Source organism: Ornithinimicrobium jinqii (genome assembly GCF_045032595.1).
GTDB lineage: Bacteria > Actinomycetota > Actinomycetes > Actinomycetales > Dermatophilaceae > Ornithinicoccus.
Genome location: NZ_JBJFZS010000020.1, coordinates 1 through 54866, shown reverse-complemented (window position 1 = coordinate 54866; position 54866 = coordinate 1). Strand labels below are relative to the sequence as shown.

At 72.7% G+C, this 54866-nt stretch carries 54 protein-coding genes (1 of these 54 running past the window's edge); 37 read left to right on the top strand and 17 right to left on the bottom strand.

Features of this window, described 5'->3' with window-relative positions; genetic code table 11:
• Positions 1-904 carry the 3' portion of an ABC transporter ATP-binding protein gene (locus ACI3ET_RS09550; RefSeq protein WP_405032797.1) on the top strand. It extends 14 nt beyond the left edge of the window, so the window shows 904 of its 918 coding nt (coding positions 15-918); its start codon lies beyond the left edge, outside the window; the stop codon is at positions 902-904.
• Entirely contained in the window at positions 904-2499 is a 1596-nt protein-coding gene (locus tag ACI3ET_RS09545; protein WP_405032796.1) for an ABC transporter permease, read from the top strand. Before ACI3ET_RS09550 ends, ACI3ET_RS09545 begins: the two co-directional genes overlap by 1 nt.
• Before the next feature lie 37 nt (positions 2500-2536).
• On the opposite strand, the gene ACI3ET_RS09540 is transcribed toward ACI3ET_RS09545, so the two are convergent.
• Positions 2537-2953, bottom strand: a complete 417-nt coding sequence (locus tag ACI3ET_RS09540) for a hypothetical protein (RefSeq protein ID WP_405032795.1) — start codon at positions 2951-2953, stop codon at positions 2537-2539.
• Positions 2954-3136: 183 nt separating this feature from the next.
• Between ACI3ET_RS09540 and arr the strand changes: the two genes are divergently transcribed.
• A complete protein-coding gene (gene arr, locus ACI3ET_RS09535; RefSeq protein ID WP_405032794.1) occupies positions 3137-3565 on the top strand; it encodes an NAD(+)--rifampin ADP-ribosyltransferase in 429 nt (142 codons plus the stop codon).
• An 86-nt stretch (positions 3566-3651) separates the two neighbouring features.
• Positions 3652-4791, top strand: a complete 1140-nt coding sequence (locus tag ACI3ET_RS09530) for a lycopene cyclase family protein (RefSeq protein ID WP_405032793.1) — start codon at positions 3652-3654, stop codon at positions 4789-4791.
• 24 nt (positions 4792-4815) lie between these two features.
• Here ACI3ET_RS09530 and ACI3ET_RS09525 read toward each other — a convergent pair whose 3' ends face one another.
• Positions 4816-5217 carry a DoxX family protein gene (locus tag ACI3ET_RS09525; protein ID WP_405032792.1) on the bottom strand — a complete coding sequence of 134 codons (402 nt, stop codon included), beginning with the start codon at positions 5215-5217 and terminating at the stop codon, positions 4816-4818.
• 176 nt (positions 5218-5393) lie between these two features.
• Positions 5394-6050, bottom strand: coding sequence for a hypothetical protein (locus ACI3ET_RS09520; RefSeq protein ID WP_405032791.1), 657 nt, complete (start codon positions 6048-6050; stop codon positions 5394-5396).
• A gap of 130 nt (positions 6051-6180) precedes the next feature.
• Between ACI3ET_RS09520 and ACI3ET_RS09515 the strand changes: the two genes are divergently transcribed.
• Positions 6181-7080, top strand: a complete 900-nt coding sequence (locus ACI3ET_RS09515) for an SDR family oxidoreductase (RefSeq protein WP_405032790.1) — start codon at positions 6181-6183, stop codon at positions 7078-7080.
• Positions 7081-7183: 103 nt separating this feature from the next.
• Here the strand turns inward: ACI3ET_RS09515 and ctlX are convergent, their stop codons facing one another.
• On the bottom strand, positions 7184-8209 hold the full coding sequence (gene ctlX, locus ACI3ET_RS09510) for a citrulline utilization hydrolase CtlX (protein WP_405032789.1): 1026 nt from the start codon (positions 8207-8209) through the stop codon (positions 7184-7186).
• Positions 8210-8395: 186 nt separating this feature from the next.
• Between ctlX and ACI3ET_RS09505 the strand changes: the two genes are divergently transcribed.
• From ACI3ET_RS09505 to ACI3ET_RS09485, 5 genes are read left to right on the top strand one after another with little or no spacing between them, the layout of a single operon-like run.
• Positions 8396-8779: a GntR family transcriptional regulator gene (locus tag ACI3ET_RS09505; RefSeq protein ID WP_405032788.1), complete on the top strand. Its 384-nt coding sequence runs from the start codon at positions 8396-8398 to the stop codon at positions 8777-8779.
• The gene (locus tag ACI3ET_RS09500; protein ID WP_405032787.1) at positions 8776-9516 is read left to right on the top strand and encodes an ABC transporter ATP-binding protein; all 741 of its coding nucleotides are present in this window, start codon (positions 8776-8778) and stop codon (positions 9514-9516) included. The genes ACI3ET_RS09505 and ACI3ET_RS09500 overlap by 4 nt, the downstream gene beginning before the upstream one ends.
• Positions 9513-10286: a hypothetical protein gene (locus ACI3ET_RS09495; protein WP_405032786.1), complete on the top strand. Its 774-nt coding sequence runs from the start codon at positions 9513-9515 to the stop codon at positions 10284-10286. Before ACI3ET_RS09500 ends, ACI3ET_RS09495 begins: the two co-directional genes overlap by 4 nt.
• Before the next feature lie 28 nt (positions 10287-10314).
• Positions 10315-11214, top strand: a complete 900-nt coding sequence (locus ACI3ET_RS09490; RefSeq protein ID WP_405032785.1) for an ABC transporter ATP-binding protein — start codon at positions 10315-10317, stop codon at positions 11212-11214.
• On the top strand, positions 11211-12020 hold the full coding sequence (locus ACI3ET_RS09485; protein ID WP_405032784.1) for an ABC transporter permease: 810 nt from the start codon (positions 11211-11213) through the stop codon (positions 12018-12020). The genes ACI3ET_RS09490 and ACI3ET_RS09485 overlap by 4 nt, the downstream gene beginning before the upstream one ends.
• Before the next feature lie 57 nt (positions 12021-12077).
• On the opposite strand, the gene ACI3ET_RS09480 is transcribed toward ACI3ET_RS09485, so the two are convergent.
• Together ACI3ET_RS09480 and ACI3ET_RS09475 are read right to left on the bottom strand one after the other, a co-directional pair.
• Positions 12078-12542, bottom strand: a complete 465-nt coding sequence (locus ACI3ET_RS09480) for a PPOX class F420-dependent oxidoreductase (protein ID WP_405032783.1) — start codon at positions 12540-12542, stop codon at positions 12078-12080.
• Between the two features lie 137 nt (positions 12543-12679).
• Positions 12680-13993 (bottom strand): mechanosensitive ion channel, encoded by a 1314-nt coding sequence (locus tag ACI3ET_RS09475; RefSeq protein ID WP_405032781.1) that lies wholly within the window; start codon positions 13991-13993, stop codon positions 12680-12682.
• A gap of 176 nt (positions 13994-14169) precedes the next feature.
• Here ACI3ET_RS09475 and ACI3ET_RS09470 point away from each other — a divergent pair, with 176 nt between their 5' ends.
• Complete coding sequence (locus tag ACI3ET_RS09470; RefSeq protein WP_405032780.1) at positions 14170-14406, top strand: hypothetical protein; 237 nt, start codon at positions 14170-14172, stop codon at positions 14404-14406.
• 177 nt (positions 14407-14583) lie between these two features.
• Here the strand turns inward: ACI3ET_RS09470 and ACI3ET_RS09465 are convergent, their stop codons facing one another.
• Positions 14584-14772, bottom strand: coding sequence for a hypothetical protein (locus tag ACI3ET_RS09465; protein ID WP_405032779.1), 189 nt, complete (start codon positions 14770-14772; stop codon positions 14584-14586).
• 33 nt (positions 14773-14805) lie between these two features.
• Here ACI3ET_RS09465 and ACI3ET_RS09460 point away from each other — a divergent pair, with 33 nt between their 5' ends.
• The gene (locus ACI3ET_RS09460; protein ID WP_405032778.1) at positions 14806-16800 is read left to right on the top strand and encodes a copper-translocating P-type ATPase; all 1995 of its coding nucleotides are present in this window, start codon (positions 14806-14808) and stop codon (positions 16798-16800) included.
• A 24-nt stretch (positions 16801-16824) separates the two neighbouring features.
• Here the strand turns inward: ACI3ET_RS09460 and ACI3ET_RS09455 are convergent, their stop codons facing one another.
• Positions 16825-17229 carry a secondary thiamine-phosphate synthase enzyme YjbQ gene (locus tag ACI3ET_RS09455; RefSeq protein ID WP_405032776.1) on the bottom strand — a complete coding sequence of 135 codons (405 nt, stop codon included), beginning with the start codon at positions 17227-17229 and terminating at the stop codon, positions 16825-16827.
• 164 nt (positions 17230-17393) lie between these two features.
• On the opposite strand from ACI3ET_RS09455, the gene ACI3ET_RS09450 reads away from it, so the two are divergent.
• The gene (locus ACI3ET_RS09450; RefSeq protein WP_405032775.1) at positions 17394-17723 is read left to right on the top strand and encodes a 2-polyprenylphenol hydroxylase; all 330 of its coding nucleotides are present in this window, start codon (positions 17394-17396) and stop codon (positions 17721-17723) included.
• Positions 17724-17794: 71 nt separating this feature from the next.
• Here ACI3ET_RS09450 and ACI3ET_RS09445 read toward each other — a convergent pair whose 3' ends face one another.
• A complete protein-coding gene (locus ACI3ET_RS09445) occupies positions 17795-18775 on the bottom strand; it encodes a hypothetical protein (protein WP_405032774.1) in 981 nt (326 codons plus the stop codon).
• A 35-nt stretch (positions 18776-18810) separates the two neighbouring features.
• Positions 18811-19857 (bottom strand): NAD(P)-dependent alcohol dehydrogenase, encoded by a 1047-nt coding sequence (locus ACI3ET_RS09440; RefSeq protein WP_405032848.1) that lies wholly within the window; start codon positions 19855-19857, stop codon positions 18811-18813.
• A 130-nt stretch (positions 19858-19987) separates the two neighbouring features.
• Here ACI3ET_RS09440 and ACI3ET_RS09435 point away from each other — a divergent pair, with 130 nt between their 5' ends.
• Positions 19988-21250 carry a saccharopine dehydrogenase family protein gene (locus ACI3ET_RS09435; RefSeq protein ID WP_405032773.1) on the top strand — a complete coding sequence of 421 codons (1263 nt, stop codon included), beginning with the start codon at positions 19988-19990 and terminating at the stop codon, positions 21248-21250.
• Here ACI3ET_RS09435 and ACI3ET_RS09430 read toward each other — a convergent pair.
• Together ACI3ET_RS09430 and ACI3ET_RS09425 are read right to left on the bottom strand one after the other, a co-directional pair.
• On the bottom strand, positions 21228-22562 hold the full coding sequence (locus ACI3ET_RS09430; protein WP_405032772.1) for a T3SS (YopN, CesT) and YbjN peptide-binding chaperone 1: 1335 nt from the start codon (positions 22560-22562) through the stop codon (positions 21228-21230). The two genes, ACI3ET_RS09435 and ACI3ET_RS09430, sit on opposite strands and share 23 nt — an antisense overlap.
• Positions 22563-22603: 41 nt before the next feature.
• Positions 22604-23557 carry an Lsr2 family DNA-binding protein gene (locus ACI3ET_RS09425; protein ID WP_405032771.1) on the bottom strand — a complete coding sequence of 318 codons (954 nt, stop codon included), beginning with the start codon at positions 23555-23557 and terminating at the stop codon, positions 22604-22606.
• Positions 23558-23621: 64 nt separating this feature from the next.
• On the opposite strand from ACI3ET_RS09425, the gene ACI3ET_RS09420 reads away from it, so the two are divergent.
• The 14 genes from ACI3ET_RS09420 to mdlC all read left to right on the top strand — a co-directional run bounded on the left by ACI3ET_RS09420 (position 23622) and on the right by mdlC (position 37915).
• Positions 23622-24848 (top strand): MFS transporter, encoded by a 1227-nt coding sequence (locus tag ACI3ET_RS09420; protein ID WP_405032770.1) that lies wholly within the window; start codon positions 23622-23624, stop codon positions 24846-24848.
• Positions 24849-24915: 67 nt separating this feature from the next.
• On the top strand, positions 24916-25743 hold the full coding sequence (gene pcaH / locus ACI3ET_RS09415; protein ID WP_405032769.1) for a protocatechuate 3,4-dioxygenase subunit beta: 828 nt from the start codon (positions 24916-24918) through the stop codon (positions 25741-25743).
• The gene (gene pcaG, locus ACI3ET_RS09410; protein WP_405032768.1) at positions 25740-26342 is read left to right on the top strand and encodes a protocatechuate 3,4-dioxygenase subunit alpha; all 603 of its coding nucleotides are present in this window, start codon (positions 25740-25742) and stop codon (positions 26340-26342) included. Before pcaH ends, pcaG begins: the two co-directional genes overlap by 4 nt.
• A gap of 25 nt (positions 26343-26367) precedes the next feature.
• On the top strand, positions 26368-27654 hold the full coding sequence (locus ACI3ET_RS09405; protein ID WP_405032767.1) for a lyase family protein: 1287 nt from the start codon (positions 26368-26370) through the stop codon (positions 27652-27654).
• Entirely contained in the window at positions 27651-28556 is a 906-nt protein-coding gene (locus ACI3ET_RS09400) for an alpha/beta fold hydrolase (RefSeq protein ID WP_405032766.1), read from the top strand. The genes ACI3ET_RS09405 and ACI3ET_RS09400 overlap by 4 nt, the downstream gene beginning before the upstream one ends.
• The gene (gene pcaC / locus ACI3ET_RS09395) at positions 28553-29035 is read left to right on the top strand and encodes a 4-carboxymuconolactone decarboxylase (RefSeq protein WP_405032765.1); all 483 of its coding nucleotides are present in this window, start codon (positions 28553-28555) and stop codon (positions 29033-29035) included. Before ACI3ET_RS09400 ends, pcaC begins: the two co-directional genes overlap by 4 nt.
• Positions 29032-29826 carry an IclR family transcriptional regulator domain-containing protein gene (locus ACI3ET_RS09390; RefSeq protein ID WP_405032764.1) on the top strand — a complete coding sequence of 265 codons (795 nt, stop codon included), beginning with the start codon at positions 29032-29034 and terminating at the stop codon, positions 29824-29826. The genes pcaC and ACI3ET_RS09390 overlap by 4 nt, the downstream gene beginning before the upstream one ends.
• A gap of 77 nt (positions 29827-29903) precedes the next feature.
• Positions 29904-31115, top strand: a complete 1212-nt coding sequence (locus tag ACI3ET_RS09385; protein ID WP_405032763.1) for a 4-hydroxybenzoate 3-monooxygenase — start codon at positions 29904-29906, stop codon at positions 31113-31115.
• A gap of 168 nt (positions 31116-31283) precedes the next feature.
• On the top strand, positions 31284-32288 hold the full coding sequence (locus ACI3ET_RS09380; RefSeq protein WP_405032762.1) for an ABC transporter substrate-binding protein: 1005 nt from the start codon (positions 31284-31286) through the stop codon (positions 32286-32288).
• Positions 32285-33124 (top strand): ABC transporter permease, encoded by an 840-nt coding sequence (locus tag ACI3ET_RS09375; RefSeq protein WP_405032761.1) that lies wholly within the window; start codon positions 32285-32287, stop codon positions 33122-33124. The genes ACI3ET_RS09380 and ACI3ET_RS09375 overlap by 4 nt, the downstream gene beginning before the upstream one ends.
• A complete protein-coding gene (locus ACI3ET_RS09370; RefSeq protein ID WP_405032760.1) occupies positions 33124-33897 on the top strand; it encodes an ABC transporter permease in 774 nt (257 codons plus the stop codon). The genes ACI3ET_RS09375 and ACI3ET_RS09370 overlap by 1 nt, the downstream gene beginning before the upstream one ends.
• A gap of 64 nt (positions 33898-33961) precedes the next feature.
• Positions 33962-34825: an ABC transporter ATP-binding protein gene (locus ACI3ET_RS09365; protein WP_405032847.1), complete on the top strand. Its 864-nt coding sequence runs from the start codon at positions 33962-33964 to the stop codon at positions 34823-34825.
• Positions 34822-36282 (top strand): benzaldehyde dehydrogenase, encoded by a 1461-nt coding sequence (locus tag ACI3ET_RS09360; RefSeq protein WP_405032759.1) that lies wholly within the window; start codon positions 34822-34824, stop codon positions 36280-36282. Before ACI3ET_RS09365 ends, ACI3ET_RS09360 begins: the two co-directional genes overlap by 4 nt.
• Positions 36283-36301: 19 nt before the next feature.
• Entirely contained in the window at positions 36302-37915 is a 1614-nt protein-coding gene (gene mdlC / locus ACI3ET_RS09355; RefSeq protein WP_405032758.1) for a benzoylformate decarboxylase, read from the top strand.
• Positions 37916-37957: 42 nt separating this feature from the next.
• On the opposite strand, the gene ACI3ET_RS09350 is transcribed toward mdlC, so the two are convergent.
• Positions 37958-38422, bottom strand: a complete 465-nt coding sequence (locus ACI3ET_RS09350; protein WP_405032756.1) for a MarR family winged helix-turn-helix transcriptional regulator — start codon at positions 38420-38422, stop codon at positions 37958-37960.
• A gap of 90 nt (positions 38423-38512) precedes the next feature.
• On the opposite strand from ACI3ET_RS09350, the gene ACI3ET_RS09345 reads away from it, so the two are divergent.
• The 7 genes from ACI3ET_RS09345 to ACI3ET_RS09315 all read left to right on the top strand — a co-directional run bounded on the left by ACI3ET_RS09345 (position 38513) and on the right by ACI3ET_RS09315 (position 47034).
• A complete protein-coding gene (locus ACI3ET_RS09345; RefSeq protein ID WP_405032755.1) occupies positions 38513-40168 on the top strand; it encodes an acyl-CoA synthetase in 1656 nt (551 codons plus the stop codon).
• 65 nt (positions 40169-40233) lie between these two features.
• Positions 40234-41241 (top strand): ABC transporter substrate-binding protein, encoded by a 1008-nt coding sequence (locus ACI3ET_RS09340; protein WP_405032754.1) that lies wholly within the window; start codon positions 40234-40236, stop codon positions 41239-41241.
• 10 nt (positions 41242-41251) lie between these two features.
• Complete coding sequence (locus ACI3ET_RS09335; RefSeq protein WP_405032753.1) at positions 41252-42037, top strand: crotonase/enoyl-CoA hydratase family protein; 786 nt, start codon at positions 41252-41254, stop codon at positions 42035-42037.
• Positions 42034-43008, top strand: a complete 975-nt coding sequence (locus ACI3ET_RS09330) for a 3-hydroxyacyl-CoA dehydrogenase family protein (protein ID WP_405032752.1) — start codon at positions 42034-42036, stop codon at positions 43006-43008. Before ACI3ET_RS09335 ends, ACI3ET_RS09330 begins: the two co-directional genes overlap by 4 nt.
• Positions 43005-44981 (top strand): acetoacetate--CoA ligase, encoded by a 1977-nt coding sequence (locus tag ACI3ET_RS09325; RefSeq protein ID WP_405032751.1) that lies wholly within the window; start codon positions 43005-43007, stop codon positions 44979-44981. The genes ACI3ET_RS09330 and ACI3ET_RS09325 overlap by 4 nt, the downstream gene beginning before the upstream one ends.
• A 7-nt stretch (positions 44982-44988) precedes the next feature.
• The gene (locus tag ACI3ET_RS09320; RefSeq protein WP_463671515.1) at positions 44989-45891 is read left to right on the top strand and encodes an amidohydrolase family protein; all 903 of its coding nucleotides are present in this window, start codon (positions 44989-44991) and stop codon (positions 45889-45891) included.
• Between the two features lie 3 nt (positions 45892-45894).
• Positions 45895-47034, top strand: coding sequence for an acyl-CoA dehydrogenase family protein (locus tag ACI3ET_RS09315; RefSeq protein ID WP_405032750.1), 1140 nt, complete (start codon positions 45895-45897; stop codon positions 47032-47034).
• Positions 47035-47086: 52 nt separating this feature from the next.
• Here ACI3ET_RS09315 and ACI3ET_RS09310 read toward each other — a convergent pair whose 3' ends face one another.
• From ACI3ET_RS09310 to ACI3ET_RS09295, 4 genes are all read right to left on the bottom strand, one after another.
• Entirely contained in the window at positions 47087-48409 is a 1323-nt protein-coding gene (locus tag ACI3ET_RS09310; RefSeq protein ID WP_405032749.1) for an HNH endonuclease signature motif containing protein, read from the bottom strand.
• A 521-nt stretch (positions 48410-48930) separates the two neighbouring features.
• Complete coding sequence (locus ACI3ET_RS09305; protein WP_405032748.1) at positions 48931-50676, bottom strand: DUF5671 domain-containing protein; 1746 nt, start codon at positions 50674-50676, stop codon at positions 48931-48933.
• On the bottom strand, positions 50673-51116 hold the full coding sequence (locus ACI3ET_RS09300) for a hypothetical protein (protein WP_405032747.1): 444 nt from the start codon (positions 51114-51116) through the stop codon (positions 50673-50675). The genes ACI3ET_RS09305 and ACI3ET_RS09300 overlap by 4 nt, the downstream gene beginning before the upstream one ends.
• Positions 51117-51172: 56 nt before the next feature.
• Positions 51173-53668: a DNA gyrase/topoisomerase IV subunit A gene (locus ACI3ET_RS09295; protein WP_405032746.1), complete on the bottom strand. Its 2496-nt coding sequence runs from the start codon at positions 53666-53668 to the stop codon at positions 51173-51175.
• A gap of 130 nt (positions 53669-53798) precedes the next feature.
• Here ACI3ET_RS09295 and ACI3ET_RS09290 point away from each other — a divergent pair, with 130 nt between their 5' ends.
• On the top strand, positions 53799-54140 hold the full coding sequence (locus ACI3ET_RS09290; protein WP_405032745.1) for a PadR family transcriptional regulator: 342 nt from the start codon (positions 53799-53801) through the stop codon (positions 54138-54140).
• Complete coding sequence (locus ACI3ET_RS09285; RefSeq protein ID WP_405032744.1) at positions 54137-54826, top strand: DUF1700 domain-containing protein; 690 nt, start codon at positions 54137-54139, stop codon at positions 54824-54826. The genes ACI3ET_RS09290 and ACI3ET_RS09285 overlap by 4 nt, the downstream gene beginning before the upstream one ends.
• Positions 54827-54866: the final 40 nt, after the last annotated feature.

Below are 54866 nucleotides of genomic sequence, written 5' to 3'. Positions count from 1 at the left end.
GGTCGAGATCGAGGGACTGCGCAAGCGGTTCGGGAAGGTCCAGGCCCTGGACGGGCTGGACCTCGCGGTGGGGCGGGGTGAGGTGCACGGCTTCCTCGGGCCCAACGGCTCGGGCAAGTCCACGACGATCAGGATCCTGCTCGGCCTGATGCGGGCGGACGGGGGGACCGTCAAGCTCTTCGGCGGCGACCCGTGGTCGGACGCGGTGGACCTGCACCGGAACCTGGCCTACGTGCCCGGTGACGTGACGCTCTGGCCGGGCCTGACGGGCGGCCAGTGCATCGACATCCTGGCGCGGGCGCACGGCCGTGTCGACGAGCGGCGCCGGGCCGAGCTGGTCGACCGCTTCGACCTGGACCCGACCAGGCGCTCCCGCGACTACTCCAAGGGCAACCGGCAGAAGGTCTCCCTCGTGGCGGCGCTCGCCACGGACGTGGAGCTGCTCGTCCTCGACGAGCCGACGGCCGGACTGGACCCCCTCATGGAAGAGGTCTTCCAGCAGGTCGTGCACGAGCGGCGGGCCGAGGGCACGACGCTCCTGCTCTCCAGCCACCTGCTGGGCGAGGTGGAGGCACTGGCCGACCGGGTGTCGATCATCCGGGCGGGCCGCACGGTGACGACCGGCACCCTCACCGACCTGCGACGGCACACCCACAGCACCGTGCGGGCCGTGACGCTCCGGGCGCCCGTGCTCGACCGGCTGCAGGGTCTCGAGGACGTGCAGACCACGACCGACGGGGACGGTCGGACCGATCTGCACGCCAGCGCCCAGCCGGACGCCGTCGGCGCGCTCGTCGGGGCGCTGCACGAGGCGGGCATCCACACCCTGACCGTGACCCCGCCGAGCCTGGACGCGCTGTTCCTTCGGGCCTACGCCGGTCCGGACGGGCCGCAGGAGGCGTGATGGGCACCCAGGGTGTCGGCACGATGACGCTGATCGCGCTGCGCACCGGCTGGAAGGCCCTGGTCGTGTGGGTGCTCGCCATGGTGGGGGTGATGGCGCTCACCGGCTCCTCGCTCGGCGCCCTCTACGACACGCCCGAGAAGATCCGCGGGTATGCCGAGTCGCTCGGCGGCGACGCGATGGCCGTGCTCAACGGCCGGGTGGCGGGTCTGGACACGTTCGGGGGACTGCTCGCGAACGAGTTCGGCTTCGTCCTCTCGTTCGGGATGCCGCTCATGGCGATCGCCCTGACGTCCCGGTCTACGCGCCGGGACGAGGAGGCCGGCCGGCTGGAGCTGCTCCTGGCCGCGCGGATCGGCCGGCGCGCTCCGCTGCTGGCGGCGGTCCTCGTCGCCTCGGGCGCGGTGCTGCTGACCGGGCTCGCCTGCGGGGCGACGATGGCGGCCTTCGGCGCCGAGGCCCGCGGGTCCTTCCTCTACGGTCTCGGCATCGCTGCGCTGGGGTTCGTGTTCGTCGGGATCACCGCCGTTGCCGCGCAGGTGGTCGAGCACAACCGCGCGGTCTGGGGGATCGGGCTGGCGCTGACGGTGGGTCTCTACCTGCTGCGCGGGCTGGGCGCCCTGGAGCGGAACGCGCTGCTGTGGCTGTCCCCGCACGGGTGGGTCGACGAGGTGCGTGCCTTCGGCGAGCCGCAGGTCTGGCCGCTGGGGCTGGCTCTCGTGGTCGGTCTGACGCTGGTCGGTGTGGCGTTCTGGCTGCTCGACCGGCGTGACGTCGGCAGCGCGCTCGTCCAGCCGCGTCGGTCCGTGCCTCGAGCCTCGGCCGCGCTGCGCACCCCGCTCGGCCTGGCCTGGCGCCAGCACCGCGGGGCCGTCGTCGGCTGGGCCGTCATCGGGACGGCGTTGATGGCGGTCTACGGGGCGCTGGCGCAGGAGATCATCGACGTGATCACCGAGAACCCCGCGCTCGGCGGGTTCCTGGGCGCCGGCGCCGAGGGGATGGCCGAGGGCCTGCTGCGCACGGTGATGTCGACCTTCGTCATGATGCTCTCGATCCTGGTGGCGGCCTTCGTCGTGGCCGGGATCGGGTCCCTGCGCAGGGAGGAGGAGACCGGCCGGCTCGAGGTCGGGCTCTCGGCGCAGCGGTCGCGGCACTCCTGGCTCGCCGTGCACCTGATCGTGGTGATGGGCGGTGCCCTGGTCGTCGGCCTGGCCGGGGCGCTGGCGCTCGGCGGCAGCACGGCGGCGGCGCTGGGGGAGGAGGTGTGGGTGGGCGACGTGCTGGCCGGGGCGGTGGTCCAGGTGCCGGCGGTCCTGTTCTTCGCCGGTCTGGCCGTCGCCCTCTTCGGGTGGCGCCCGAGGGGCCACGGGCTGGCCTGGGCAGTCCTCGCGGTCGGGGCCCTGCTGGGCTACCTGGGACCGGGGTTCGACCTGCCGGACCGCCTGCTCGACGCCTCGCCCTTCATCGCGGTCGGCCAGGACGTGCTCACGCAGGGCGCGTCGACGACCGGCGTCGTGGTGCTGGCCGCCCTCTCCGCCACGCTCACGGCCGCGGGTTTCGTCGGTTTCCGGCGTCGAGACGTGCCGGTGGGGTAAGGACGCATGACGTGGACCGGCCGGTCGTCGGAGGGGGTCACCGCGTGACAGCAGACCGGAGTCGGTGCGTCCCCGCGAGGACCATCGCCGCCCCGCAGGCAAGGTTCACGGGCACGGTCGCCCTCACGAGGCGGGTGGCCGGTCGGCGCCCCCACGTGACCGGCTCGATCAGGGTCCCGACCAGCAGCATCGCCCCGATCGTGGCCACCGTCCGGGCCGGCCCTCGAGCTCCCTGGGCGGCGCGCCATGCCGCCCACGTGGCGACCACCGGCATCGGCCACGGTGCCGCGACGCCCGCGCCCCACCCGAGGGCCAGGTGGGTGGTCACGCTCCCGGGGACGTGCAGACCCAGCGGTTCGCCCGGGACCTCGGGGTCGCGTGTGGCGAGGACGCTCGCGAAGACGGTGTTCGCGGCGAAGAGCACTGCCGCGCCCAGAAGGAGTCGATCCGTCATGCCGGCCCTCCGTCGCGGGCTCTGACGCTGCTCAGATCGTGCACGGACCCCATGCTGCTCCGCCGGTCGTCGTCAGGCAACAGCAACGACGTCAGCACCGGAGAGGACCACATTTTCCGAGGTTGGCCCCGCAGTGGGGCGGTGCCGCAGTAGCGTAGCCACCCGACAGCAAGGGGTGTGCGGATGAGCGACGAACCCGCTGGGCGCGGGGTCCGGGACGGCGGTCCCTTCTTCCACGGCACCAAGGCCCACCTGGCTGTGGGCGACCTGCTCGGGCGGGGGTACACCTCGAACTTCGGCGGGCGCAAGGAGGCGAAGTACGTCTACCTGACCGCCACCCTGGACGCAGCCACCTGGGGCGCGGAGCTGGCGGTCGGGGAGGGACGGGGCAGGATCTACGTGGTCGAGCCGACGGGCCCGATCGAGGACGACCCGAACCTGACGGACAAGCGGTTCCCCGGCAACCCGACGAGGTCGTACCGGACCACGGAACCGCTGCGCGTGGTCGGCGAGGTCGAGGACTGGGAGGGGCACCCGACCGAGCAGCTGCAGACGATGCGCGACCACCTGGAGGAGCTCACGCGCCAGGGCGTCGAGGCCATCGAGGACTGAGTGGCCTGGTGGATCAGGCACGCGTCCGGCAACCACGTGCACGGGTGCGTCGCCACCTCCGTAGGCTGCACGTGAGGAGGTGAGGCATGGTCGACGTCGCAGTCGTCGGGCTCGGCCCGGCAGGGCGCTCGCTGGCGTCGAGGTGCGCGGCGCGCGGGCTGTCCGTGCTCGCTGTCGACCCCCGCCCCTCGGCCGTGTGGACGCCGACCTACGGCATCTGGGCCGACGAGCTCGGCGACCTGCCGGAGACGGTCGTCCGCGCGCGGATCACCAACCCCGAGATCCGTGTCCACGGCCACCACCCGCTGAACCGCGAGTACGTCGTCCTCGACAACGCCGCCGCCCAGGCAGCCCTGCCTCTCGACGGCGTCGAGGTCCGGCAGGGGCGACTCACCGACGACCAGGTCAACGCGCTGCGCGACGAGGCGGACGTCGTCGTCGACGCCCGCGGCGCCCGGCCCGACGGGCCCGAGCCGGACGACCCCGCGCCAGCGCAGACGGCATACGGCATCGTCGTGCCGGCCGCCGAGGCGGCGCCCGCGCTGCAGGGCGCCGAGGCGCTGCTCATGGACTGGCGCACCGACTGGACGACCGACCCGCTCCCGAGCGGCATACCGACCTTCCTCTATGCCATCCCGCTGGGGTCCGACGAGGTCCTCCTCGAGGAGACCTGCCTCGCGGCCGCCCCCGGGATGGCGATCCCCGAGCTCAGGGCCCGGCTCCGGCAGCGGCTCCTGGCCCGGGGCGTGGCGCAGGCCGTGGTCGACGAACCGCTCGACCGGGAGATCGTCCGCATCCCCATGCGAGGCCGCGACCACCCGCCGCACGAGGGAGTGCTGGCGGTCGGCACGGCGGGGCGCGGGGGGCACCTGGTGACGGGATACTCCGTGGCGCACTCGCTCGCTCGGGCCGACCGCCTCGCCCGGGCGATCGCCGAGGGCAGCACGCCCGAGGAGGTGGACGTCGCCGTGACGGCGGACCTCTTCCGCGAGGCGGGGCTGCGCGCGCTCCTGCGGCTCGACACGGCGGGCACGCTGGCCCTCTTCGAGGCGTTCGGGCGGCTGCCGCGCGACCGGCAGCGCGACGTCCTGTCGCGGGACTCGGGCGCGGCGGGGCTGGGTCGGGCGATGTGGCAGATGTTCGCGGGTATGCCGCACGGCGCCCGGGCCGAGCTCGTCCGGGCCACCGTGGGGTCACCGCGGGTGCGGCTCCCGGGGCGGGGCTGAACGCGCCGGGCTTCCTGGTGCCCGTCAGTCGGCTCGGCGGCGACGGAACCAGTCGCCGCCGTACAGCGCCCACAGCACCAGCAGCGGCTGGAAGAAGAGGCGGACGAGCCGCTTGCGGTCGGTGTCGAGGCCGAAGGCGTCGGTGCCCTCGACGTACTGCGCGACGTTGCCGGGGAAGATCACGACGAAGAAGGCCGCCAGCAGCCCGCCCACGAGCCGCCGGCGCCCCGGCAGGGCGATGAACGCCGCGCCGAGCGCGATCTCGGCCACGCCCGACCCGAGGACGGTCAGGTCCTCGTCGAGGGGGAACCAGGCCGGGACCTGCGCCTGGAACTCCTCGCGCTGGAAGGTCAGATGGGTCAGCCCGGCACCCACCATCGCGGCACCGAGCGAGATGCGGGCGAGGGCGCGCGCGAGGGAGCTCATGCCCCCGAGTCTAGGGAGGGCGAGGAGAGACGGTCCGTGCTCCGGCCCGCCGCCTCGGGATCACCGAGCTCACCGTGCTGGACCACCTGCCGCGGGTGTTCGAGCGGACGGGGCTGCGGAGCCGGGCGGAGCTGCTCTCCCGGGCCACCGGGTGATGACCCAGGAGAGCGGAAGGCTCAGTTGGCGATGCCGCCGCAGAGGGCGGGGATGGTCGCCTCGAGCGGCGCGGCCGACGTCAGCGAAGAGGGGCCGGCCTCGAAGTCGTAGGCGCCGTTGCCGTTGATGTCGATGCCGTGCACGACCACCTGCACGGTGTCGGCGTTGGCCCAGGCCTGTTCGTCGACGAAGGTGCGGGTGTAGCTGATCCGGCCGGTGGCGTCGGCGACGGGGTAGCGGTCCAGCGCCAGGGCGCTGGCTGCGGTCGTGTCTCCGGTGGTGGTGAGCGAGGCCAGGATCCCACCGTACGACGGGAGTCCGTCCACGACGCTCACGATGCCGTCGCCGCCGTCGGCCGCAGGGCCGGGGCAGCCCATGTCGGGCATGTCGGTCTCGCCGTGCAGGTGCATGGCGTGGGGCAGACCCGGCGCGAGCCCGGAGGCCCGCACCTGCACCTGCACCTTGCCGTTGGGCAGGGCGGTGATGCGGGTAGATCCCCAGCCCTGGCTGTTGGGCACGGAGTCGGCCTGCACCGGCGCGAGCGTGTAGGTGTAGGTGCCGACCTTGCTCGACGGGTTGTCGTCGTGCGCTGCGGTGGCGGAGCCGGCGATGCCCAGCGAGGCGATCGCGGCGGCAACCGTGGCGATGGTGGTGCTGGCGACTGTCCTTGTCCTCATGATGACTCCTTCGTCGTCCACGACGACGCGGGTGCCGTCGTGATGGTTGCTGTTCGGAGCCGGCGGCGCGAGCGGATTGGGACCTTCCTCGGCAACGTGCGCCGGAGTAGCCTGGGGGCAGGAGGAAGCCATGATCCTGGTATGCGGTGCGACGGGAGATCTGGGGGGCCGGGTCGTGCGGCTCCTGGCGGCGCAGGGGCGGGAGGTCCGCGCGCTGGTGCGCCCCGGCACGGACGCCTCGGAGCTGGAGGCGGAGGGGGTGGAGGTCGTCCGCGGGGACCTGCGTGAGGAAGGCACCCTCGGACCGGCACTGGCCGGTGTGGACACGGTCGTGACGACCGCCAACGCCGTCACCAGGGTCCTCGAGGGCAGCGTCGACCTCACCATCAAGGACGTCGACGACGCCGGCAACCGGAACCTGGTCCGGGCCGCCGACGAGGCAGGCGTGCAGCGCTTCGTGTTCGTGTCGGTCGCAGGCCTGAGCGAGGAGGAGGCTCGACGCGCGCCGTTGGCCGCGGCCAAGCTGGCGACCGAGCGTGCCCTTCACACCTCGTCCATGCAGGTCGTGATCGTGCGGCCGGACATGTTCCAGGAGGTGTGGCTGTCGCCCGTGGCCGGGATCGACGCCGCGGCAGGGAAGGCGATGGTCTACGGCCGGGGTGAGACGCCCCACCGTTACGTCGCGATGGACGACGTCGCCGCGCTGTGCGCGCACCTGGCGGTCGCGCACGACCCGCCCGGCCTGGTGGAGTTCGGCGGGCCGGAGGCCCTGACACGGACCCAGGTGGTCGCTGCCTTCGACGCGGCCACCGGCCGCAAGCTCAAGGTGCAGCACGTGCCCCGGCCGGTGCTGGCGGTGGCCAGCCGCCTGCTCGCCGTCCCCAAGCCGGCGCTGGCCTCGCTCATGGGGATGGCCCTGCACTCGGACTCCCACCCGAGCACCTGGGACGACGCGCCGCTGCGTGCCGTCGGCGTCGAGCCGCGGGCCGCGACGACCTACATCAACCAGACGGCGGCGGCCCTGCGCTGACGTGGTCGTCGTGGTCGTCGTGGTCGTCGTGCACGGCCGGCGGGGCGGACCCGCGCAACGCGCCCGGTGAGGTCAGGAGCCGCCGCACCGGGCCTACGGTCCGCTAGTGGCCCTGCGCGACGTCCTGACCGTCCGCGGTGTGCGGGTGCTCGTCGATCGCCTCGGCCGTCGCGGTGGGCTCGGGGTCTCGGGTCGGGCGGGGGTCGAGGTGGACGCCGGCGATCATGCAGCGGACCGACCCACCGGCCAGCTCGATGGTGGGGATGTCGACGGCGAGGATCTCGCACGAGCGCTCGACCGCTGCGACCTGCTCCGCGGTCAGGCTGCGGCGGGCGGTTCCGGACATCGCCATCACGTACCGCCTCCGGCCGTCGGGCGTCCGCCCGCACAGCTCGACCGCGTTGCCCGCGAACTCACGGACCTGCTCCTCGGTGATCTCCACGACCTCCCGACCGTTGACCGCCAGCCGCTCGCGGACCTCCGCGCGACGGTGCTCGTCCGGGATCATCCCCAGGGCGACGAGTGCGACATCCGTTCCGATGCACGCGATCACGTTGGTGTGGTAGACCCGCACCCCACTGGAGTCGACCGCCTCGAAGGGCATCGGCTCGTAGTGGAAGTCGGTGCAGAAACGTTCCAGCACATGGGTGTCGGCACGGTGGCTCATCGCCGTGTAGGCCACGCGGGAGATGTGGTCGAGCACCATCGCGCCGGTGCCCTCGAGGAAGATGCCGTCCGGTTCCAGCCCCGAGTAGTCGATGATCGTCTGCACCCGGTAGCTCGACTTGAGCATCTCCAGCACGTCGCCGCGCCGCTCGTGCCGGCGGTTGGAGGCATACATCGGGTAGACCGCCACGTAGCCCCCCGGGTGCGTCGAGAGCCAGTTGTTCGGGAACACGCTGTCGGGCCGCGTGTGGTCGTCGTCCTCGAAGACGTGGACGCGCACCCCTGTGTCCCGGAGCGCCTGGGCGACGGCGTCCATCTCGGCGAGGGCCTGCGCCGACGTGGCCTCCGGGGACTGCCCCTCGGGGATGACGCGCTGGAAGGCGTTGTCGGTGGCCGTGGCCGGGTTGGGCACGAACTTCGCCGCGCGGATCAGGATGACGGAGGACGGGGCCTGGGCACTCACGACTGGAATGTAGACGATGGGTGCCGACGAGGCCCCAGCAGGGCCGCTGAGCGGGGTAGCAGGCCGAGCCTCCGACCCGGAGCCCACCCCGGCTTCCCACCCCGACGAGCCGCTGAGTGTTGACGCCTGTCCTGTTCGGTGGTTCACTAGTGATGTGATGAACCACCGAAGCGGACGGAGGCAGCGATGAGCAGCAGCGCAGTCCCGGACGTCGAGCCGTTCGACGACCGGACCCCGATCTACCAGCAGATCGCCGGTCGCCTGCGCCACGCGATCCTCTCCGGCGAGCTGCCCGAGGACTCGCAGGTCATGTCGACGACGCAGTACGCCACGACCTACCGCATCAACCCCGCCACCGCGGCCAAGGCGATGAGCGCGCTCGTCGACGAGGGGCTGCTGCACAAGCGGCGGGGGCTGGGGATGTTCGTCTCGCCCGGCGCCCGGGACCGGCTGCGCACCGACCGGCGGGAGACCTTCTGGGACGACTCCGTGCGTCCCGTCGCCGAGCAGGCCCGCGCCCTCGGCATCACGACCGACCAGCTCATCGCCTACCTCAAGGAGCACCAGTGACCACGCCGCTCGGCGTCGAGATCGACGCCGTCACCCACCGCTTCCGGTCCACGGACGCGCTCACGGACGTGAGCGTCAGCATCCGCCCCGGCACCATCACCGGGCTCGTCGGGCGCAACGGCGCCGGCAAGACCACCCTCCTCACCCTCATCGCCGCCCTGCGGCCCGCGCAGTCGGGCTCCGTGCGGGTCGGGGGCCGTGACGTCTGGGAGGACCCGTCGGTCACCTCGCGAGTCTGCCTCGTCCGCGACCGCGGCGGGGTCTTCGAGGACCAGCGCATACGCCATACCCTCCGGGTGCAGCGGGCGCTGCGACCCCACTGGGACGAGGGGTATGCCGTGAGCCTCCTCGAGCGCTTCGGGGTGCCCCTGAAGAAGAACCCCGAGCACCTCTCCCGTGGGCAGCGTTCGGTCCTCTCCGCCGTGATCGCCCTGGCCTCGCGGGCCGAGGTGACGCTGCTCGACGAGGTCTACCTCGGCATGGACGCGGTCGCGCGGCGGATGTTCTACGACGAGCTGATGGCCGACTACGTCGCCCACCCGCGCACGATCGTCCTGTCCTCGCACCTGCTCGACGAGGTGGAGGACCTGCTCGAGGACGTCGTCGTCCTCGACCGTGGCCGGGTCGTCGCGGCTGGCGAGGCCGACACCGTGCGCCAGCAGCACTCCACCGGCGACTCGCTCGCCTCCCTCACCGACGTGCTCGTGCACGTCAGCACCGGAAGGACATCCTCATGACCGCCCTGCAGGCAGAGAGCACGACGTCCGCGGCGCGGGACGCCCGGCCGGCCCAGTGGGTGGTGATGACCCGGCTGCTCGTGAGCGACGCGATGCGCGGCCTGCTGACCGCCACCGGCGTCATGCTCGTCGTCCTGGCGGTGGGCAGTCTGATCGCCCGGTGGCAGGGCTGGCAGCTTGTCTCGATGACCGACACCGACATGGTCGGCATCGAGGTCGTCGCGGGGCAGGACGGGGTCACGCTCGTGGCGTCGCTCTTCCTCGTCCCGATGGCGGTCGCGATCGCAGCCGCCGTCATGGCCGTCGTGCTGGCGGCGCGGACCCGGGTGTTCCTCGCGGCCGGGGCGACACGCAGATCCGTGGCGACCGGTCAGCTGGTGGTGCTGGTGGTCATGACTCTCTACGTCCTCGCGGTGACGGCTGCGGTTCTCCTGGTTGTGGGCCGGGGGACCGACGGGGCGCTCGACCTCGTCGGCGCGGACGGTGGAGCAGGTGCCGCCGTGCTGGTGGTCCGCGCGACCGGAGCCGTGCTGGGTGCCTTGACCGCCGGCAGTCTGATCACCGCACTGTTCCTGCGCTGGCCGTGGTGGGTGGGGGTCGGAGCCCTGCTCCTGGTGCTCGTGGTCGTGCCCGGCGTGGTCGAGGTCGTCTGGCCCGCGCTGGCCGACGTGGTGCAGCAGCGCTTCGACTGGTGGGGCTTCGACCTCGCCGCCGCCCTGGTGACCGCGGTCGTCTACGGGCTGGTGCTGCGCCGGGTGCCGGTCCGTTGACGACGCACCCGTGTGAAAGGGTCGAACCATGATCGAGATCAGGGGACTCACCAAGAGGTACGGCGCCGCGACCGCGGTCGACGACGTCACCTTCACCGTCCAGCCGGGGCGCGTCACGGGCTTCCTGGGGCCCAACGGCGCCGGGAAGTCGACCACGATGCGGATGATCTGCGCGCTCACCCGGCCGACGTCGGGGGAGACCCTCGTCCTGGGACGCCGCTACGAGGAGATCCCGAACCCGGGGTGCAGCGTCGGCGTCCTCCTCGACGCCTCGGCGCAGCACGCGGGGCGGACCGGGCGGGAGGCGCTGACCGTCAGCGCGCTGACGATGGGACTGGACCGCAGCCGCGTCGAGCAGATGCTGGAGCTGGTCGGGCTCACCCCGGTGGAGGCCAAGCGGCGGGTGGGCGGCTACTCCCTGGGGATGCGGCAGCGCCTCGGCATCGCGAACGCGCTGCTGGGCGACCCGCAGGTGCTCGTGCTCGACGAGCCTGCCAACGGGCTCGACCCGGCCGGCATCCACTGGATGCGTACCCTCCTGGCCGACTTCACCAGCGGCGGCGGCACAGCCCTGCTGTCCTCGCACCTGCTGCGCGAGGTCGAGGTGATCGCGGACGACCTCGTGGTGATCGGCCGCGGCCGCATCGTCGCGCAGGGCACCAAGGAGGAGCTGTTGTCCACCGGGGGGACGCTCGCGCGCTCCGACGACGACGGCGCCCTCGCCGCCGCCCTGGGGCAGCGGGGCATCGCGACCGCACCGTCGCCCCGCGGCGGCCTGGTCGTCGAGGCCGAGCCGACCGTCGTCGGCCGGTTGGCCGCCGACCACCGCATCGCCCTCACCGAGCTGCGGGCCTCCGACGGCGGGGGGCTGGAGGAACGCTTCCTGCAGCTGACCGCCGCCGACGCCAGGGAAGGAGTCGACCGATGAGCACCACCGCACCCACGACACCCAGCCAGCCCTCCCCGCAGCGCGACGTGACCGCCGGGTCCGCGCGCCCCATACCCCTGCACCGGCTGGTCCGCGTGGAGCTGCGCAAGATGGTCGACACCCGCTCGGGGCTGTGGCTGCTGGTGGCCATCGCGGTCCTCAGCGCCGGAGCCGTCGGACTGTTCCTGGCGTTCGGTCCCGAGGACACCCACACGTTCTACGGGTTCGCCGGGATGGCGCTGATCCCGCAGGCGTTCCTGCTGCCCGTGCTCGGCATCCTGCTCGTGACCAGCGAGTGGAGCCAGCGGGCGGGGCTGGTGACGTTCACCCTCGAGCCCCGGCGCGGGCTGGTCGTGCTGTCCAAGACGGTCGCTGCGCTCATCGTCGGGCTGGTCGGGCTCGCCCTGCTCCTCGGCGTCGCCGCGTTCGTCACGCTCGTCAGCGGGACGCCGGTCGAGCAGCCGTGGGACATGGGGTGGCGCGAGGTCGGGTACTTCACGATCGTCCAGACCCTGGCGATCCTGCAGGGGGTCGCCTTCGGGCTGCTGCTGATGAACAGCACGGCCGCGATCGTCCTCTACTTCGCGCTGCCGGTGGCCATGAACCTGCTCATCACCTTCGTCGAGACGCTGCGCGAGAACGCCGGCTGGTTCGACCTGGCGACGGCGCAGGCTCCGCTGCTCACGCAGGAGGCGCTGACGGGCGAGCAGTGGGCCCAGGTGGGGACTGTCACGCTGCTCTGGATCGTGCTGCCGCTCGTGCTGGGCTGGCTGCGGCTCCGTCGGACGGAGATCAAGACCGCCTGACGACGGAGGTGTCGGGTGTTCCTGCCCGACCCGACCGGGCGCGTCCGGTGGTGCTGCTCAGTCCGCCAGCCGCGCCGGGAACCCGCCGGTGGCGATGGGCGACCAGCGCGTCGGCGTGATCCGCAGCAGCGACTTGCCCTGCTCCACCATCGCCGCGCGGTACTCGTCCCAGTCGGGGTGCTCCCCGGCGACTGCCCGGAAGTAGTCGACCAGCGGCTCCACGGACTCCGGGCAGTCGATCACCTCGCACTCGCCGTCGACCTGTACCCACGCGCCGCCGAAGTCGTCGGACAGCACGACGACGCTGACGCGCGGGTCGCGCCGGGCGTTGTGCGTCTTCGCGCGCTCCGGGTAGGTCGAGACCACGATCCGCCCCTGCTCGTCGACACCGCCGGAGACGGGGGAGGCCTGGGGTCGACCGTCGGTGCGGGTGGTGAGCAGGACGAGGTTGTGCCGGGGCCGGACGAACTCCAGCAGCTCCTCGAGGTCGACGGTGGTCGTGGTCGCAACGGTCCTAGGCATGCGTCCAGTCTGGCACCGCGGCCGCAGCTGCGCCTTTCCGAGGTGTGGCCCGGGTTTTTCGGGGGTGGGGCTGGGGGGGAGCGGTTGGGAGGCTGCGGGCGCGGCCCAACCGGGCCGCGGCGGCAGCCGGCTCGGGCCTACAGGGGCGCGGTCGGAGGTGTCGAGGACGGGTCGCCCGACGTGCTCGGCCCGACCTTGGTCTCGACCTTCCGCAGGGAACGAGCAGCCGCCTCGCGACCGCCGATGCCGTAGGCCAGGGCCGCGGCCGCCGCCGCCCCGATCACGACCGCACCGAAGGCGAGGTTGATGATCGAGTCGGCGATGCCCATGTAGGTCAGGCCCATGGCCACGAAGAGGACGGTGGTGGACCAGTAGATGACCGTGCCCGCCGTGCCGCCGCCGATCGTGCGGCGCAGCATGCCGGCGATGATGACGCCTGCGGCGATGATCGCTCCACCGAAGAGGACCCGGCCACCCAGGGCGAGGATCTCCTCGAGGATGTTGGTGATCACCGGGAAGTTGAGCACCTGGGCCGCCATCACGGCGAAGAACAGCAGGATGGCGAGCTGGGCGAGACGGCCAAGGATCGAGGATGCGCTGCGGCCCTGGGGGACGATGCCCAGGTCGGCGCTGGCCCGGTCCGCACCCAGTCCGCGCAGGGTCGTCTCCAGGAGCTGCCCCGCGAAGCGCGCGACCACGTAGCCGATCCCGAGCAGCACGGCGGCGGCGATGATGCGTGGGATCGCGTCCAGGATGGTGCCGAGCATCTGCTCGGCCGGACCGGAGATCGCCGAGATGCCGAGGATCTGCAGGGCCGCGATGCCTACGACGATGAGGATGACGGCGAAGACGAGGTTGGCCACGACGCTGGAGAGCCGCGTCGACGAGCCGCTCGCCGAGGTCCGGGTCGAGGTCGTGGTCGCGCCGGACGCGGTCGCGCCGGACGAAACGTCGTCGGACGCGTCGTGGCCCTCCGGCGCGGTGGTCGTGCGGCGCTCCGTGGGCTGCGGGGTGTCCGACCCGGTGTTGAACCGGGACACCGCGTGATCGAGTCCCGCCGAGTCGAGAGCGGTCTGGGTGATCTCCCGGACGATCTTGGCGATGATGTAGCCGATGAAGAAGACGAAGGCCGCCCCGATGATGTTCGGGAGGTAGGTCAGGATGCCGTCGAGCATCCCCTCGATCGGGGTCAGCACGCGGTCCAGATCGAAGACCTGCAGCACGGCGATGAGGCCGAACAACCAGACCAGCAGGGAGGCGATCTGACCGAACGCCTCGCCGAGGGACTCCCCGCCGTCGGACTCCCGCTGGAGGAACCTGACTCTCGTGACGAGCTTGGTGATGGCCCACTTCACCAGGCGGGCGAGGGCCCAGGTGACGACCAGGATCACGAGTGCGATCGCGACCTTCTCGAGCAGTCCTACCCAGTCGTAGTCACGCCAAGCGTCCATGATGGCTCCTTGCGGATGATTGAGTTGTGTGTGACGCGTGTGACCACACGCCACTCAACGAATGTAGCGCCGCCGGCGCAGGACGGCGAGGCGAGAGAGAGGGACGGCACGCTCGCGGTGCTGGCAGCACGCCGTCTCGGCGCGACCCGACGGCTGGGCAGGCCTACGTTGTCCCCATGAGCCACCACGACGACAAGCACGGCCACGACGACACGCACGGCCACGACGACGCGTCGTCCGACCAGCCCTCGGAGGCGGGCGGCACCGTCTCCGAGGGAGGGTCCGCCGCCCTGAACTCGGAGACCGCTCTCGGCGGGGCCGACAGCGTGCCCGACACCCCCGACGTCAACGACACCGGTGAGACCGACGGTGCGGACACGAGCGAACCTGGCCCGGAGGGTGACGCGCGCTGAGCAGGGTGCCGACCCGCCGCACCAACGACCCTTCCACGCCTCCTGCGTGATGCGCCGCCGACGAGCGGATCCTCGGCGCGTGCATCCTCGAGAGCGAAGGGCCCTCGAGGACTGACCACGGGAATGCCGCAGGCGGTGCGCGCGTTGGCCCGGAAGATACCCCCCTGGGGTATGAAGTCAGCCGGACGGAACGAGCGAACGGATGTGAGCGAGATGACCGACCACCCGGAGCGCCACGCGCCGCAGGTGCAGGAGCACGAGCCGGACCAGCCCGGCGAACACCAGCACGACCAGCCTGGCGCACACCAGCACCACGAGCAGCGCCAGGACGGGCACGGCACCCACGGGGGTCACGGCGGGGGTCATGGGGACCACGGGGACCACGGCGACCACGTCGCGATGTTCCGCCGGCTGTTCTGGATCATGCTCGCCCTGGCCGTGCCCACGGTCCTGACCAGCATGATGTTCGCCGACCTGCTCGGCTACGAGCTGCCGGACGTGCCCGGGCTCCGCTGGGTGGCGCCGGTCCTCGGCACGGTCATGTACGTGTGGGGCGGGCGGCCGTTCTACACCGGTGCCGTGGACGAGCTCAGGACGCGACGTCCCGGGATGATGCTCCTGATCGGGATGGCGATCACCGTCGCCTTCGTCTCCTCCCTCGCCGCCAGCCTCGGCCTCTTCCCCCACGACCTCGAGTTCTGGTGGGAGCTGGCGCTCCTGATCGTCATCATGCTGCTGGGCCACTGGATCGAGATGCGGTCGCTGGCCCAGACCTCCTCGGCCCTGGAGTCGTTGGCGGCGCTGCTGCCGGACGAGACCGAGAAGGTCGAGGGCGACGGCACCGTCACCGTCTCTCCGGCCGATCTCGAGGTCGACGACGTGGTGGTCGTCCGCCCCGGGGCCCGCGTGCCCGCGGACGGCGAGGTCGTCGACGGGCAGGCTGCCGTCGACGAGTCGATGATCACGGGCGAGTCCACGACCGTGCGTCGTGCGGTCGGCGACGCGGTGGTGGCGGGGACGGTCGCGACCGACTCCGCGCTCCGCGTGCGGATCACCGCGGTGGGCGACGACACGGCACTGGCCGGGATCCGGCGCATGGTCGCCGACGCCCAGAGCTCCTCCACGCGGGCGCAGCGGCTGGCCGACCGCGCCGCGGGGTGGCTGTTCTGGTTCGCGCTGGCAGCGGCCGTGGTCGCTGCGGTGGCGTGGCTCTGGTGGGCCACGCCGGGCGTCGCCCTGATCCGGGTCATCACCGTCCTGGTCATCGCGTGCCCCCACGCGCTCGGTCTGGCCATCCCGCTGGTGGTCTCGATCACGACCGAGCGCGCGGCTCGCGGCGGGGTCCTCATCAAGGACCGGATGGCGCTCGAGCAGATGCGCGCCGTCGACACGGTCCTGTTCGACAAGACCGGCACGCTGACGAAGGGGGAGCCCGCCGTCGGGCAGGTCACGGCGCTCGGCGACCTGTCCGAGCACCAGGTGCTCGCCCTGGCTGCCGCGGTCGAGACCGACAGCGAGCACCCGCTGGCGCGCGCGATCGTGCGGGCCGCGGGCGACCGTCAGCTCGACGTGCCCCGCGCGAGCGACTTCTCCTCCTCACCCGCCGTCGGGGTCACCGGCACGGTCGACGGCCGCACGGTCCGCGTGGGCGGCCCTCACCTGCTCACCGAGGAGGACGCGCAGCCGATCGACGGCACCGAGGCGTGGGCCGAGCAGGGCTCGACGGTCCTGCACGTCACCCGTGACGGTGAGGTGGTCGGGGCCCTCGCCGTGGCCGACGAGGTGCGCGAGGAGTCCCGCGAGGCGGTCGACACCCTGCACCATCTCGGCATCGAGGTCGTGATGATCACCGGCGACGCCGAACCGGTGGCCCGTGCGGTCGGGGCCGACCTCGGCATCGACCACGTCCTGGCCGGGGTCCGTCCCGAGCACAAGGCGGACAAGGTCACGGAGCTGCAGGCGCAGGGCCGCACGGTCGCGATGGTCGGCGACGGCGTCAACGACGCCCCCGCCCTGGCGCAGGCCGACGTCAGCATCGCGATCGGTGCCGGCACCGACGTGGCCATCGCCTCCGCCGGTGTCATCCTGGCCAGCGACGACCCCCGTTCCGTGCTCTCGGTCATCCAGCTCTCGCGGGCCGGATACCGCAAGATGAAGCAGAACCTGTGGTGGGCGGCCGGCTACAACATCGTCGCCGTGCCCCTGGCGGCCGGTGTGCTGGCGCCCATCGGGTTCGTCATGCCGATGGCGATCGGGGCGCTGCTGATGTCGGCGTCCACGGTGGTCGTCGCGCTCAACGCCCAGCTGCTGCGCCGTCTGAACCTCACCCCGGCCGCCAGCGCAGCGGCGCTCCGCGACCAGGAGCCGGTGCGGTCGAGCTCGTCGTCGGGCTAGGCCGACCTCCCGACCGTGCGGAGCTCACCCCTCCAGGAGGTCCAGCCGCACCGTGCGCTCGTGGTTGTCGACGTTGAGGTCGACGAGGCAGATGCTCTGCCAGGTGCCGAGCGCGAGCCGCCCTGCGTCGACCGGCACGGTCGCGTAGGGCGGCACCAGCGCCGGCATCACGTGCGAGCGGCCATGGCCGCGGGTGCCGTGCCGGTGCCGCCACCGGTCGTCGGCAGGCAGCAGCTCGTCGAGGGCCGAGAGCAGGTCGTCGTCGGAGCCGGCGCCGGTCTCGAGGATCGCCAGCCCGGCCGTCGCGTGCGGGACGAACACGTGGAGCAGCCCGTCTCCACCGCCCCGGACGAAGTCGGCGCACTCGCGCGTGAGGTCGACCACGACCTGCTCGCCACCGGTACGCAGCTGCAGGTGCGTGGTCCTCATGCGCGGACCTGCCGGGTCGGGGGGCTGGGGAGGGGCGGCGTCGAGGGCATACGCCCATCCTGCGGCTCGCGGGCCGCGCGGGCCAGCCCGGGCGCAGACGCTCTGGGCAGGGCCGCGCCGGGTGAGAGGGTGCACCCACGACCGCGACCGAGGGAGGTGGTGAGGTGACCGACGACGACGACGTCGGCGACGACGCGGACCGTTGGCTGGTCGTCGACGGCCGCCGGTGGCGCCGTCAGGACCCGTCCCTGCCGGCCGACGTCGCGGCACGGCTCCTGTCCCACCTCGGGCGAGGACGGTCCGGCGTGGGCGCGGCGACCCGGGCGGGGGACGATCCCGCACCGTGGCGCCGACGGGTCGACCTCGCCAAGCACGGGCTGGGGGAGCGAGGGGTGCCTTGGTGGGAGCAGTCTCCCGACGACCGCCAGGCCCGGTGGACAGCTGCGCTCGACGAGCTCGACCTGCTGGACGACCCGGACCGTCCGCTGGCCTGAGGCGACGCGCACGCCCCGTGCTCGTGACCTCCGCCGAGCCGCTGGGGCGTCACCTGCGCGGGGTCTGACGGCTACGGCTCCACCCCGTCCGGGCCGGGGGCGGCCTCGTCGTCCTGGACGTGCTCCAGGTCGAAGGCCTGCGCGCCCAGCAGGTCGGCGAACCGGGTGATCTCGGCGGGCAGCCGCTCCTCCCAGATGTTGACGACACCGCGCCGGCGCACCTGCTCGGCGGTCGGCGTCGGCTGCGGCAGCAGCCCGTCCCGCAGCAGCACGATCCGGCTGCGGTTGACGCCCCCGGTGCGGACCGTGATCTCGACCCGGCTCTGCGCGTCGCGGGGCTGCAGCCGGACGTAGCGGGCAGCTGTGGGCACGGAGAAGTCGGCGTGCCCGTCGTCGGGGGTCGCGAGCACCAGTGCGCAGCGGCGCTGCAGCGGGTAGAGCACCGCGTCGAAGCTGCTGTGGCTCCAGGGGTCGGGCGTCGGGGGGTCGATCCGCAGCGCCCGGTCCCACAGGCTCTCGCTCTCGCCGGAGAAGCCGTCCACGATCGCCATCACGGCGGGCCGGGCCGACGTCATGACCTCCGCGAAGCGGCCCGGTGCCTCCGGTCCGGCCAGGGTGACGAGGTCGAGCACGCGCATCCGCGCGTCCAGCCAGGCGTCGTGCGACGTCGTCGCGAGCAGGGCCCGGGCGGGCAGGCCGAGGCCACCCGCCGCGACCGCCAGCAGCAGCTCGTCGGTCGAGCTGACCGTCGAGGCCAAGACGGTGCGGTAGGACTCGCCCGCCGCCCACGCCGCCATGCGGCCGAGGACCTGCTGGCGCAGGCCGTCGGGTGCGGAGACCACGGTCGTGCGACCGATCGCGACCCCGCCCGTGAGCCCGTCGAGCACCGGCCAGCCGGTGCCGATCCGTGGGAACGAGCGCCGCACGCGGGCGCGCAGCTCGGCGATGCTCGGGACCGGGTCCAGCTCAGGGTCGAGGTCGTGCCCGTCCGGGCCCCGGTCGTGGATGCCGTGCCTGTCGCCGTCGCCGCCAGAGTCTTCCCTGCCCACCATCGACCGAGTATGGCAGCGGGGTCCGACGTCCGGCCTCACCAGCCGTGAGGGACGACGACCGCCCTGGCAGACAGCTCGCCGGCCTGCAGCCTGCGGTAGGCCTCGAGCGCGTCCTCGAGGGTGAAGCGCTCCACGACCGGGGTGATCTGGCCGGCACGGTACATCGCGACAACCTCGTGCAGGTCCTCGATCGTGCCCCAGTAGGTCGAGGAGAAGTTGACCTCGTAGGGCACCGTGAAGAAGTTCCACGGGAAGGAGCCACCGCCGATGCCGACCACGGTCAGCGCGCCCCGTTGGGCCACGGTCGCGGCCGCGAGGGCCATCGTCGCGTCGACGCCGACCATGTCGAAGACCGCGTCCACGCCGCGGCCCCCGGTCAGCTCGCGGATCTGCTCGGCCTGGCCCTCACCGCCAGCCACGGTCACCGCGCCGAACGCCTCGGCCTGCGCCATCGCCTCGGCCTTGACGTCGGTGCCGATGACCGTCGCGCCGGTGAGGGCCGTGAGGATCTGCACCGCGACGAGGCCGAGCCCGCCGAGGCCGATGACCAGGGCGGTGCGGCCACCGCCCGCCAGGTGCGGCATGGCGCGCTTGATGGCGTGGTAGGGAGTGAGGCCCGCGTCGGCGAGGGGAGCCGCGTCGATCGGGTCGGCGTCGCCGAGCGGGACAAGGTTGCGGGCGGGCACGGTCATGTACTCCGCCATGCCGCCGTCCCGGCCCAGGCCCATCGCCGCGTATCCCACCTCGGAGGGCTGAGCGCAGTAGGTGTCCTGGCCGCGCGAGCACGCGGGGCAGCGGCCGCAGCCGACCGGGCCGTAGACGAGGTAGGCCTCACCCTGCGCCACGCCGGTGACGCCGGGCCCGACCTCCTCCACCCAGCCGGAGGTCTCGTGCCCAAGCACGAAGGGCGGGGTCAGCAGCCCGGTGGGGTCGCCGGGGAAGTCGTGGTAGAGACCCACGTCGGAGTGGCAGGCGCCGGCGCCGGCGACCTTGAGCAGGACCTCACCGGGTCCGGGGGTGGGACGCTCGACGTCCTTGAGCACGGGGAAGGTCTTGTAGCCTACGAAGACGACAGCGCGCACGGCATACCTCCTGGTCGGGACGGCCGACGCGAGAGCCACCTAGGACCAGTCGCTGGGGAACCGGTCGTCCTACGACACAGTGTAGTGGTCGGAGGTTCCTCCCCTTCAGCCAGGCCCTAGCCTGGGGGGTATGCCGACTCCTCAGCAGGTGCAGACCGACCGCCCCGTGGACCTCACCCTGTTCGGGGCCACCGGGTTCGTCGGACGCCTGGTGGCGGAGCACCTGGCAGCGCACGCGCCGGAGGGCGTGCGGGTCGCGCTGGCGGGGCGCTCGGCGGAGCGGCTGCGCGCGGTCCGGGAGGACCTGGGGGAGAGGGCGGCCACCTGGTCGCTCGTCGTCGTGGACGCGAGCGACGAGGCGGGACTGGCCGAGATGGCGCGCCGGTCCCACGTCGTGGTGAGCACCGTGGGTCCGTACCAGCGGCACGGCCTGCCACTGGTCGCGGCGTGCGCCGAGGCGGGCACGGACTACGCCGACCTGACCGGGGAGGTGCTCTTCGTGCGGGACGCGATCGACCGTTCCCACGAGCGGGCCCGGGTGAGCGGGGCGCGGATCGTCGTCTCGTGCGGCTTCGACTCGGTGCCTTCGGACCTGGCCGTGCACCTGCTCCACGGCGCGGCGAGGGCTCACGGCGCCGGCGGGCTGACCGACACGACGCTGTGGGTGCGTCGCCTCCGCGGCGGAATCAGCGGTGGGACGATCGACTCCCTGAGGGTGCAGCTGGCCCGCCTGCGGGAGGAACCGTCGTTGCGGCGGGTGGTCACCGACCCCGAGGCGCTCAGCGGGGGTGCCCCGGGGGCGCCGGGACAGCGCGAGGTCTGGGGGTCGTTCGTCGAGCAGGACTCGGGGGAGTGGGCGGCACCGTTCTTCATGTCTCCCTACAACACTCGGGTCGTGCGCCGTTCCGACGCGCTGCTGGACCGGGCCTACGGCCCGCGGTTCCGCTACCGAGAGCTCGTGCCCTGCGGGCGCGGCGCGCTTGGGGCGCTCGTCTCGCGCGGTGTCGTCCTGGGCGCGGGAGCCCTCGTCGCCGCGATGGCCGTGCCGGGGCTGGGGCCGGTGCTCGACCGCGTGCTCCCGGCGCCGGGGGAGGGCCCGTCCCCCGCCGAGCGCGAGGCCGGCTCGTTCCGGACCGAGACCGTGACGACGACCGAGGACGGCAGCCGGTACGCCGCGACCGTCGCTGCCTCGGGCGACCCCGGCTACGCCGCGACGTCGGTCATGCTCGGCGAGGCTGCGCTGACCCTGCTGGCGACGAGGCAGCCGGAGGGGGCGCGACGCGGAGGCGTGCTGACCCCCGCCGTCGCGCTGGGCGACAATCTGGTCGAGGCGCTGCGCGCCCGGGGCTTCACGCTGGAGGTGCGCCGGCTCAGTCCGGGTGCCCGAAGGTGACCACGTAGCGCAGCGCACCTCGCAGGTCGCGCACCGTCGACTCCCAGGCCCGCAGCTCGGTCGTCGCCGCGCTCACCCCTTCGGCGTCCGCCGCCTCGCGCGCCTCGTCCACGGCGTCGCGCCAGGTGAGGGTCTGCTCCTCGGCGACGCGCAGCAGCCCCAGGATGAGGTCGCGGTCCCGGTGGCAGACGTCCGCCACGAGCGAGGCCTCCAGTCGGGCGTCGCCGCCGGCGTCCAGCTGGAGCAGGGTCTGCAGCTCGAAGGGCAGCTCCTCGTCCTCGTCGACCTCCTCGTCGACCTCCTCGCCGTTCGCCCGACCCCTGTCGACGGCGCCGGGGTCCGCGCCACCGCCCCCGGCGGACTGCATACCCTGCTCCCGCCCCGGTGCCACCGACCCCTGGCGGGGTCCACCGGAGATGACGTCGACCCAGCGGCGCCCGCCGACGCGGAGGGCGAGGTCCTCGTCCATGGCGTCGGTCTCGCGGCCGACGAGCTCGACCATCCCGATGAGGTGGCGGGGCACGAACGGCAGGCAGGGGATCGCGACGCTGCCGACGATCTGGCGGCCGGCGAGGCGGTACTTGGTGAAGACCGACCCGCGGTTGAGGATCTCGACCTCGCGGCGGGCGGCGTCGAGGTCGGTGACGTCCTGCACCGCGATGGTGAAGACGGAGACGACCGGCTGGGCGTCCGCGGTGTGCACGTAGACCAGCGCACTGCCGTAGACGATCGGGACGTCGTCGTCGCGGTCGTGCCGCGGCGGGGTGCGCAGCGCGGCGTGCAGCGTGGTGTGGACCGCCCGGCGCAGGGCCGCGGGGCTGTTGACGCGGACCGGGGCGTCCAGGTCGATCTGCGGCACCGGCTCCGCGCCCTCCTGCGTGGGCTCCGCACCCTGGTGCGTGGGCGCCGCGCCGGTGGGCGGCGTGATCGTCAGCCGCCCCGCCTCGAGCAGCGCCGGGTGCGGCACCCCGATCACCTCGCGGAGGGTGTCGACGGTGACGGCGGCGAGCAGGTGGGCGTGGGAGCGGGGCAGGTCGAGCAGGTATGCCGTGCCGTCCTCCTCCGTGCGCCAGCCCTGGGCGGTGAGCCGCCCCGTGCGCTCGGCGGCCGACCAGTCAGGGCCGGGCGCGTGCAGGACGGCGTGCAGCGTGTCGGCCTCCGGGGTGACCGTGATCGTCGGCGTCCGGCGGGTGTCGCCGCTGTAGGGCATGAGGGTGAGCGGCTCGTCGATGGCGGTCAGGTGGGTGCCCAGCCGGGTGAGGAAACCGGCCCAGGCCACCTGGGTCGCGCGGTCGAGGTCGAACTCCTCCATGGTGGTCAGCCTAGGGGGGCCGGGTCCCTCCGGGCGGGACGTCAGCCGTGCCTGCGGTCGAACGCCTCGAGCACCTGGCGGGAGATGCGTCCCCGGTCGGACACCTCGAGGCCCTGGGTGCGGGCCCACGCCCGCACCGCAGCGGTGCTCGGTGGAGCCGCCGACGGCATCGGGCCGGCCTCGTGGGCGGCGTGGGTGTCCTCGCCGACGTGCACGAGGGTGGCCGCGAGGAACCGGTAGGTCCACTCCTGCGCCAGCGCCCGTGTCTCGCAGAAGACGATCGGCACGGCGGGGAAGCGGGCCTGGCACTCGCCCAGGGCGTCGGCGACGACCGCCGGCCGGACGCGGTCGAGCCTGAACACCGCGGAGTAGCGATCCTCGACGACGACGGCCGCGGACGGGAGGGTCGCGAGGTCGGCGAGGACGTAGCGCATCCGGCCGGACGTGAGGGTGGAGACGAGGTCGGGGAGCGACTTGCGCTCGACGGCGGCAAGCACGGTGTCGCCGCTGGTCACGGCGTAGTCACCGGCCCGCAGCGCCCGGCGCACGGTGGTGGCCTGCTGGTGCTCGAACCGCCACGCGTAGCGCTCGTGGCTGTCCACGACGATCTCCAGCGCGCTGACGCCCGAGCCTCGGGCGGTGGGGAGGGCGACGGCCGGCCGGGCCTGCTTCGCGGTGCGGGCCGTCTGCCAGAAGATCGCCTCCCGGCCGCCGCGGATGCGCGTCAGCACGAACTGGCTGCGGTTCTCCCGGCCTCGGTCGAGCACGAGGTCGATGCTCGCGCCCCGCCGCACGCACGAGCGCGTCGGCACCTGCTCGAGGACCTCGGGCTCGCGCGGCCAGCCGGCGGCGCGGTGGCAGTAGACCTTGCCGGTGCGTGGCCACGGCTCCTTGGCCTTGAGCACGATGCCGTCCGGCCCCAGCGGCACGCGCAGGAGGTAGGGCAGCGTCGTGCCCTCCTCGGGGTTGCGCGCGACGACGAAGTCCTGTGGCACTCCGACAGGGTAGAACGTGGCTCGCGGGAAGGGTGGTCCTGCCGCGCGTGGTAGGACTTCCGGGGTGACGAGCACGAGCAGGGGTCGGCGCCGGGGGCTGACGCCGGTCGGGCTGGCGCTGCTCGCCGTGCTCCTCGTCGGGATCAACCTGCGCAGCCCGATCGCTGCCGTGGCCCCGGTGCTCGACGAGGTCAGCGGCGACGTCGGACTGACGCGGGCGACCGCCGGGCTCCTGACCTCGTTGCCCGTGGTCTGCTTCGCCCTCGCGGCCCCGGTCGCGTCGTGGCTGGGTCATCGGATGGGGCCGGGACGGGCGATCGCCCTGGGACTGGTCGTCGTGGCTGTGGGGCTCGTTGCCAGGGTCCTGCTCGGGTCCGGCGTCCTGCTCGTCGGCACCGTGGTCGTGGGGCTCGGCATGACGGTCGGCAACGTGCTCGTCCCGGTGGTGGTCAAGCGGGACTTCCCGCTCAGCGCGGCGCGCGTCACCGGTGTCTACACCGCGACCCTGGCCGGGGGGGCGGCGCTGGCTGCAGCCCTCACCGCGCCGTTGTCCGAGCCTGCCGGGTGGCGGGTCGGGCTCGCCGCCTGGGTCGTGCTGCCGGTCCTCGCGCTGCTCGTGTGGTGGCCCGGGGTGGTCGTGCCCGAGCGCACGACCACCGCCGGAGCCCCCGGGCGCCCGACGGCGCGGGCGCACCCGGCCGGCGCACCGCATACCTCCCGGTCCGTGTGGCGGCAGCCGATGGCCTGGGCGGTGGCGCTGACGCTCGGGTTCCAGTCCGCGCTCTACTACTCCCTGACCTCGTGGCTGCCGACCCTCCTGCGGGAGGACCTGGGTCTGGCGCGGGAGGCGGCCGGCACCGCGATGTCGGTGTTCCAGCTGCTCGCGATCCCCTCGACGCTGGTCGTGCCCGTGCTCTGCCGTCGCGGGACCTCGCAGAGCTGGCTCGGGGCCCTCGTCGCGCTCGGGTGGGCGGTCATGGTGGTCGGCCTGCTCGAGGTCCCGCAGTGGTGGCTCCTGTGGTGCGTCGTCGGGGCCTTCGCGCAGGGGGCGGGCATCTCGCTGGCGTTCACCCTGGCCGTGCTGCGCGCGCGGGACGCAGAGACCGTGCGCGGGCTGTCGGGGATGTCGCAGCTCATCGGCTACGGGCTGGGGGCGGCAGGGCCGATCGTGCTCGGGGCCGTCAGCGCGACGACGGGGAGCTGGGACGTGCCGCTGCTCGTGCTGCTCGTGCTGTCGGGCGGGTTGCTGCTCAGCGCCGCAGTGGCGGGACGGGACCGCGACATCGTGTGACGGATGCCATAGGTGTTCGCGGTGCGAACCTCTGGTCAACATACGAACACGTCGCTAGAGTCCTGTCATGGCAGTCAACGACGACACGACCTGGGAGCAGGAGTGGGAGGACGAGGCGCCCGCGCCCGCCCCGCTCGACGTCCCGATCGCGACCCAGACCGAGATCAACGACGAGATGGCCGCGGTCCAGCAGGCCGCACCGGCCGGGCTGCTCCAGCCCACCATCGACTTCCGGCCCTACCGCAGCTCCGAGCTGCGGCACCCCACCAAGGACCCGCACCACGCGGACCCGGAGGAGATCGAGCGCTTCGCGCCCGTCTTCGGCCACCGCGACGTCGACCCCATCGAGGCCGACCTCACGCTGGCACCCGGGGGGGAGCCGATCGGGGAACGCCTCAAGATCGCCGGTCGGGTGCTCGACGGTGACGGCCGGCCGGTCGCCGGTCAGCTCGTCGAGATCTGGCAGGCCAACGCCGCCGGCCGCTACGTCCACAAGCGCGACCAGCACCCGGCACCCCTGGACCCCCACTTCTACGGTGTGGGCCGGGTGATCACCGGGGCGGACGGCAGCTACGAGTTCGTCACGATCAAGCCCGGCCCCTACCCGTGGAAGAACCACCGCAACGCCTGGCGCCCCGCGCACGTGCACTTCTCGCTGTTCGGCACGGAGTTCACCCAGCGCATGGTCACCCAGATGTACTTCCCCGGCGACCCGCTCCTCGCGCTCGACCCGATCTACCAGTCGATCACCGACCAGAGGGCGCGCGACCGGCTCGTCGCCCTCTACGACCACGACGTGTCCGAGCACGAGTGGCTGCTGGGCTACCGCTGGGACATCGTCCTCACCGGCACGCACGGCACGCCGATGGAGTCCGAGGAGGGCGAGCACCGATGAGCGAGCAGACCACCGGCCCCGAGGTGTCGACCCTCGCCGGCGACCTCGTCCCGACCCCCGGCCAGACCATCGGACCCTTCTTCGGCTTCGCGCTGCCGTTCGAGCGCGGGCACGAGCTCGTGCCGCCGTCGACGCCGGGTGCGGTCCGCCTCCACGGCACGGTCTACGACGGCGCCGGCGAGCCTGTCCCGGACGCCCTCATCGAGATCACCCAGGCCGACGCGGACGGTGCCGTCCACGGGGTCGAGGGCACCCTCGCCCGGGACGGGATGACGTGGAGCGGCTGGGGCCGCTGCCCCACCACCCGCGCAGGCACCTACTCCTTCACCACCGTCGAGCCCGGCACCACGGACGGCCGAGCGACGTTCTTCGCGGTGACCGTCTTCGCCCGGGGTCTGCTCAACCGCCTCTTCACGCGCGCGTACGTGCCCGGCGACGAGGAGGCACTCGCGCGCGACGCGCTGCTCTCCTCGGTCGGGGACGACCGGCGCGCGAGCCTGCTCGCCGTGCGCGAGGACGACGGCTCGCTGCGCTTCGACATCCGGCTCCAGGGCGAGGGGGAGACCGTCTTCCTCACCTACCCGCGACATGAGGCGTGAGGCGGCGGAGGCTCCCCACCCCCCAGTGAGGTCGGGGCTCCTCCAGCCAGGGACGGCGCGGGGGTATGCCGTGGCCGGCGACGAGGCGGTCCTCGCCGCCCTCGTCGCGGCAGAGGTGGCGTGGCTGGGGGTGCTGAGCGAGAACGGTTGCGCCCCGGCGGGTCTCGCGGAGACGTTCGCCGGCGCGGTCGAGGCCCAGCCGCTCGACCTCGCGTCGGTCGCCGCACGCGGGGCCGAGGGGGGCAACCCGGTCATCCCGCTCGTCGACGACCTCCGGGCCCGGGTCGGGGGTGGGGATGCCGCACGGTTCGTCCACCGCGGACTGACCAGCCAGGACGTCCTCGACACCGCCCTGGCCCTGGTGGCGAGCGACGCCCTCGAGGACGTCGCCGGGTCGTTGCGCCGTGCGGGGGACGCGCTCGCCGCGCACGCGGAGGAGCACCGCACGACCGTGACGACGGGTCGCACGCTGACCCAGCACGCGGTGCCGATCACGTTCGGGCTCAAGGCCTCCCAGTGGCTGACCTCGGTCGAGGAGGCGCTCGGCGAGGTGGAGACCTGCCGGGCCGAGCTCCCGGTGCAGTGCGGGGGAGCGGCCGGCACGCTGGCCGGTGTCGGTGTCGCGGCGCAGACCGCCGTGCGGGGGACGGGCGCGCCCGGGGACGGCACGACACACCCCGACCCGCTCGACCTGGCCGGGCTCTGGGCCGAACGGCTCGGGCTGTCCTGGCCCGGCGCGCCCTGGCACACGCGGCGCCGCCCGGTCACCCGGATCGGCGACACGCTGGCCGCCGTCGTGTCCGCCCTGGGGCACGTCGCGACCGACGTGGCGACGCTGTCACGCCCCGAGATCGCCGAGCTCGGCGAGGGCCTGGCGCCCGGGCAGGGGCGCTCGTCCACGATGCCGCACAAGCGCAACCCCGTCCTGTCGGTGCTGGTGAGGGCGGCCGGGCTCCAGGCCGGACCGCTGGCCGGCCTGCTCCACCAGTGCGCCGCGCTGGCCGTCGACGAGCGGTCCGACGGTGCCTGGCACGCCGAGTGGCCCACCCTGCAGCGGCTGCTCGTGCTCGCGGTCACCACCGCAGACCAGGCCGCCACGCTGGTGGAGGGTCTGGCCGTCGACGCGGACGCGATGGCCGCGCGGGTGGCGGTGGTCGGCGACGTGTCCCTGTCGGAGTGGCGGGGTCTGTCCCTCGACCTCGCCGCGTCCCCTCAGGTGCCTGAGGGTGCCGGAGCCGCGGACTACCTCGGGGCGAGCACGACCCTGACCGACGACGCCGTCCGCCGCTGGCGCGAGAGGACCCACCGATGAGCAGCAGCACCGACACCGACGCCGGCACGAGCGGCACCGACGCCGGCACGAGCGGCACCGACGCCGTCACGAGCGGCACCGACGCCGTCACGCGCGGCACCGACCTCTTGGCCCTGCGCGGCCACTGGCTCACGCCCGACACCGGGCGTGACCTCCTCGTGGTCGGGCCCTCGCTCGGCACCGGCGTCGTCGCCCTCTGGGACGAGTGCGCCGGCTCCGTAGCGGCGGGGGTCGGCTTCGACGTCCTCGGCTGGGACCTGCCCGGCCACGGCGACAGCGACCCCTGCGACGAGCCGTTCACCCTGGAGGACGTGGCCCGCGCGGTCGTCGCCCTCGTCGACGTAGTCCGCCCGCGGGAAGGGTTCGTCCACGCCGGGGTCAGTGTCGGGGGGGCCGTCGGGCTGGTGCTCGCCGTGGGCGACGCGCTCGGCTCGTCGGCGCAGCGGGTGCGGGGGAGTGTCGTCTGCTGCTCCGGCGCCCGCATCGGGACGCCGGAGGGCTGGCACGAGAGGGCCGACCTGGTGCGGCGGGCGGGGACGCCGGTGATGGTCGAGGGCTCGGCCCAGCGGTGGTTCGCCCCCGGCTTCCTGGAGCGGGAGCCGCGCACGGGCACCGGCCTCCTCACCACCCTCCAGCACGCCGACAAGGACTCCTACGCCCGCGTCTGCGAGGCGCTCGCCCAGCACGACGTCGTCGACCGGCTCGGCGCGATCACCGTGCCGGTGCTCGTCCTGGGCGGACGGCACGACGCCGTCTGCACGCCGGAGCAGCAGCAGGAGCTGGCGGGGCAGATCCCCGGGGCGTCGCTGGTCATCGTCGAGGGCGCCGCCCACCTCGCCCCGGCGGAGCAGCCCACCGAGGTCGCCGGCGTGCTCCTCGACTGGCTGGAGGGTCTGCGATGAGCGGGCCCGACGGCCGCGGAGGAACCGCGCCCCCCGACGGTGCGGACGTCACCGCCGGCCAGCGCCGCGACGCCGGCATGGCGGTCCGGCGCGAGGTGCTCTCCGACGAGCACGTGGACCGGGCCGAGGCCCGCAAGGGTCCTTTCACCGCCGACTTCCAGGACCTCATCACCCGGTACGCCTGGGGCGAGATCTGGACCCGGCCCGGGCTGGACCGGCGCACGCGCAGCGCGATCACCCTCACCGCGCTCGTCGCCCGGGGCCACTGGGGCGAGCTGGAGATGCACGTGCGCGCGGCCCGCCGCAACGGGCTGAGCGCCGACGAGATCGGCGAGGTCCTGCTCCAGACGGCGATCTACTGCGGGGTGCCGGACGCCAACCACGCCTTCGCCGTCGCCCAGCGGGTGCTCGAGGAGGACGGGGTGGACGGGGTGGACGGCGTGGACGGCGTGGACGGCGTGGAGGAGGGTCGCGCGTGAGCACCGAGGTCGTCGACGTCCCCGTCCCGGACCGGGGCGGGGAGTTCGTGCAGTCCCTGGCCCGGGGGCTGGACGTCATCACCGCCTTCGACGCCACGCACCGCGAGCTGACGCTCACCGAGGTCGCCGGGCGTACCGGTCTGACGCGGGCCACCGCGCGCCGCTTCCTGCACACGCTGGTCGCCCTCGGCTACGTCCACAGCGACGGGCAGCGGTTCCGCCTCACCCCGCGCGTGCTGCGGCTCGGCTACGCGTTCGTGTCCGGGCTCCCGCTGTCGGAGATCGCCCAGCCCCACCTCAAGGAGCTGTCCGCCCGCCTGCAGGAGTCGACCTCGGTCAGCGTCCTCGACGGTCCGGACATCCTGTACGTCGTCCGCGTGCCCACCCACCGGATCATGACGATGCCGATCCCCGTGGGCACCCGCTTCCCCGCCCACGCCACCTCGATGGGTCGCGTGCTGATGGCCCACCTCCCGGCGCCCGAGCTCGACGAGCACCTTGCGGGGGGCCCCCTCGAGCAGCTCACGCCCTACACGGTCACGGACGTGCAGGAACTGCGCGCCGAGCTGGCGCGGGTCCGCGAGCAGGGGTATGCCCTGGCCGACCAGCAGCTCGCGCTCGGTCTGCGCAGCGTCGCCGTGCCCGTGCGCCAGGGCGGGCGCGTCGTCGCGGCCGCCAACGTCTCGATGGCCGTGCACGACGGGCGCGCGCCGCACACCGTCGAGCAGGTCGTCGCCGGGCTGCGCGAGAGCGTCGCCCGCATCGAGGAGGAGCTGTCGCTGTCGACATGAGCCCTTCCGCACCCGCCACCGCACCCCGCCGGCGTCCGGCCGGCCACCAGACCACGTTCTGAGAAGAGGAGCCCCAGATGAGCGCACCAGAAGTCACCCGCAGCCGCACCACGGTCGGGATCGTCGGCGGTGGCCCCGCCGGCCTCATGCTCTCCCACCTGCTGGACCGCAGCGGGATCGAGAGTGTCGTCCTCGACCTGCGCACCCGCGACCAGATCGAGAACACGCACCGCGCGGGCATCCTCGAGGCGGGCAGCGTGGACCTCCTCGTCGACAGCGGTGTCGGCGACCGGGTCCATCGCGACGGCCACCGGCACGAGGGCATCGAGCTGCGTTTCGACGGGCACGGACACCGGGTCGACTTCGAGGCGCTGGTCGGGGAGTCGGTATGGCTCTACCCGCAGACCGACGTCTTCATCGACCTGGCCGACGCCCGGGAGCGCGACGGCGGCACCGTGCACTTCGGGATCACCGACCCGACGGTCGAGGGCGTCACCACTGCCGCACCGACGGTGTCGTTCACCGACGCCGAGGGTCAGCGGCACGAGGTGACCTGCGACTACGTGGTCGGCGCCGACGGCTCCCGGAGCATGTGCCGCCACCTCGTCCCCGACGACGTCGCGGTCCACCACTTCCGCGAGTACCCCTTCGCGTGGTTCGGGATCATGGCCGAGGCGCCGATGAGCGCGCCGGAGCTCATCTACGCGCACAGCGCGCACGGCTTCGCCCTCATCTCCCAGCGCACCGAGACGCTGCAGCGGATGTACTTCCAGTGCGACCCCTACGAGGACCCCTCGGCGTGGAGCGACGAGCGGATCTGGGAGCGGCTCGCGCTGTGCACGGAGGGTGACGGCTTCACCCTCCACCAGGGGCCGATCACCGAGAAGGTCGTGCTGCGCTTCCGTTCCTTCGTCGCCGAGCCGATGCGGCACGGCAACCTCTTCCTCGCCGGTGACGCCGCCCACACCGTCCCGCCCACCGGCGCCAAGGGCCTCAACCTGGCGCTCATGGACGTCAAGGTCCTGCACGAGGTGCTGGAGCGGGCGATCCGGTCGGGGGAGACCTCGGCGCTGGACGAGTACTCACCGCGCGCGCTCGAGCGGGTGTGGAAGGCCCAGCACTTCTCCTACTGGATGAGCACGATGCTCCACACGATGTCCGGGGAGTACTCCGCGTTCGACACGAGGCGCCAGGTCGGGGAGCTGACCACGCTCGTCGGCTCCGAGGCGGGGCGCCGCTACCTCGCCGAGGGCTACACGGGCTGGCCGGCGCCGCGCGGGGGTGCTTGACCTGCCCACGGGCGGCCACGGCATACCGGCATTGCCCTTGGCCCGCTCCTGGCCTATGCTGCAGATGTAGGACAATTCACTAAGTGAACAATTGAGAACCAGGCATTCCTGATCGATGCCGACGGTGTCGGGATCCCGGACGCCGCCCCCGGAGCAAAGGAGCTCAACATGAAGCGCTTGATCACGGTGACCGTCGCGACCGGCACCATGGCCCTCCTCGCCGCCTGCGGCTCGGGCTCGCCCTCGGACTCCACCGCCGGCGGCGGCACCGAGGACGCCGCCGAGAGCGAGGCGTCCGGCGAGGACGACGGCGAGCTGCGCGAGATCAAGGTCGGGGTCATCCCGATCGTCGACACCGCCCCCATCTACCTGGGCAAGGAGGAGGGCTTCTTCGAGGAGGAGGGCCTCGACCTCGAGATCGTCGAGACGACCGGTGGCGCCGCCGCGGTCCCCGGCGTGGTCAGCGGCTCCTTCGACGTGGCCTTCGGCAACACGATCTCCACGATGGTCGCCGTCGACCAGGGCCTGCCGCTGAGGTACCTCACCAACGGCCTGGCGACCACCGGCACCGACCCCGACGTGGGTGCGGTCCTCGCCCCCGCCGACTCCGACATCGCCGGCCCGGCCGACCTGGCCGGCAAGACCGTGGCGGTCAACAACCTCAACAACATCGGCGACACCACCATCCGCACCGTCGTGGAGGAGGCGGGCGGCGACCCGGAGAGCATCGACTTCGTCGAGATCGCGTTCCCCGACATGCCGGCGGCCCTCGAGCGCGGGCAGGTCGACGCCGCCTGGGTGCTGGAGCCCTTCAAGAGTGCGGCGCTGAACGACGGCGCCACCCTCGTGACGAACAACTTCGCGGACTTCGACCCCGAGCTCGACATCGCCGGCTACTTCACCACCGTGGAGAACTTCGAGGAGGACCCCGAGCTGGTCGAGGCCTTCACCGCAGCGATGACCCGGTCCCTGGAGTTCGCCGCGGAGAACCCGGACGCGGTGCGCGAGATCGTCGGCACCTACACCAAGATCGACGAGGCCGGACGGGAGGCCATGACGCTGCCCCGCTTCCGCGCCGAGTTCAACCGCGACGCGATGACCAGGCTCGGCGAGGCGGCCGTCAGGTTCGGCAGCCTGGAGACGGCCCCGAACCTGGACGAGCTGCTCCCGTGACGACCACCGCCGTCGCGCCCTCCGGCAGCCCGCCGGAGGAGTCCCGCTCGCTCGGCGACCGGCTGCTGTCGTGGCCGCCGGCGGTGCTCGGGCTCATCGGGTCGCTCATCTTCCTGGGCGTGTGGGAGCTGGTGCCTGCCGTGGGCCTGGTCCCGGCGCGCTACCTGCCGCCGCCATCGGAGACCCTGGGCATCTTCGCCCGCAACCTCACCTACGCCGACTTCTGGCTCGCGGTGTGGGACACGATGAAGGGCTGGGCGATCGGGCTGGCCATCGCCACCATCGCCGCGGTCGTGGTCGGGCTGGTCATCGGCTCCTCCAGCTTCCTGCGCAGGTTCACCGCCTCGACGATCGAGTTCCTGCGCCCGATCCCCTCGGTCGCGCTCATCCCGCTGGCAGTGCTGCTCTTCGGGGTCGAGCTGGAGTCCAAGCTCCTGCTCATCGTCTACGCCTCCTTCTGGCAGGTGCTGATCCAGGTCCTCTACGGCGTGGCCGACGTGGACCCGATCGCCAACAACACGGCCCGCAGCTTCGGGCTGGGCTACCTGGCCAGGATGCGGCACGTGGTGTGGCCGACGATGCTGCCCTACCTGATGACGGGGCTGCGCCTGGGCGCGGCCGTCGCGCTGATCCTGGCCGTGACCTCCGAGCTGGTCATCGGCAACCCGGGCCTGGGCCGCGAGATCGCCCTGGCCCAGTCCGGCGGGGCCACCGCCCCGATGTACGCGCTGGTGCTGGCGACCGGCTTCCTCGGCGTGCTCATCAACATCGCGTTCCGGATGATCGAGCGCCGGACGCTGTCGTGGCACCCCTCGGTGCGGGCGGAGGCCCACTGATGGGCTATCTGAAGAAGGCCTTCTACGTGCTGGCCCTGCCGGCCCTGCTGGTTCTCCTGTGGTGGGCCCTGACGCTCAACAGCGACAGCTTCTGGGTGCCCAAGCCCGGCGAGCTCGTCACCACCTTCCGGGAGGTGTGGATCGGGCCGCGCTTCCGCGAGGACGTGCTTCCCTCGCTGACGCGCCTGGCCATCGGCCTCGTCGTCGCGATCGTCGTGGGCATCGCCCTCGGTCTGGCGATCGGCTCCAGCCGGGTGCTGAGGCGCCTGTCCGAGCCGGTGCTGGAGTTTTTCCGTGCCATCCCGCCGCCGGTCCTCGTGCCGATCCTCATGGTGCTGGTCGGCGTCAACGACACGATGAAGGTCGCGGTCATCGCCTCGGGGTGCGTCTGGCCCATCCTGCTGAACACCATCGAGGGCGTGCGGTCCATGGACGAGGTCCTCTCGGACACCGCCAAGGTCTACGGCATCCACGGCTCCTCGCGGATCCGGATGCTCACCCTGCCGGCCGCCTCGCCCTACTACATCACCGGCATCCGTCAGGCCCTGTCGATCGGGCTCATCCTGATGGTCATCTCCGAGATGTTCGCCTCGAGCTCCGGCCTGGGGTTCACCATCGTCCAGTTCCAGCGGTCCTTCGCCGTCACCGAGATGTGGAGCGGCATCGTGCTGCTCGGTCTCATCGGCGTGCTCCTGGCCGCGATCTTCTCCTTCGTCGAGCAGCGCGTCCTGCGCTGGTACCACGGCCTGAAAGAGGTTGAGCACAGTGAGTGAGCCCACCAGCCCCACGTCCACCGTCGGTGTCGCCGCCGGCAGCGCCCGGCACGAGCGCGACGAGATCCTGCTCTCGGTGCGCGGCGTGCAGAAGATCTACCCCTCCACGGCCGGCCCGGTCGAGGCCGTCCGCAACCTGACCTTCGACGTGCGCCGCGGCGAGCTGGCCTGCATCGTCGGGCCCTCCGGCGCAGGCAAGACCACGCTGCTGAAGATCATCTCCGGGCTGATGGAGCCCACGTCCGGCGAGGTCGTCCTCGAGGGCGAGCGCGTCAACGGCCCGCCCAAGACGATGGCGGTGGTCTTCCAGGAGTACGGTCGCTCGCTCTTCCCGTGGCTGACCGTGCACGGCAACGTCGAGCTGCCGCTCAAGAACGCCCGGGTGCCCACCGCCGAGCGCGAGCAGCGGGTCGCCGAGGCCCTCGAGGCCGTCGGCCTGGGCCACGCGCACAAGCGCTTCCCCTGGCAGCTCTCGGGAGGTATGCAGCAGCGCGTCGCCATCGCGCGCGCCGTCGCCTACAAGCCGCACGTGCTGCTCATGGACGAGCCTTTCGCCGCGGTCGACGCCCAGACCCGCGCCGACCTCGAGGACCTGGTCCGCGACATCTGGCACCGGCTCGGCGTCACCGTGCTGTTCGTGACCCACGACATCGACGAGTCCGTCTACCTCGCCGAGCGCGTGATCATCCTCTCCTCCAGCCCCACCGTGGTGCAGGAGGACGTCGTGATCGACCTGCCCGACGAGCGCACCCAGCTCGAGACCCGGTCCACCCAGCGCTTCTCCGAGCTGCGCCACCACATCTACGAGCAGATCCAGCTCGCGAAGAACGGGATCGTCCCCGCGCAGATCGCCGCCGGCGTCACCGCCGACGACATCGACAAGAAGAACCCGGGGACGACCGTCGCGAGCGGGGAGGGTGCAGCATGACCTTCTTCGACAGCAGCACGTGGGACGGTCGCATCTCCAGCGGCGGCTGGGTCCGGGGCGGCGGCGGGTCGGCCGACGTCGTCGAGCCGGCGACCGGGAACACGATCGGCAGCTACGGTGTCGGCTCGACCGAGGACGTGTCCCGCGCCGTCGAGCAGGGTCGCGCCGCCCAGCGTGAGTGGATGGCGCTGCCCTATCCCGAGCGCTCGGCCGTCTTCCGTCGCGCCGGCCAGCTGATCGACGACAACGCCGACGTGCTGTCCGACTGGCTGGTCCGCGAGGCCGGCTCCGGCCGGGGCAAGGCCGCGTTCGAGGCCTCACTCGTCTCCGGCGAGTACTTCGGCGCGACCGCCGTCGTCGAGGCGCCCTACGGCCAGCTGCTCCGCACCCACGTGCCCCGGCTGTCGATGGCGCGCCGCCTGCCGGTCGGGGTCGTCGGGGTCATCTCGCCGTTCAACTTCCCGGCGATCCTGGCCAGCCGCTCGGTCGCCCCGGCGCTGGCCGCCGGCAACGCCGTCGTCCTCAAGCCGGACCCCCGCACCGCCGTCTCCGGAGGCCTGTTCTTCGCCGAGGTCCTGCGCGAGGCCGGTCTGCCGGAGGGGTTGTTCCACGTCCTCCCCGGTGGTGCCGACCTCGGGTTTGCGCTGGTCGAGCACCCGGACGTGCGGGTCATCTCCTTCACCGGGTCGACCGCCGCGGGCCGCAAGGTCGGGGAGGCCGCAGGCCGGCTGCTCAAGCGGGCCCACCTCGAGCTGGGCGGCAACAACGCGCTCATCGTGCTCGACGACGTCGACGTCCCGGCCGCCGTGTCGGCCGGCGCGTGGGGCTCGTTCCTGCACCAGGGGCAGATCTGCATGACCACCGGCCGCCACCTTGTCCACGAGTCGATCTACGACGAGTACGTCGAGCGGCTCACCGCCACCGCGGCCGGCATCCCGGTGGGCAACCCCGCCACGACCGAGGCCCCGCTGGGCCCGGTCATCGACGCGGGCCAGCGCGACCGCATCCACGACCTGGTCACCCGCTCCGGCGAGGCCGGTGCGCGGATCACCACGGGCGGCACCTTCGACGGGCTCTTCTACCGGCCCACCGTCATCGCCGACTCCGGGATGTCGCACCCCGCCTTCGCCGAGGAGGTCTTCGGGCCGGTCGCCCCGGTCGCGAAGTTCTCCACGGTCGAGGAGGCGGTGGCGCTGGCGACGCAGTCGGACTACGGCCTGGCGCTGGGCATCCTGACCCGCGACGTCATGCGGGCCCTGGACCTCGCCGAGCGGATCCCCTCGGGCATCGTGCACATCAACGACCAGACGGTCGACGACGAGCCCACCGCCCCGTTCGGCGGGGTCGGCGCCTCCGGCACCGGCTCCCGCTTCGGCGGGGTCGAGGCCAACATCGAGGCGTTCACCGAGACCCAGTGGGTCACCATGCAGGGCGAGATCGCGCGCTACCCGTTCTGATGAGCGGCGGGGCAGCGGCATGACGAGCGGGACCGGGCCGGCACGGCATACCGTCCGCGACCGCAGCCACGCGCTGCTGCGCCGGCACGGGGTGTCGGTCATCTTCGGCAACCCCGGCTCCAACGAGCTTCCGTTCCTGCAGGACCTGCCGGACGACGTCGACTACGTCCTGGGGCTGCACGAGGGCGCGGTCGTGGGGATGGCCGACGGCTACGCCCAGGCCACCGGCCGCCCGGCGTTCGTCAGCCTCCACGCCGCCTCCGGCACCGGCAACGCGATGGGCGCCCTGACCAACGCGGTCTCCTCGCACACGCCGCTGGTCCTGCTCGCGGGCCAGCAGGTGCGCGCGACCCTCGGGCTCGAGCCGATGCTCGCGAACGTGGACGCCGCGCTGCTGACCCGCCCGCTGACCCGGTGGTCCAGCGAACCGGCCTGCGCCACCGACGTGCCGCGGGCGCTCAACCAGGCGTTCGCGGAGGCGGTCCGGGACGGCGGTGGACCTGTCTACCTCTCGGTGCCGTACGACGACTGGGACCGGGACGCCGCGCCCGGGGACCGGCACCTGCTGGGGCGGTCGGTGGTCGAGTGCCGGGACGCGCCGGAGCCCGTCGTCGCCGGGCTGGTCGAGCGGCTCGACGCCGCCGCCCACCCCGTCCTCGTGCTCGGTCCGACCCTGGACACCGGGGCCGGGTATGCCGCGGGCGTGCGCCTCGCCGAGGCGCTCGGTGCCGCGGTGTGGGTCTCGCCCTCCACGCATCGGATGCCGTTCCCCAACCGGCACCCGCTGTTCCGCGGGGTCCTGCCGGCCGCGGTGGCCCACGTCTCCGAGCTGCTGGCCGGCCACGACCTGGTCCTCGTGGCGGGGGCGCCGGTCTTCCGCTACCACCAGCACGTGCCCGGCGACTACCTGGCCCGGGGCACCCACCTGGTCCACCTCACCGACGACGGGGGAGAAGCGGCGCGGGCACCGATGGGCGAGGCGGTCGTGGCCGACGTCGTGGGGACCCTGACCCGGCTCGCCGACGGGGTGCGTCCTCGAGGGGTCGCGGTGGGGGCGTACACCGAACCGGCGCCCGCTCGTGCTGGCGGCGACGGGAGGCTGGACCCCGAGGAGGTGTTCGCGACGGTGCGCGAGACCGCGCCGGCGGACACGGCATACGTCGTCGAGTCCACCTCCACCAACGCGGCCTTCTGGGCGCAGATGGACCTGCGGCAGCCGCAGTCCTACTTCTGGCCGGCCTCCGGCGGCCTGGGCTTCGGCCTCCCGGCGGCCGTCGGCGTGCGCATGGGGCTGGGGGAGCGACCGGTCGTGGCGCTCGTGGGCGACGGCTCCGCGAACTACGGCATCACCGCGCTGTGGACCGCGGCGCAGCAGCGCGTGCCGGTGGTCTTCGTCATCCTCAACAACGGCACCTACGGCGCGCTGCGCTGGTTCGCCGACCTCCTCGGCGTGCCGAAGGCTCCCGGTCTCGACGTGCCGGGCATCGACTTCGTCCAGCTCGGGCAGGGGTATGGCGTGCCCTCCGCCCGCGCCTCCGACGTGGCGGGGCTTCGGCGGCTGCTGGCCGAGGGGCTGGCCTCCGACGGGCCCTCGCTCATCGAGGTGCCGACCACGCTGACCACGCCGCACTGAGACGGCGGTGCAGGAGGTGTCGGGGCGCCTGCCGCCAGGGGGTCACACGGCGAGGTCGGCCGGGAACGCCAGCTGCGGCAGGATGCGCAGGAGCGTCTCGCGCTCCTGCGTCGAGAGCGGGGCGAAGAGCACCTCGTGGGTCTGGGTCAGCCGCTCTCTCGCCTCGGCGAAGACCTTCTCGCCCTTGGCGGTGGGCACCACGATCTTGGCCCGCCGGTCGTGCGGTGAGGTGGTGCGCTTCACCAGGCCCCTGGTCTCGAGGTCGTCGACCAGCGACACGACCTGCGAGGGGTTGAGCATGAGGAAGTCGGCGAGCTCCTTCTGCGTGATCTCCCGCGTCGCGGCCGTCGAGATGATCGAGTAGTCGCGCGTCTTCAGGCCCATCTTGCGCAGCACCTCGTTGCCCCGCGCCCGGCCGACGGCGCCGGCCCTGATCAGCATGAACACGGGGTCGGTCCCCAGCTGGCCGAGATCGGTGCGGGGGGTGGCGAGGGGGCTGGCGGTCATGGGAACAGTATGCCACGGATATGAATCATTGACATATAGAACTATTCGCGGTTGACTGTACCTCGCAACGACGCACGAGGAAGGAACGCGATGACGAGCTCGACGAGCGGGTCGCCGCAGCGGACGGAGGGGGCGACCCCCACCGACGCGGCCGGCACCCTGTCGGCCCACGCGCTGGCCTCCAGCCGCATCGACAACCTGGGCCTGGGCTCCTGGCCGGCCCGCCGGGCCCGGGTGCGTCCCGACGCCGTCGCCTGGGAGTTCGAGGGCCGCGAGACGACCTACCTCGAGGTCCACGAGCGCACCAGCCGGCTCGCCGACGCCCTGTCCGCAGCCGGCGTCCGCCCGGAGGACCGCGTCGCCTACGTCGGCTTCAACCACCCCGCGCTGCTCGAGGTCTTCTTCGCGTGCGGGATCCTCGGCGCGACCGCCGTGCTCGTCAACCCGCGGCTGTCCGGCCCGGAGGTCGAGTTCATCCTGGGCGACTGCGGCGCCGAGGTCTGCTTCTACGGCGAGGCGCAGGTCGACAACGTCGCCCGGGTGCTGCTGCCCTCCGACCAGCTGTCGGTGCGCCGCTGGGTGCACGTCGACCACCCCGTCGAGGGCGCGCAGAGCATCGCCCACGAGGACCTCATGGCCACCGGCCGCCCCGACCGACGCGCCGCCGAGGTCCCGCTGGGGTCGGTCGCCCTGATCATGTACACCTCCGGCACCACCGGCCGCCCCAAGGGTGCGATGCTGACGCACCAGGGGCTCTTCTACCAGTACGTCAACGCGCTCATCGGCCAGGACCTGCGCCAGGACGAGGTGCACCTCACGATCGCGCCGCTGTTCCACATCGCCGGCCTCAACATGATGACGGTCCCCGCCTTCACCCTCGGCGGGCGTCTGGTCATCCAGCGCGCCTTCCACGCCGAGACGGTGCTGCGCACGATCGCCGAGCAGGGCGTCACCTCCGCCTTCTTCGTGCCGGCGATGCTCGACGCGCTCAGCCACCAGCCCACGTGGGAGCAGACCGACCTGTCCTCGCTGCGCTCCGTCATGGTGGGCGGGTCACCGCTGTCGGACCGCACCATCACGACCTGGGCCGACCGCGGGGTCCCGCTCATGCAGGGCTTCGGCATGACCGAGACCGCACCCGGCGCCCGCATGCTCGAGCCGCGGGACAACCGCACCAAGCTCGGCTCTGCAGGCCGCCCCCACTTCTTCACCGACAGCCGCGTCGTGGGCCTGGACGGGGAGCTGGCCGCGCCGGGCGAGGCCGGCGAGATCCTCATCAGCGGCCCCAACGTCATGGCCGGCTACTGGAACCGGCCGGAGGCGTCGAAGGAGGCCCTCGCCGACGGGTGGTACCACACCGGTGACGTGGGCCTCAGCGACGAGGACGGCTACCTCTACATCAAGGACCGGATCAAGGACATGTACATCTCCGGCGGGGAGAACGTCTACCCCGCGGAGGTCGAGAACGCCCTGATGAGCCTGCCCGGTGTGCGCGACTGCGCCGTGGTCGGCGTCCCCGACGAGCGCTGGGGCGAGTCCGGCATGGCGTTCGTCGAGGTGCTCCCCGACGTCCGGGTCGGCGGCGAGGAGCTGCGGGAGCAGCTCCGCGGCCGCCTGGCCGGCTACAAGCTGCCCCGCGAGGTGCGGGTCGTGGAGACCATCCCGCGCACCGCCACCGGCAAGGTCCAGAAGTTCCGGCTCCGCGAGCTGGCCGACGACCCCCTGCGGGACCAACCCGCACCCTGAGCAGACCCGACCACGCACGACACCTGTCCGATCTCGACCTACCCGATCTCGAAGGAGAGAACACCATGAAGAAGCTCACCCTCCCCGCGCTGGCCGTCGCCACCGCCCTCACCCTCGCCGCCTGCGGCGAGGGCACCCCGTCCTCGACCGACTCCGGCGCCGACAACGGCTCCGAGAGCCCCGACGCGGCCGCCGGCGACGGCGAGCTCACCGAGGTCACCGTCGGAACCCTGCCGATCCTGCCCACCGCCGTCATCGAGCTCGGCATCGACGAGGGCTTCTTCGAGGACGAGGGCCTGGAGCTGCAGGTCGAGACCGGCCAGGGCGGGGCAGCACTGCTGCCCGCCGTCATGAGCGGCAGCATGGACTTCGCCACCGGCAACCCGATCTCGCTCCTGCAGGCCCGCGACCAGGGCCTCGACGTGCGCGTCGTGTCGTCCTACACCTACGACACGCCCGAGGGCGTGCACGCCGTGCTGGCGCTGGCGGACAGCGACATCACCAGCGCCAAGGACCTGGAGGGCAAGACGGTCGCCGTCAACACGCTCAAGTCGATGGGCGACCTGACGATCATGGAGGCCGTGGCCCAGGACGGCGGCGACCCCGAGGCGGTCACCTTCGTCGAGATGCCCTACCCCAACATGGAGCAGGCGCTCGACCGCGGGGACGTCGACGCGGTCTGGACCCCGGAGCCGTTCATGACGATCATCGGCTCGGGCATCGGCAAGGTCGTGACCTACCCCGGTGTGGAGTCCGTCGAGGGCCACCCGACGATGATGTTCTTCTCCTCCGGCGAGTTCATCGACGGGGAGGCCGAGACGGTCCAGAAGATGAGCACCGCGATCAACGCGGCCATGGACTTCGCCTCCGAGAACCCGGACGCGGTGCGCGCCAAGGCGATCGAGATGCTCGACCTCGACCCGGCGCTGGCCGAGAAGGTCGTGCTCGAGGACTTCGGCGGTCCCGTGCGCAGGGACGTCGTGCAGGCCTTCGGCGACCTGATGGACAAGTACGGCATCCTCGAGAACCCGGCCGACGTCGAGGGGCTGCTCCAGTCCGTCCCGCAGGACTGAGGTCGCGCCGATGACCGAGCACACCCCGGGGCTCCCGGCGACGCTGGCCTGGCGCACCGACGGCGACGTCGGGGTGCTGGAGCTGGCCCGTCCCGAGAAGCACAACGCCCTCGACAACGAGACGGTGCTGGGGCTGGAGCGGTTCTTCACCTCCGTCCCCGACGGCGTCCGGGCGGTGGTGCTGGCCGCGCAGGGACGCAACTTCTGCGCAGGCCTCGACCTCACCACGATGGACCACTCCGGCGTCTTCGAGGGCGTGCTGCACTCGCGGATGTGGCACCGGGTCATGAGCACGATCATCGACGCCCCCGTGCCGGTCTTCAGCGTGCTCAAGGGTGCGGTCATCGGCGGTGGGCTGGAGCTCGCCTCGGCCACCCACGTCCGCGTCGCCGAGCGGTCGACGTTCTACGCCCTCCCGGAGGGCCAGCACGGCCTCTTCGTCGGGGGCGGGGCGTCCGTCCGCGTCCCGCGCCTCATCGGCGCGGCCCGGATGACGGACATGATGCTCACCGGGCGCCGCTACGACGCGGTCGAGGGGGAGCGGGTCGGTCTCTCTCAGTATGTCGTGGACAACGGGACGGGTCTGGACAGAGCTCTCGAGCTGGCCCACCGGGCAGCTGCCAACAGCCCGGTCACCAACTACGCCATCCTGCAGGTGCTCCCGAGGACGGCCGAGGTGGCGCCGCACGACGCCTACCTCATCGAGTCGCTGGTCGCGGGCATCGCCTCGGGCAGCGACGAGGCCAAGGGGCGCATGCGTTCCTTCCTCGACAAGGAGAAGGCGGGCCGGCCGTGAGCGGGGGCGCGGTGGTCGGCCCCGGCCGGCGCACCGTGCGCGCCGTCCTGGTCGTCGGGGCCGGCTCCATCGGCAGCAGCTGGGCCGCGCACCTGCTCGCGCACGGTCTCGAGGTCGTCGTCGTCGACCCGGTGGAGGCGTCGCACGCCTCCGCCCGGCGCACGGTCGAGAGCTACCTCGCGGAGGGCGGCCTGGACGGTGCGGACCTGGAGGAGGCGCTGTCCCGGCTGTCGACCACGACCGACCTCGTGGCTGCTGCCGGGCGGGCCGACCTCGTCGTCGAGGCCGGCCCGGAGGTGCTCTCGGTCAAGCGGGAGATCTTCGCCGAGCTCGACGCGGCCACCCCCGCGGACGTCCTGCTCACCAGCTCGAGCTCCGGGATCGCGCCGAGCAGCTTCGCCGACGCGGCCGTCCGCCACCCCGAGCGCGTCCTCGTCGCCCACCCGTTCAACCCGCCGCACATCGTGCCGCTCGTCGAGCTCGTGGGCGCGACGAGCACCAGCCCGGAGGCGCTGGCGGCCGCCGGCGCCTTCTTCACGGGCGTGGGCAAGCGGTGCATCACGCTGCACACCGAGCTGCCCGGCCACGTCGTCAACCGCCTCCAGGCGGCCCTGTGGCGGGAGGCCTACGACCTCGTGGGCCGCGGCGCGGTCACGGTCGCCGACATCGACACCGCGATCGCATGGGGGCCAGGCCTCCGCTGGGCGCTGCTCGGCCCGTTCGCCACCCAGCACCTGTCCGGCGGTGACGGTGGCATCGCGCACATCCTCGACCACCTCGGTCCGCCCATGGAGGAGTGGTGGCAGGACCTGGGAGCGCCCGAGCTGACGCCGGAGCTGGTGGCCAGGATCGTCCGGGGCATGGACGAGGCGATGGCGGGCGTCGGTCAGACGGAGGACCAGCTGCGCGCCCGGCGCGACGCCGCCCTGCGCGCGCTGGTCGCCGCCAAGGAGGAGGTTGGTCTGCCGTGACCGACGAGAACCCGACCCCCGTCGAGCACGGGACCCTGCTCTGGGAGCCCACCGAGGCGACCCTGCGGTCGTCCCGGCTCTGGCCCTACCTGCGCTGGCTGGAGGCCGAGAGGGGACTCACCTTCCCCGACCGGACGGCGCTGTGGACCTGGTCGACCCAGGACCAGGAGGCGTTCTGGCGCAGCATCTGGGACTACTTCGACGTGCTGTCCTCCGTCCCTCCGGAGCGGATGCTCGCGAACGCCGAGATGCCCGGGGCACGCTGGTTCCCCGGAGCGCGCCTCAACTACGCCGAGCAGGTCTTCCGGTTCGCCGACGACGACCGCGTCGCCGTGCACGGCTACTCCCAGACGCGGGAGCCGGTGCGCCTCACCCTCGGCGAGCTGCGCGACCAGGTCGGCCGGGCCCGGCGGGTCCTGCAGGACCTCGGCGTCGGCCCCGGCGACCGTGTCGTCGCCTACGTCCCCAACATCCCCGAGGCCGTCGTCGCCTTCCTGGCCACCGCGTCGCTGGGCGCCGTCTGGGCCTCGTGCGCCATCGAGTTCGGCGCCCGCTCGGTCCTCGAGCGCTTCGGACAGGTCGAGCCGACGGTCCTGCTGACGGTCGCCGGCTACGGCTACGGCACCAAGTGGGTGGACCGGACCGCGGAGGTCGACCAGGTGGTGGCGGGTCTGCCCACCCTGCGCGGCGTCCTCGACCTCGGCTACGGCGGACGGCATACCCACGTCCCCCACGCCCTCGACTGGACCACCGCCCTGGAGCAGGTCGGACCCCAGCCGCTGGAGTTCGAGCAGGTGCCCTCCGACCACCCGCTGTTCGTCCTCTTCTCCTCGGGCACCACGGGCCTGCCGAAGGCCATCGTCCACGGCCACGGCGGCATCCTGCTCGAGCACCTGAAGAACCACGCGCTGTCCTGGGACCTCGGACCCGGCGACGTCTTCCTGTGGTACTCCACCACCGCCTGGATGATGTGGAACGCCCTGGTCAGCGGCCTCGTCGTCGGCTCCGGCATCGTGTGCATCGACGGCCACCCCATGCACCCCGGCACGGACTGGCAGTGGCAGCTCGCGGCCGAGACCGGCGCCACCGTCATGGGCGCGGCACCGGGACTCGTGATGGCCAGCCGCAAGGAGGGGCTCACCCCCGCGACCGACCACGACCTGGCGGTGCGGGTCTTCGCCTCCGCCGGTGCCCCGCTGCCGCCCGAGGGCTACGCGTGGGTCTACGAGCAGCTGCCCCACGTCGTCCTCAACGTCGGGTCCGGGGGCACCGACATCTGCTCCGGCATCGTCCAGGGCGACCCGTGGACCCCGGTCTGGGCGGGCGAGATCTCCGGCCCGGCCTTCGGGGTCGCCGCCTGTGCCTTCGACGAGCAGGGACGACCCGTGGTGGGGAGCCTCGGCGAGCTGGTCATCACCGCGCCGCTGCCCTCCATGCCCGTGGGGTTCTGGGGCGACGACGACGGCTCCCGGCTGCGGGCCACCTACTTCGACACCTTTCCCGGGGTATGGCGTCACGGCGACTGGATCCTCTTCGCGCCGGAGGGGCACTGCCACGTCGCCGGACGCTCCGACGCCACCCTCAACCGCGGTGGCGTGCGTCTCGGGACGGCCGAGTTCTACCGCGTCACCGAGGAGATCCCCGGGGTCGCCGACTCCCTCGTCGTGCACCTCGAGGAGGCCGGCGGCAACGGCCAGCTGCTGCTGCTCGTGCAGACCGAGCCCGGCCAGGAGCTGGACGACGAGCTGCGAGGCGTCATCAACCGGGCCCTGCGCACCCAGCTCTCGCCCCGGCACGTGCCCGACACGATCGTGCAGGTGCCCGTCGTCCCCCGCAACAGGACCGGCAAGAAGCTCGAGCTGCCGGTCAAGCGCATTCTGCAGGGCCACCCGCTGGAGCAGGTCGCCTCCCGCGACGCCCTGGCCGACCAGACCTCCCTCGACCCCATCGTCGCCCTGGCGACCCAGCACTAGGAGCACCGTGCCTCGCTTCACCGGAGCCGACCTCGACCTGGACGCGCTGCGCGCCATCGACATGCACGTCCACGTCGAGATCGACGACCACGGCCACCTGTCCATGGACGCCGAGCTGATCGACGCGTCCGCGGCGTGGTTCAAGGGCGACCACGGCCGCACCCCGACGGTCGAGCAGATCGCCGCGACCTACCGCCGGCTGGAGATGGCAGCGGTGGTCTTCACCGTCGACGCCACCACCGCCCAGGGCTACCCGCCGATCTCCAGCGAGTGGGTCGCCGAGCAGGCCCGGGACCACGCCGACGTGCTCGTGCCCTTCGGGTCGGTCGACCCGCTGCGCGGGGAGGCGGCGGTCGAGCAGGCCTACTCCCTCGTGGAGGACCACGGCGTCGCCGGCTTCAAGTTCCACCCCTCGCTGCAGGCGTTCTCCCCCGACGACGAGGCGTACTACCCGCTCTGGACGGCGCTCGAGGACCTGGGGGTGCCGGCCCTGTTCCACACCGGCCAGAACGGGATCGGCGCCGGGCTGCCGGGCGGGGCCGGGCTGAAGCTGCGCTACTCGAGCCCGATGCTGCTCGACGACGTGGCCGCCGACTTCCCGAACCTCTCCGTCATCCTGGCGCACCCGTCGGTGCCGTGGCAGGCGGAGGCGATCTCCATCGCGACGCACAAGGCCAACGTCTACCTCGAGCTGTCCGGCTGGTCGCCGAAGTACTTCCCGGCCGAGCTGGTCCGGGCGGCGTCCGGGATGCTGCGCAGGCAGACGCTGTTCGGCACCGACTACCCCCTCATCTCTCCGGAGCGGTGGCTGGCGGACTTCGAGGCGCTCGACGTGCGTCCCGAGGCCGTGCCGCTCATCCTCAAGGACAACGCGGTGCGGGTGCTGGGCCTGGCTGGCGGGAGGGCCTGAGCCATGCTGTTCCATCTCGACGAGGACCTGCTCGCCCTCCAGGAGGTCGCGCGCGACGTGGCCCTGGAGAGGGTCGGTCCGCACGCGGCACTGGTGGACGAGGAGGGCGTCTTCCCGCAGGAGTCGGTGGACGCGCTGGTGGCCGCCGAGCTGCACGCCGTCTCCATCCCTGAGGCGTACGGGGGCCAGGGGGTCTCCCTCCTGGGATCGGTCGTCGTCGCCGAGCAGGTGGCCCGGGTGTGCGCCACGTCGCAGCAGGTGACGGGCGCCAACGAGCTGTTCGCGATCCCGTTGCTGCTCGCCGCCTCCGAGGAGCAGAAGCAGCGCTGGCTCCGGCCGGTCGCCGACGGGTCGTGCCTCGGCGCGTTCGCGCTGTCCGAGCGGGAGGCCGGCAGCGACGTGGCCGCCATGCGCACCCGCGCCGTGCGTGACGGTGACGGGTGGGTGCTGCGCGGCACGAAGACCTGGATCACCAACGCCGGCCAGGCAGGGGTGTATGTCGTGTTCGCCGTCACCGACCCCGACGCCGGGGGGAGGGGCATCTCCGCCTTCGTCGTGGAGGCGCGGGACGAGGGCATGTCCTTCGGTGCGCTCGAGCGGAAGATGGGGCTCAAGGGCTCGCCGACCCGCGAGGTCACCTTCGACGACCTCCGGCTCCCGGCCGACCGGCTCGTGGGCGCCGAGGGCCAGGGCCTGCGCATCGCCCTCGGCACCCTCGACCGCACCCGCGCCGTCGTGGCCGGGCAGGCCGTCGGCATCGCGCAGGGCGCCCTCGACCTCGCTCTCGACTACACGAGGACGCGGCACCAGTTCGGCCAGCCGGTCGCCAGCTTCCAGGGCGTCCAGTTCATGCTGGCCGACATGGAGACCGCCGTCCGCGCCTCCCGGCTCCTGGCCTACGCGGCCGCCGAGGCCGCCGAGGTGGGGGCCGACGACATGTCGCTGGCCGGCGCGGCGGCCAAGTGCTTCGCCTCGGACACGGCCATGTCGGTCACGACCGACGCGGTGCAGTTGCTGGGCGGGGCGGGATACACCCGCGACTTCCCGGCCGAGCGGATGATGCGCGACGCGAAGATCACCCAGATCTACGAGGGCACCAACCAGATCCAGCGGATCGTCATCGCCCGGGCGCTCACGCGCTAGCGGACGGACATGCCTGTGACCCGGCCGTGAGGCCGGGTGCGGAGCGGGGTGCTCAGACGTGCCAGGTGGCGACGCCACCGTCGACGGTGCAGGTGAGGTCCTTGTCGTGGACCTTCGTGTGGGGGCGTGGGCAGAGCAGGACGAGGTAAGCGATGTCGGTGCGCCCGCCCCTGGACCACCAGATGATGTGGTGCGCGTCGCACCAGGTCCCGGGGACGGAGCACCCGGGGAAGGCGCAGTGCTGGTCGCGCACCATCAGGGCCTTGAACTGACCAGGGGTGGCGAGACGGACGGTCCGGCCCAGCGCCCGGGGCTCATCGTGCTCGCCCAGGACGATGGGGGTGAGGTCGCCGATGCAGGCGAACCGGCCGGCCTGGGACGCGGCGAACGCCTGCCCGGTGTGCGCGAACGCCGCTCCCGTGGGGCGGCCGGTGGCGGGGTCGGCCTTGACGGTGACCAGGACCGAGGCGCGCGCCTGGGAGGGGGGCGCGCCGGGGTTGGAGAGGCCACGGTTGAGGACCATGAAGAGCGCGTCGTACCTGCGAACCGGCGCCGATCGTTCGTCGGGGGTGCCGTCCTCGCCGGGGGTGGGGCGGGCCAGTGCGCCGCTGAGGACGCCGTCGATGAGGGCGGAGTCGGACTCTGGCGCGTCCATCGTGTAGCGGATGAGTCCGTCGGTGAGCTTGCGCCTGACGATGGAGCGCAGGTTGGTCGCGGTGTCCGGCACGTCGTCGTCGGGCTTCTCCTCGAGCAGCTCGATCAGCAGCTTCTTGCAGACAGCCCCCAGGTCCGCATCACAGATGCGCGGGTTCGTCGCGGCGCCGGTGGCGATGCCGGCGTAGGCCTCCTGCTGGTCCACGTCCAGGGACGACGCGAGGCGGGTCATCGTCCTGGCGACCTTGGCCGCCCGCGACAGGCTCGTGGTCCCGGCGCGCACGGCCTGACCCAGCGGACCGCCCCAGTGCTGTCGGGAGGCCTCGACGACCGCGAGCGCGAACCCGGTCGCGTCCAGCTGGGACCGCACGCGCCCCACCGCCTCCAGCCCTTCGACGATCCCGTGGTCCAGCACCCTCGCCAGGCCACCGTCGTCCAGGGCGGTGCGCCCCAGGCCGCGGGCGGCGGTCGTGAGTCCACCGGCCAGCTCCTCGATGGGCAGCGCTGACTCCTCCTGCCAGGCGTGCGTGGCGTGAAGGTCTTCCAGGCGGTCCCAGTACTGCGCACATCCCGGGTCGTCCGCGGACCCCAGGGTGCTCAGCTGCGCCGCGACGACGGCCGCGACCTCCGCCGCCTCGGCCTGAGTCACCGGCTCCGGGACCCACTCCTGCAGGTCGAGGATCGTGTCCTCGACCTCCATCCGGGTGCCCGTGATCTCCATATCCACACTCAAGCACCAGGCACTGACAGACCCTGAGCCGCACGAGAGGAGGCAAGCCCGTCGGCGAGGAACCGTCCGGTGCTCGCGCGACGTCGGCGAGCGTCTTCGCGGCAGGTCAAGGGCGCGTCGCGGGCTCTGAGACCCTGGTAGCCCGCCGGTGCGCTGCACGAACTCGAGGAGGACACCGCCGACAGTCGGCTTGAACAGCTGCAGGGACGACGTCCCAATCACCCGGTCGAGCAGGATCCCGTGCCGGTGAAGCCGCTCGAGGCGGCCGTCGGGCAGCCCCTAGACCGACTGCAGGTCCTCGTCGGAGTTGTTGCCGACGTGCAGCAGGGGGACGCCCTGCTCGGAGAGGTAGGCAGCGGTGACGAGCCGGTCCTGCGCGGCGAACGCCACGTGCTGCGTGCCGTGGTTCGGGGTCGGCGCCTCCCGCGAGGCGCCGCGACCGCCAGGTGGTGCCCCTCCAGCCTGTCCATCCGCGAGTCCACCGGAAGGGTGCGCGCCTGAGGCCCCCCTGCTCAGCGGGCGACCGGGATGATCCGTAGACCGTCCGCCTCGGCGAGGATCACAAGGTCACCCCGAGCGTCTCCGTCCACAGCGGCCTCCAGGTCGTCGACGGACCACGGTCCGGCGCCGTCGTCGGTGCGACGCACGAGCTGCACCGTCGCGCCGGTGCGGCGGGCCAGCTCGGCGGCGACCGTCGGGTCGGCAGCACCGATCAGCAGGACGTGCCCGCGCGCGACGGTCCGCGGCCCGGCGGCGGCGGGGGCAGGTGCGTGCTCCCGGTCGGAGCGGAAGACGTTCCAGTGGTAGGCCGACACGAGCGTGGAGCTGACCAGGATGCCAAGGGCGAAGCGGGTGCGGCGCGCGGTCTCGCCGTCGAAGCCGTTCCCCAGCACGTCCTCGAGCAGGAGGTAGACGCCGACGAGCAGCGCGACCACCGCGACGATGCCCACCACCCCGAAGAGGACCACGAGGAAGATGCGGCGCGTGGGGGAGACGACCTCCTCCGCCGGGTTCGCCGCGACGGCACGCTGGGCGAGCCGCCAGTGCCACCACCAGACCGGCAGGCCGACCGCGAGCAGCGTCAGGGCGGCCAGCAGCGTGTTGATGGTGCTCGAGCCGACGACGACGCCACCGCCACCGGCGAGCGACTCGACGAGGGTGACGAGCACCATGGTCACGCCGGCTGACGCGGTGACGAGGGCGATCCCGGCCATGAGGTACTCGTAGACGCGCCGGACCTCGCTGCGCTGCTCCTCACGACGGGTGCCGAGGACCGACTGGTGGTACCACCAGACGAGGCCTCCCACGAGCGCTGCGCCGAGCAGGGTCGGGGTGCCGTCGAAGTGCTCGGTGGCGGAGGAGGCCCGCGGGTCGCCGACCAGCCACACGAGCACGTCGTAGAGCAGCAGGCTGCCAGCGGTGAGGGCGACGATCAGTCCGCCGCCGACCCCCGCCAGCAGGACGTAGACCAGCCAGGCCGTGTCCCGCGGGCTGCGCGCCGTCGTGCGGAGCCAGTAGTAGAGCCAGACCAGCGCGCCGACCAGCGTCAGCGCCGCGGCGCGGAGCAGGGGGTCGAGGGCGCCGCCGACGAGCGTGTCGCCGCGCATGCCGAGCAGCTCGGCCAGGGAGGCACCCACGAGCTGCACGAGTCCGGTGACGGCGACCCCCAGCCCGATGAGGGAGCCGGCCAGGTGCAGCAGGCGCAGGTGCGCCACGGGGGTATGCCGTGCCACCCACAGGTGAAGCGCCCACGCGGCACCCCAGACGAGTGCCGTCGCCAGGCCGGCGCCGTCCCACCTGGACACGCCGAACAACGCGGTCAGCGTCTGGTAGAGACCCGACATGGTCATGACGAGGGCCACCAAAGTCGCGACCGTGAGGTAGAACGCCCAGCCCAGGGAACGCACCTCCGCGGGGTCCGAGCGCAGCCGCTTCAGGGACCACCAGCCCAGGAGTGCGAACAGGGGCAGGCCGATGAAGGTGAACGTCAGCTGCAGGGCGAGGTCCGCGTCGTTGCGGACGAGGACATCCGAGATGTCCAGGAGGGAGGCCAGGAGACCGCTCAGACCGCTCGCGGCGACGATGAGCAGACCAAGCAGCAGGAGGTACTGGAAGAACCGGCGTACGGAGTGCCCGGTCAGGCCCGGCTCACCAGCCGCCTGCGGGTTGCGGTTGCGCCGGACCGCCAGCACGATGCCCACGACGATCAGCGCGGGGAGGGCCAGGGACACCAGGGTGGACAGGATTCCGAAGATCATGGCTTGGGGTCCTCGCAGAAGTAGGCCGGCCACGGCTGACCGGCGATGAGCCAGCCTGAGTCGGCGCGCACCAGCCGGAAGGTCTCGTTGCTGGCGTACTCCTGACCGGCGAAGGGGCCCTCGCCGTAGACGAGGTCCACCATCACCCGGGCCGTCTCGTCCTGCGCGGAGCTGTTCGTGACGACGACCCTGGCCGGCTCCTGGAACTCGCCGCGCTCGAGGTCGTCGACGGTGCAGCCGCCCTCCGGGTCGAGAAGGCTCGCGGCGCCCTGGAGGTCACCGTCGAGGATGTCCTGGACGTAGCTCTGGACGGTCGCCTCGGGCGTCCCCGCGTCGAACTGCACGGCTGGGCGCCGGACCGAGACGAGCGCCGCGACGACCGCCAGAAGGAGCAGGGCTCCGACCGCGATCGCCAGCACCTTGTTGGCCCTGGTGTTCATGCCCCCAGCATGGCACCAAACCGCTGGTCAGACCCGGTTCTGGGCTGTTCGGTCGCTCACTCCCCGGCACCCCCGGCAGGACCGGCCACGGCGGCGATCGGGGCCGGTGCGGGGGTCCCGGAACCGTCCCGCTTGTCGTTGGTCTCGGGCAGGTCCACCGCGACCCCGCTGCTCGAGGCCGCCATCGGGGGAGCGGCCCCGGCCCAGGCGAGCACGAGCGCGTCCTCGCCGCGCAGGAACCGGTGGCAGCGCAACCCGCCGGTCGCGCGACCCTTGGCCGGGTAGGCCCACAGGTCGGTCACCTTGACCGACCCGGGTTCGCTGCCAGGCAGGGCGGACGCCGACCCCGCGACCGTGACCACGACGTTCTCCGTGTCCGCGGTGACGGCCGTGAAGGCGACCACGCGGTCACCGGGTCCGAGCTTGATGCCGACCATGCCCCCACCGGCCCGACCCTGGGGCCGCACCGCAGAGGCGGAGAAGTGCAGCAGGTGCGCGGCGGAGCTGATGAGCACCAGGGACTCCTCGCCGGTGGCCAGCTCGACCGCGCCGACCACCCGGTCGCCGTCCTTGAGCGAGATCACCTCGAAGTCGGACCGGTTGCCCGGGTAGTCCGGGTTGACCCTCTTGACCACCCCCTGCTGGGTGCCCACCGCGAGGCCCGGACCGTCTGCGGTGAGCGAGCAGAGGGTGAGGGGCTGCTCCTGCGGGGCCAGGTCCAGGAACGCGGACAGCGGAGCGCCGCCCGAGAGAGCCGGTGCCTCGGCCGTCGGGGGGAGCGTGGGCAGCTCCACGACAGACAGGCGCAGCACCCGGCCGGCCGAGGTGACCAGGCCCACCTCCCCCCGGGCGGTGGCGCGCACCCGGGAGAGGACGACGTCGTGCTTGGCGCGTCGACCGCCGACGCCGAGCGGCCCCGCGGTGGTGGTCCGGGCGACCAGCCCGGCGCTGGACAGCAGGACCCAGCACGGGTCGTCGGCGACCTCCAGGGCAGACCCGGCACCCTTCGCCGCGGAGGACCCGGCGGCGGACGGCATACCCGCCGCCCCGTCGCTCTCCAGGAGCACGGTGCGACGGGGGGTGCCGTGCTCGCGCGCGACCGCCGCCAGCTCCTCGGAGACGAGCGCGAGGAGGAGGGCGGGGTCGTTCAGGAGGGCCTGGAGCTGCTCGATCTCGCGCCGCAGCTCGTCTCGCTCGGACTCCAGCTCGATGCGGGAGAACTTGGTGAGCCGGCGCAGCTGCAGGTCCAGGATGTGGTTGGCCTGGATCTCGGAGAGGTCGAAGACCTGCATGAGCCTGGTGCGCGCGCTCGCGACGTCCTCGGCGGCGCGGATGAGCTGGATCACCTCGTCGATGTCGATGATCGCGATCAGCAGACCCTCGACGAGGTGGAGACGGTCCTGCTTCTTGCCCAGGCGGTGGGCAGTGCGCCGGCGCACCACGCCGGTGCGGAAGTCGACGTAGACCTTCAGCAGCTCCTTCAGGCCCAGGGTGCGCGGCTGCCCGTCCACGAGGGCCACGTTGTTGATGCCGAAGGACTCCTCCATCGGCGTCATGCGGTAGAGCTGCTCGAGCACCGCCTCGGGGTTGAACCCGGTCTTGATCTCGATGACGAGGTGCAGGCCCTTGGTCCGGTCGGTCAGGTCCACGATGTCGGAGATGCCCTGCAGCTTCTTGGACTGCACCAGCTGCTTGACCTTCTCGATCACCTTCTCCGGCCCGACGAGGTAGGGCAGGTCGGTGACGACGATGGCCTTCTTGCGGGGGGTCACGTTCTCGATCCGAGCCGTGGCGCGGGTGCGGAAGGAGCCGCGTCCGCTCTCGTAGGCGTCGCGGATGCCGTCCAGCCCCACGATCCGCCCGCCCAGCGGCAGGTCCGGGCCGGGCACGAAACGCATCAGCGCCTCGAGGTCGGCCTCCGGGTGCGCGATGAGGTGGCGCGCGGCACCGATGACCTCGACGAGGTTGTGCGGGGCCATGTTGGTGGCCATCCCGACCGCGATGCCCGCCGCGCCGTTGACGAGCAGGTTGGGGTAGGCCGCCGGCAGCACCTCCGGCTGCATGAGCTGGTCGTCGTAGTTGGGGACGAAGTCGACCGTGCTCTCGTCCAGCCCCGCGGTCATCAGCAGCGCGGCGGGCGCCAGCCGGGCCTCGGTGTAGCGGCTCGCGGCCGGGCCGTCGTCGAGGGAGCCGAAGTTGCCGTGCCCGTCGACCAGCGGCAGGCGCATCGTGAACGGCTGCGCCATGCGGACCATCGCGTCGTAGATCGCGGTGTCCCCGTGCGGGTGGTACTTGCCCATCACCTCGCCCACCACCCGCGAGCACTTGACGTGCGCCCGGTCGGGCCGCAGCCCCAGCTCGCTCATCGCGAAGAGGATCCGCCGCTGCACCGGCTTCAGCCCGTCCCGGGCGTCCGGCAGCGCCCGGGAGTAGATGACCGAGTAGGCGTACTCCAGGAAAGCCCCCTCCATCTCCTCCTGGACGTCGACCTCGACGATCTTCTCCTCGACGGCGAAGAGGTCTTCGCTCTGCGACGGCTTGCGCGGGGCCATGGGCTGCGGGTGCTCCTGGGGCGGCGGGGAGGGGACGACCCAGGGTATGCCGTGGCACCGGACGAGCCGCGGAGGCGCGGCGGCATAAGTCCCTTGCACGACACGGTACTGCCGTAGTACCGTGTGGTGCATGGCAGCAAAGGATGCGGCACTCACCCAGCTCCGCAAGGGGGCGCTGGAGCACTGCGTCCTGGCGTTGCTGGAGGAGGAGGAACGCTACGGATACGACCTCGTCACCGAGCTCTCCGAGGCAGGGCTGCTCGCGAGCGAGGGGACGATCTACCCGCTCCTGAGCCGGCTCCGCAAGGAGGAGCTCGTCCAGACCTCCTGGCAGGAGTCCTCGAGCGGACCCCCGCGTCGGTACTACTCGCTCACGGCGCAGGGCCGCTCGGCCCTCGACGCCTTCACCCGGTCGTGGGCGGAGTTCAAACGCTCCGTCGACCAGATCCTCGCAGGGAAGGACCCCCGATGATGACTGCACTGGACCACCCGCTGGTCGTCGACTATCTGCACCGGCTGCACCTTGAGACCGTCAGGCTGCCCGTCCTCGAGGCCCACGAGCTCGAGACCGACATCCGCAGCCACCTCGGTGCCGCCCTCGGGGACGCCCCGACGGAGGCGGAGGTGCGGCAGACGATCGACCGCCTGGGCACGCCCACCGAGCTCGTGGAGGCGGCCGGCGGTGGCGACACGTCCCCGGACCCCGCCGCGTGGGCCGCGGCCGGCGGGGACCGCGTGTCCCCGCCCGACCGGGGGTCGGGCGGTCGGGAGGCGGCTGCGATCGTCCTGCTCCTGGGCTCGGCCCTGCTCTTCGTCCTGTGGCCGCTGGCGGTCCCGATGTGGGTCGCGGGCCTCGTCCTGGTCATGCTGGGCCGCCGCTGGGACGTCGGGGACAAGGTCCGGGCGGGGGTCGTCCTCGGGAGCGCGCTGCCCCTGGTGCTGCTCGTCTTCATCAGCGCCGGCCTCGTGGTGTGGTCGGTCACCGAGTGCGTCCCGGGGCCCGACGGCGCGGAGGTCTGCACCAGCAGCGGCGGCGGCGCCCCGTGGGTGGGATACGTCGTGCTTGCGCTGCTGGTCGTCTACGTCGTCGTCCTGGTCCGCACGACCGTCCGGCTGGTCCGGTCGTCGAGGCGCGCCGACCAGGGTGTCACCGCCTAGCGTCCCTCGGTCCTGCGTCTGGCGGTGCCGGTGCTGGAGC

Excerpts from the sequence above, each read along its gene's own strand:
- ACI3ET_RS09430 (WP_405032772.1), bottom strand. The coding sequence starts at position 22,562 with ATGGAGGAGTTCGACCTCGACCGCGCGACCCAGGTGGCCTGGGCCGGT.
- ACI3ET_RS09465 (WP_405032779.1), bottom strand. The coding sequence starts at position 14,772 with ATGACCCCCGCCGTGACCCCCGTGGGTGCCGTGCCCGTCCTGGCGCTG.
- ACI3ET_RS09290 (WP_405032745.1), top strand. The coding sequence starts at position 53,799 with ATGGCAGCAAAGGATGCGGCACTCACCCAGCTCCGCAAGGGGGCGCTG.
- ACI3ET_RS09435 (WP_405032773.1), top strand. The coding sequence starts at position 19,988 with ATGCCGACTCCTCAGCAGGTGCAGACCGACCGCCCCGTGGACCTCACC.
- ACI3ET_RS09495 (WP_405032786.1), top strand. The coding sequence starts at position 9,513 with ATGACCGCCCTGCAGGCAGAGAGCACGACGTCCGCGGCGCGGGACGCC.
- ACI3ET_RS09300 (WP_405032747.1), bottom strand. The coding sequence starts at position 51,116 with ATGAACACCAGGGCCAACAAGGTGCTGGCGATCGCGGTCGGAGCCCTG.
- ACI3ET_RS09475 (WP_405032781.1), bottom strand. The coding sequence starts at position 13,993 with ATGGACGCTTGGCGTGACTACGACTGGGTAGGACTGCTCGAGAAGGTC.
- ACI3ET_RS09385 (WP_405032763.1), top strand. The coding sequence starts at position 29,904 with ATGAGCGCACCAGAAGTCACCCGCAGCCGCACCACGGTCGGGATCGTC.
- ACI3ET_RS09445 (WP_405032774.1), bottom strand. The coding sequence starts at position 18,775 with ATGGTGGGCAGGGAAGACTCTGGCGGCGACGGCGACAGGCACGGCATC.
- pcaG (WP_405032768.1), top strand. The coding sequence starts at position 25,740 with ATGAGCGAGCAGACCACCGGCCCCGAGGTGTCGACCCTCGCCGGCGAC.
- ACI3ET_RS09455 (WP_405032776.1), bottom strand. The coding sequence starts at position 17,229 with ATGAGGACCACGCACCTGCAGCTGCGTACCGGTGGCGAGCAGGTCGTG.
- ACI3ET_RS09350 (WP_405032756.1), bottom strand. The coding sequence starts at position 38,422 with ATGACCGCCAGCCCCCTCGCCACCCCCCGCACCGATCTCGGCCAGCTG.
- ACI3ET_RS09520 (WP_405032791.1), bottom strand. The coding sequence starts at position 6,050 with ATGAGGACAAGGACAGTCGCCAGCACCACCATCGCCACGGTTGCCGCC.
- ACI3ET_RS09345 (WP_405032755.1), top strand. The coding sequence starts at position 38,513 with ATGACGAGCTCGACGAGCGGGTCGCCGCAGCGGACGGAGGGGGCGACC.
- pcaC (WP_405032765.1), top strand. The coding sequence starts at position 28,553 with ATGAGCGGGCCCGACGGCCGCGGAGGAACCGCGCCCCCCGACGGTGCG.
- ACI3ET_RS09545 (WP_405032796.1), top strand. The coding sequence starts at position 904 with ATGGGCACCCAGGGTGTCGGCACGATGACGCTGATCGCGCTGCGCACC.
- ACI3ET_RS09285 (WP_405032744.1), top strand. The coding sequence starts at position 54,137 with ATGATGACTGCACTGGACCACCCGCTGGTCGTCGACTATCTGCACCGG.
- ACI3ET_RS09460 (WP_405032778.1), top strand. The coding sequence starts at position 14,806 with ATGTTCCGCCGGCTGTTCTGGATCATGCTCGCCCTGGCCGTGCCCACG.
- ACI3ET_RS09505 (WP_405032788.1), top strand. The coding sequence starts at position 8,396 with ATGAGCAGCAGCGCAGTCCCGGACGTCGAGCCGTTCGACGACCGGACC.
- arr (WP_405032794.1), top strand. The coding sequence starts at position 3,137 with ATGAGCGACGAACCCGCTGGGCGCGGGGTCCGGGACGGCGGTCCCTTC.
- ACI3ET_RS09485 (WP_405032784.1), top strand. The coding sequence starts at position 11,211 with ATGAGCACCACCGCACCCACGACACCCAGCCAGCCCTCCCCGCAGCGC.
- ACI3ET_RS09380 (WP_405032762.1), top strand. The coding sequence starts at position 31,284 with ATGAAGCGCTTGATCACGGTGACCGTCGCGACCGGCACCATGGCCCTC.
- ACI3ET_RS09400 (WP_405032766.1), top strand. The coding sequence starts at position 27,651 with ATGAGCAGCAGCACCGACACCGACGCCGGCACGAGCGGCACCGACGCC.
- ACI3ET_RS09525 (WP_405032792.1), bottom strand. The coding sequence starts at position 5,217 with ATGAGCTCCCTCGCGCGCGCCCTCGCCCGCATCTCGCTCGGTGCCGCG.
- ACI3ET_RS09530 (WP_405032793.1), top strand. The coding sequence starts at position 3,652 with ATGGTCGACGTCGCAGTCGTCGGGCTCGGCCCGGCAGGGCGCTCGCTG.
- ACI3ET_RS09310 (WP_405032749.1), bottom strand. The coding sequence starts at position 48,409 with ATGGAGATCACGGGCACCCGGATGGAGGTCGAGGACACGATCCTCGAC.
- ACI3ET_RS09370 (WP_405032760.1), top strand. The coding sequence starts at position 33,124 with ATGGGCTATCTGAAGAAGGCCTTCTACGTGCTGGCCCTGCCGGCCCTG.
- ACI3ET_RS09340 (WP_405032754.1), top strand. The coding sequence starts at position 40,234 with ATGAAGAAGCTCACCCTCCCCGCGCTGGCCGTCGCCACCGCCCTCACC.
- ACI3ET_RS09480 (WP_405032783.1), bottom strand. The coding sequence starts at position 12,542 with ATGCCTAGGACCGTTGCGACCACGACCACCGTCGACCTCGAGGAGCTG.
- ACI3ET_RS09295 (WP_405032746.1), bottom strand. The coding sequence starts at position 53,668 with ATGGCCCCGCGCAAGCCGTCGCAGAGCGAAGACCTCTTCGCCGTCGAG.
- ACI3ET_RS09515 (WP_405032790.1), top strand. The coding sequence starts at position 6,181 with ATGATCCTGGTATGCGGTGCGACGGGAGATCTGGGGGGCCGGGTCGTG.
- ACI3ET_RS09470 (WP_405032780.1), top strand. The coding sequence starts at position 14,170 with ATGAGCCACCACGACGACAAGCACGGCCACGACGACACGCACGGCCAC.
- ACI3ET_RS09305 (WP_405032748.1), bottom strand. The coding sequence starts at position 50,676 with ATGATCTTCGGAATCCTGTCCACCCTGGTGTCCCTGGCCCTCCCCGCG.
- ACI3ET_RS09490 (WP_405032785.1), top strand. The coding sequence starts at position 10,315 with ATGATCGAGATCAGGGGACTCACCAAGAGGTACGGCGCCGCGACCGCG.
- ACI3ET_RS09540 (WP_405032795.1), bottom strand. The coding sequence starts at position 2,953 with ATGACGGATCGACTCCTTCTGGGCGCGGCAGTGCTCTTCGCCGCGAAC.
- ACI3ET_RS09315 (WP_405032750.1), top strand. The coding sequence starts at position 45,895 with ATGCTGTTCCATCTCGACGAGGACCTGCTCGCCCTCCAGGAGGTCGCG.
- ACI3ET_RS09335 (WP_405032753.1), top strand. The coding sequence starts at position 41,252 with ATGACCGAGCACACCCCGGGGCTCCCGGCGACGCTGGCCTGGCGCACC.
- mdlC (WP_405032758.1), top strand. The coding sequence starts at position 36,302 with ATGACGAGCGGGACCGGGCCGGCACGGCATACCGTCCGCGACCGCAGC.
- pcaH (WP_405032769.1), top strand. The coding sequence starts at position 24,916 with ATGGCAGTCAACGACGACACGACCTGGGAGCAGGAGTGGGAGGACGAG.
- ACI3ET_RS09360 (WP_405032759.1), top strand. The coding sequence starts at position 34,822 with ATGACCTTCTTCGACAGCAGCACGTGGGACGGTCGCATCTCCAGCGGC.